Origin of the sequence: Clostridium paraputrificum, from assembly GCF_900447045.1 — a bacterium.
Taxonomy (GTDB): Bacteria; Bacillota; Clostridia; order Clostridiales; family Clostridiaceae; genus Clostridium; species Clostridium paraputrificum.
In genome coordinates this window covers 1-57,671 of the sequence record NZ_UAWH01000019.1, presented here as the reverse complement: position 1 = coordinate 57,671, position 57,671 = coordinate 1, and the positions used below count along the sequence as shown (strand labels likewise).

The following is a 57,671-nucleotide window of genomic DNA, read 5'->3' as shown; positions in this document are numbered from 1 at the left end:
TATATAGTAATAGATTAGTTATTAAAAACCGCACTTCGTAGATTTATAGAGGTGCGGTTTTCTAATATTATTGTTTTATTTATTAATTAGTTTTTAAAAAAGTTATACTTAATTAAAGATTGGAGTTATAAAAAAAACTTTAATTAATAGATAATAATATAGCATGATGAAAAAGAGGTAATTATGAATTCAGATAATTATAATGGATTTGAAGAGTTTTTTTACAATATGTTTAATTTTACTGGAACTTTTGATGAACAGGGATGTTCAGATATGCCAGGAGGATTTCAAGATTTAAATCCTCAGCTTTTTTCTTTGATGGGACAAATTATAGGTATGGTTATGTCTGGAAACCTACCTTTTAATGTTCAAAATGCTATAGGAAATTGGTTAATGTTGGTGGGGCAAACTATTGAAACATATAATGCACAGCAACAATATTTTCAAAGTGGTCCAGGACGTTATTATGATCTTAAATATAAAAATGTAACCAATCCGTTTTGTCCACAAAGTAACCAATCTAGTTCAACTTCACAAACAGGAGAATCAACATCAAAGAATAAGCAAACAGCAAAGACTTGTTCTGATATAGAACACCTTAGAAAAGAAGTAGATAGGTTATCATTAGAACTAGAGAGATTGAGAAAGGAAGTTCATGGTCAATGAAAGAAAAGTATTTACTAAAAATGTATAAGTATTTTATAATTAATTAATAAATTTATAGTAGTAAGTATTAATTTTATTTAAAGAAATGGATATCAGGTATGAAAGAAGTATTATTAAAAGATGTTATAACGATTATACATAGAACAATAAATTCCATAGATGATAGATTACTAGAGCATGGAGAACAGGTAGCATATATAATGATGAACTTATTAAAAGAAAGAGGTATAAATGATAAGGATGAGATAATAGATTTATGTACAATATCAATGTTTCATGATATTGGAATACATAAAGTGAGTGAAGTAAAAGACTTATTAAGTGTTGATTCTTTTAGTCCCTTTGAACATGCAATATATGGGGCATTATTTATTAAATACTTTTCACCATTAAGTAAGCTATATAAGGTGGTTTTAGGGCATCATTTTACATATAAATATATAAAGTTAAAAAATATAGATGTACCTATAGAGGCCGTAATGTTAGGATTAGCAGATTATTTTAGTATATTAGTTATAAATGATAAGGAATTAAGTACCTATGAAATTAGAAAAATGACCAATATATATACTTTAGAAAATGTACAATTGCTTTTAGAGGTAATTGATAAGTATGATATTAATAGGAAGCTAAAAGATAAATCATATAAATCTGAGTTATATGATTTCTTAAAGGATAAGAAGTTAAAAAGAGAAGAGATATTTAATTATGCTAGAATGTTAGCTTATGCTATAGATTTTAGAAGTGAAGTTACAGTTAAACATAGTATAATTGTAGAAGCTATAAGTTATGAAATTGGGAAATTGCTAGGACTAGATGAAAAAGTATTATATAAATTAAAGATATCTGGAATATTGCATGATATAGGTAAGATATCTATACCAGTTAATATATTGGAGAAAGAAAGTAAGCTAAATGAAGAGGAGTTTGAGATAATAAAAGAACATTCTATTATAGGATATAATATTTTAAGTGGATTGAATATAGATGATATTAGAGATATAGCTACCTTACATCATGAGAAAATTGATGGAAGTGGATACCCTTTTGGAATTAAGGGGGATGAGCTATCTACGGAAATAAGGATTTTATCTATAGCAGATATATTAAGTGCATTAGTTGGAAGAAGAAGTTATAAAGAATCTTTTGATAAAGAAACAGTAGTTAATATACTTAATGAAATGAGCGAGAATAATAAAATAGATAAGGATATTACAAATCTAGTTATACTAAATTATGATTCTATATTGAATAAGGCTGATATAAAATCACGTAAAATAATGAATATATACTTAGATATTAAGAAAGAACATAGAGATTTGCTTGATATGTTATAGATAAACATATTACATATTAATTAAAAAGGCAAAAATCACATTTACGGAAATAATTACCTCTGATACTATTATTCTATAAGATATTAGGGGAGGAGATAAAATGAAAAAGAATTTAGACATAGTTATAGGTGGAATATTAACGGTATATTCTATACTGGTAAATGTATTGAGTTTTAGGAAAATCGCCTTTAGTGAAGTTTTTTTAATAGCTGGTATAGTGTTTATACTATATCATTTTATTAAGAAAAAGATATATAATAATGAGAAATTAAAATTAATAGATAAAGTAATCAAGATTTTTGTATGCATTGGACTAGTTGTGTTTTTCATTATAGAAGGCATTATAATATGTTACCCTAAGAATAGTACAGAGACAACTGATTATATTATTGTTCTAGGTGCAGGGTTAAATAATAGGAATGAGCTAAGTCAAACCTTAAGGGATAGGCTTAATACAGCATTAGATTGTCTTAATAAGTATAATAAAGAGAGTTACATTGTGGTTTCTGGTGGACAGGGTGAAGATGAAGATATGTCAGAAGCAGAGGCAATGGAAGGGTATTTATTAGAAAATGGTGTTAGTAAAGATAGAATTATAAAAGAAGATAAATCAAGAAATACATCTGAAAACTTTAAGTTTTCAAAAGAAAAAATTCAAGAGCATAGTAATAAAGATTTAAAAGATGTAAGCGTAAAAATAATAACAACAGATTTTCATGCTTTCAGAAGTAGTATGTTAGCAAAAAGAAATGGATATGAAAATATTGAAGTATATTCAAGCAATACAGTAAATTACTTAGTTCCTGTATTTTATACAAGAGAAGCTGTAGCTTTAGTAAAAAGTTATTTTTTTGATAGATAACAAAAAAACTCTAGTAAAAAATTTTACTAGAGGTTTTTTATGTTTATAGAAGTCTTCCCATCATGACTCCCATAGCAGAAGCCATCATAAGGCCTCTTGTCCATCCACTTGAGTCACCTAAACAGTGAAGTCCTTTTATATTAGTTTCAAAGTTTGTATCTAATTTTATTTTATTGCTATAGAATTTAATTTCTGGACCGTAAAGAAGTGTTTCTCTACTTGCAAACCCAGGAACTACTGTATCCATAGCTTCAATGAAGTTTAATATGTTGGTCATAGTTCTATATGGCATTGCAGAAGTTAAATCACCTGCTTCTGCATCTGGAAGAGTGTGTTTTACATTTGATTCATAAAGTTCATGTTCCCATGTTCTCTTACCATCTAATATATCACCATATCTTTGAACTAATATCTTTCCATTACCTAGCATATTAACAAGTTCAGCTACTTTTTTACCATATTCAATAGGCTCGTTAAAAGGTTCAGCAAAGTTATGAGAACTTAATATAGCTAAATTAGTATTATCAGACTTTAGATTCTTATATGAATGACCATTAACTATAGCAAGATTATTATCATAGTTTTCTTGGCTTACAAAACCACCAGGGTTTTGACAGAAGGTTCTTACCTTATCTTTAAATGGAAGAGGATGTCCAATTAATTTTGATTCATAAAGAACATTATTAACACTTTCCATTACCTCATTTCTAAGTTCTACTCTAACACCAATATCTACTGGACCTGCAGAATGGTTAATATTATGTTCAACACACATATCCTTTAACCAGTCAGCACCTTTTCTACCTGTAGCAACAACAACTTTATTACTGAATACTTCTTCATCCTTTTTCTTAGTTAAGGAATCAGTTAATAAGGCTCCAGTAACAGAGTTATTTTCTATAATTAAGTTTTTAACTAATGTATCAAATTTAATTTCAACACCAACTTCTAATAGGTGATTTTGAATTTTAAGGTATATTTCTTGAGCCTTTTCTGTACCTAAATGTCTAATAGGACAATCTACTAATTTTAGTCCACCTTGAATTGCTTTTCTTCTAATTTCTTTAACAGCATCATTATTATCTATACCCTCAACTTTAGTATCAGCACCAAAGTCTAGGTATATTTTATCAGTATAATCAATAAATTCTTGAGCAGTTTTTGCTCCAACAAGGTTTGGTAAATCTCCACCAACTTCATAACTTAATGATAACTTTCCATCTGAAAATGCACCAGCGCCAGAGAATCCTGATGTGATATGACAATAAGGTTTGCAAGAAACACAAACATTTGTCCTGTCTTTAGGGCAATGTCTTTTATCTATTTGTTTTCCAGCTTCAATTAAAAGGATTTTAGATTGTGGTTTTTGTTTCTTAAGTTCATATGCAGTAAAGATTCCTGCAGGGCCAGCACCAACTATAATTACATCATAATTCATTATAAACATCTCCTCGTAAATTAAGATAATATACTTAGCAGACACTTATAGCCCAGAGTAATTTACGGTAACTCGGTAGAAACATCCAACCCATATTGTAGGATTTATATAAGTGAACAATTTATTTGAAATTAATAAAAAAGTTCTAACTACAAGGTGATTTTAGCTTATTTTACACATGAAATCAATACAAAACTGTAAAAATTTAAAATAAAAAAGAATAAAACACGAATATTATTCGTGTTTTATTCTTTCTTTATCCCATATAAACAGTTGGCTAGGGTTGTTTAAACATCCAAAAATATTTTTTTTGAAACATGGTATTTTTCTATCTAAATCTTTGATTAGTTCTTTCATATCTTGCCTTTTGGTTTTTCCGTCAGCAGGACAAGGATTCTTAATAATAGGTAGCTTGTTATTTAGAGCAAATTTTCTAATAGAGCTTTCGTTTATATAAACCATAGGTCTAATAAGGAATAAGTTGTTTTTATCCATATAACTTTTAGGAGAAAAACAATTAATTCTGCCTTCATAACAAATGGAAAGTAAAAAAGTTTCTAATGCATCATCTTTATGATGACCTAATGCAACTTTATTACAACCAAGCTTACTTGCATTATCATTTAAGGCACCCCTACGTAAATTTGCACATAGAGAGCATGGATTTTTTTCTTTTCTAATATCAAAAACTACTTCCTTTATATTAGTTTCAACTTCATAAAAAGGTACTTCTAATTCTTCGCATAACTTATGTAAGGGAGAGTTATCTACTCCACCTGGATTTAGCGTTATAGCTATTAAATCAAAAGATTCTGGGGAAAATCTTTTATAAGAATTTAATAGATATAATAAAGTTAAGCTATCCTTACCTCCAGACAGTCCTACTGCAATTTTATCTCCATTTTCTATTAAATTAAAATCATTTATAGCTTGTCGCATTTTACTGAGAAGCTTTTGCATATATATTTCCTCCTATGTTGTAAATGTATTATAATTTTATAACAAAAAGCAAAATTTAAAAATATATTTCTTATATTTCAATTTGACCTTAACTTACTATAAATAAATAGAAAATTTAAAATAAATTAACTTAATTTATATTTAATTATAGTTATATAATATTTATACTATAATTAAATTTTCTGTAAAATGGAGGGCCTTATGATTAAGAAAGATTTTATGAAAGAAATTGAAAATTCACTAAAAATAGTTAAAAGAGAAGTTGATAAAAATATAATAAATGGAGATGTTAGTAAGGCTAAAGAGGCTATAAACAATCAATTAAAGGGGTTAGTAGGGTTAGATATAATGACAATCGACACGATTTCATTTAGTAGTGTTATTGATATTATAAGTCGTGAGGATGAATTTAATGGAGAAAAGTATATAGCTCTTGGAGAATTGCTTTGTTTACAAGGTTTTGTATGTCAAAGTACAGGGGATGAAGAAGGTCAAATTAGATATTATCTAAAGTCTATAGATGCTTTAAATGAGGCCTTTAGAGAGGATAGTGATATAGAAAAAAGGTATTTTCAAGATGGAATACATATTTCAGATTTATTATCGGTATATGATTTAACGATAAATGAAAATAAAAAGATATTTAAGTTTTATGAGATTGTTGGAAAATATGATAAAGCTGAAGATATATTATTTTATATGATAAAGAAGAGTAATAAAGATAAGAATATAATATCAATGGGCATTAACTATTATGAAAGATTAAAAAACTTAAGTGATGAGGTACTAGAAGCTGGTAATTTATCCAGAGAAGAAATAGAAGATAGCTATAAAGAATTAATGAATATTTGTTGACAAAATACATTAATTATAAGAAAATAAATCAGGAATTTAATAAGAACTTTTTTAGCAGACGGGCGGCTAGACTACCCGTGTGCTTTTTTTATTTTAACTAAGGAGGAAATTATGGGAATATTAAGGGATAAAAAGTTTATTAAAACGATGCTGACATTAGCAATACCTATAACCATACAAAGCTTTATAACATCATCACTAAATTTAGTAGATAATTTAATGATTGGAAAGTTAGGAGAAGAAGCTATTGCAGCAGTAGGACTTGCTAATCAATATTTCTTTATTTTTATGCTGTGTTTATCAGGAATTAATGCTGGTGCAAGCGTATTTATGTCTCAATATTGGGGTAAAAGAGATGTTAAAAGTATAAAAAAGGTATTAGGTTTAGATTTGACCATAGGATTTATTGCATCTTTATTATTTGGAATAGGAGCATTCTTCTTATCAGACGGTATAATGAGCATATTGTCTAAGGATCCAAGTGTAATAGAATTAGGTGGGATGTACTTAAAGGTTATTGCAATAAGTTATCTTATAACTAATGTAACTCAAGCGTATTCATCTGCATTAAGAAGTACAGAACAACCTAAAGTTACAATGTATGCAAGCTTGATTGGTGTATTAAGTAATGCATTTTTAAACTGGATATTTATATTTGGTAACTTAGGTTGTAAACCAATGGGAGTAGCAGGAGCTGCTTTAGCTACTACTTTAGCAAGAGTAATAGAAATGCTATACATACTATTTGAAGTATATATAAGGAACAATAAAGTATCTTCTAATATAAAAGAGCTATTTAGTTTTGATTTTATCTTTGTAAAAACTTACTTTAGAACATCTACATCTGTAATAATAAATGAATTAGTATGGTCATTAGGACTTACTTCTTATTCTATAGCTTATGCACAGATAGGTACAAGTGCAGTAGCAACCATGCAAATAGCAACTACATTAAATAATATGTTTATGGTATTTTGTATAGGGCTTGCAAGTGCAGCAGCTATAATGGTAGGTAATAAAATTGGGTCAGGACATGAGGAAGAGGCTGTAGATTATTCTAAGAAAATAGGAATTGTATCACCTATAGTGGGACTAGCTTTGGGCGTATTAATATGGATATTTGCCCCTACAATTTTAAAGTTATTTAATATTACTGAAGGTACAGTAAGTGACACCATATATGTATTAAGAATTATGGCAGTTTTCTGTTCAATAAGAACATATAATGTTGTAATGATAGTTGGTGTATTCAGAGGTGGTGGAGATACGACGTATTCAATGCTAGTTCAGGCAGGTACTATATGGCTTTTTGCTGTTCCAATGGCATTTATAGGAGCAGTAGTTCTTCAAGTGCCGGTATATGTAGTTTATTTCTTTATATGCTTAGAAGAGGTAGTTAAGCTGTTCTTTGAGTTTGCTAGATTAAGATCTGGTAAATGGGTTAATAATGTAATAAGTTCTAATTAGATAGGTAATAAAAAATGAGTTGTTGCAACGGAGCAACAACTCATTTTTTTATTATCTAAAATATAATGAAGCTTATTTTAATGGTGATAATATTATAGATTCAACTTTTTCTGGTAAAGATAAAGATTCCTCTTTGCTTAGTGATTTAGTATCTATTGCTGGATGAATAATAACCTCAACTTTATCAGCCTTAATTTTGTTACCATTTCGCTCTAATAGTTTATAAGTACCATTTATAGTAATAGGAACTATTGGAACCTTTGGCTTAAGTGCTAATTTAAAGCTTCCACTTTTAAATTCATGAGGCTCTCCACCTTTACTTCTTGTTCCCTCAGGGAAGATTACCATAGAATAACCGCTTTTTAAAATATTAATTCCCTCAACAATAGCTTCAGCTGATTTTCTTAAATTAGCTCTATCCATAAATATGCATCTTATATATCTCATCCATGTACTTATTCCAGGCCAGTTTTCAAGTTCTTTTTTTGCTATAAAGCCTTTTGGTACATCAATAACACTCATTAATAGTGGGATATCAAAGAAGCTTTGGTGATTTGCCATAAATAATACAGTTTGGTCATCAGGTATATTTTCAAGACCTTTAACAGTAATTTCTGCACCACTCATTTTCATTACAAAACGAGCCCAACCTCTTGTTACTTTATGAATAAATATTGTTTTCTCTTTTGTTTTTCCTCTAAGTTCTAAATATTTAATTCTAATTAGTGCCAACAGCGAAACAAATAAGCTTAATACCACTGCAGGATAAAATAAAATAGTTCTTATCATAAATATAATTCCTTTCTAGAATCAAAATTTTATATAAAAACAGTATATTATATCTTAATAATAAATAAAAGAACTAATAAACTTAATAATTCATATAAATGCATTATAAATAATATTATTAAGGGGATTAAAAGTGAAAGAGTTTATGAAAGAAAAACTTAATATTGAAGTTAATGACTTATTATTAGAGAACGCAAACATACAAAATCGATTTTATACATTAACACACTCAGATGAAACAGGAGAATTATTTTTGTTTATAGATACAAAGTATAGGGAGGATAAGTTTTCAAAGCATAGAGATGAAGTTATATCATGTTGGAAAGAGATTGATAATAAATATATTTTAGAAGTATACTTATGTATAGATGGACAGGATAATATTGGTGATATAGAGAAAAGAGATATAATATTTAGAAAAGAACTTCCACTAGCTTTAGAAGCAATAGTATATGGTGATAAGGGGATTTTTCTTGGTAACAAAAGTTTAATAGATTCTCCAATTATAGTTTACTTTAATTCGAGTAATCCTAAATACAATAAGATAGAAAGGTGGGGACAAGTATCTGATTATTTAATAAAAAATGATAGGGTACAAAACAATTTTAAAGTACCTCAGAATATAATAAATTCAAGATTAAAGGATGGAGTAATATTTACATTATTAAGTACCTATATAGAGAAAGAAATGAAAAAGATATATGGTTCAAAGTATGTATACTGTCCTAATTTTTCTGATATAATTATGATTAGACCTTTAAGTGCACCTTTAGCATGTAAGGGGAAGTATATTGTTGTAGTAAGAGTAAAATCGGCTGGGATAAATAAAAATCCAGTAAATGAAACTATAATGGAATTTTTAATAAGTACTGATGGAGTTAAAATACAAAGTGTAAAAAATCCTAGGAAATATATGGGGTAATATTATAAACTATTTTATAGAAAGTGGTGATTTTATGGGAGTAAAGTTAGTTACAGATAGTACAAGTTATATTTCTGAAGAATTAATAAATAAATATAATATTTCAATTGCATCATTAAATGTTATACTTCAAGGAAAAAGCTATAGAGAAGTTAATTTAGATAATAAGTATTTCTATGAGGTTATGGATCAATCAGAGGAGATACCAACATCATCACAACCAAGTATAGATGAGCTTTTAGATATATTTAAAAGTATTGTTAAGTCAGGAGATAATGTTGTAGGAGTATTTCTATCATCAGATATGAGTGGGACATATTCTAGTGCACATTTAGCAAAGAATATGGTTTTGGAAGAGTATCCAGATGCAAGGATAGAAATAATAGATTCAAGAACTAACTGTATGCAAATGGGATTTCAAGTAATTGAAGGAGCAAGAGCTGCAAAGGAAGGAAAATCTATAGAAGAAGTAGTTGAAGTAGTTAATAATGTTGTTAAGTCTAGTAGATTTTTATTTGTACCAGATACATTAAGGTATCTTAAAAAAGGTGGAAGAATAGGTGGTGCTGCTGCTTTATTTGGAACAATACTTCAGATAAGACCAATTCTTACTGTAAGAGATGGAGTTACTTCGGTTTTTGAAAAAGTTAGAACAAAGAAAAAAGCAGTTAATGCAATAGTAGATAAGGTATTAGATGATATTAAAAATTATGGCCTTGGAGATGTTATAGTTCATCATATAAATTGTGAAGAAGAAGGAAGAGAACTTGCGAAGAGGCTAGAAGAAGAGTTAAATATTCCAATAAGGATACAATCTATAGGACCAATAATAGGTTTGCATGTAGGACCAGGAAGTATAGGGGTAGCTTATTTTACTAAAAAGGAATTATTATAAGAGGTAGGAGCTGAGTTATAGGCTCCTACTTTTTTTGTTAAAAATAATAAATCTTAAAAATATATAAATAAAAAAATATATAAATATAACAATATATAAATAAGAATTAATACAATCTTTCTATTTATTTAAGAGTATTTTAAGATTATAAAAGTAAAATGAAATTATAAAGTGGATTGTGAAAGATATAAGGAGTATTGTATGGAGTGTAGAAATAGTTTTTATGATAACGTCAACAACTCCTCCTTTATAGTAAGAAATAGCAACAAGGGTCTTACAGATGATGAAGTAAGAGATAGAATTGCAAGAGGAGAAGTAAATAAAATACCAAAGGCGCCTTCAAGAACAATGTGGCAAATGATAAGGGCAAATTTTTTTAATATATTTAATGCCTTAAATATAATATTAGCTTTGGTTTGTATAGCAGCAGGATCTCCAAAGAATGCTATATTTGCAGGCGTAATAATAATAAATAGCATTATTGGAGTTGTACAAGAATTAAGTGCTAGGAGCACCTTAGAAGAGTTGTCTGTTTTAAGCATGGCTCATGCCAAGGTATTAAGAAATGGAAAGATTAAAAAGGTTTGTGTTGAAGAATTAGTTTTAAATGATATTGTATACCTTGATTCGGGTAACCAGGTTTTAGCTGATTGTGAGCTTATTGATGGTGATGAATTAGAAGTAGATGAATCTATGTTAACAGGAGAGTCTGATTCAGTATATAAAGAAAAGGGAGATAAAATATTATCAGGGAGTTTTATTATCGCAGGTGAAGGATTAGCTGAGGTTAAGAAAGTAGGTGCAAATACTTACTCATCTCAATTAGCTGAAGAAGCAAGAAAATTTAAGATAATTAATTCAGAGTTGCAATCATCTATAAGCAAAATAATAAAAATTCTATTGTGGTTAATAGTGCCAATAGGAATAATTTTAACAACAACACAAATAGTTTTTAGTAATATTGGATGGAGAAGTGCAGTGTTAGGAGCTGTTTCTGGAATAGTAGGAATGATACCTGAAGGTTTAGTTCTTCTAACAAGTGCAACCTTTATAGTATCTGTAGTTAAGCTTGCAAAATATAAGACATTAGTACAGCAATTATCGGCAACAGAAGTTTTAGCTAGAGTTGATGTGTTATGTGTTGATAAAACAGGTACAATTACAGAAGGAAAGCTTAATTTAGTTAATGTTGAGTTAATAGGAAATAGTGATAAAGAACTAGTAGACATAGCATTATCAACATTAGTACATAATTTACCCAATAAAAATCCAACTCAATTAGCTATATTAGAAAGATATAAAGATTGTGCTACCTTAGATGTATTAGAAAAAGTACCATTTTCATCTAGAAGAAAGTGGGGAGGAATAGTAATAAAAGGTGAAGAAGCTTGGATATTAGGTGCACCTGAAATATTATTGGGTGATAGATACAGTAAGTTTAGTGAGAAAATTGAGAAGGAAGCTAGAAAAGGAAGAAGAATTTTACTGTTAGGAAGAATGGGTCAATCTTCTCTAAAAAATGGAATTAAGGAGCAAGTTAAAGAAGAGGCGTTAATTTATATAGAAGATGTTATTAAGGAGGAAGCTCCAAGAGTATTAAAATATTTTAAAGAAGAAGGAGTTAATTTAAGAGTAATATCAGGAGATAATCCAGTTACTGTTTCAGCAGTAGCAATGAGAGCTGGCTTAAAAAACTGGGATAAGTATGTAGATGCAAGAACTTTACCGGAGGATATTGAAGAATTAAAAAAAGTTATAGATGAGTATACTATTTTTGGAAGAGTAACCCCACATCAAAAGAAGGATATTATAAAAGCATTACAAGCTAATGGTCATACTGTTGCAATGACAGGAGATGGGGTAAATGATGTATTAGCATTAAAAGAATCTGATTGTGGAATAGCCATGGCTAATGGTTCGGATGCAACAAGAGCTGTAGCCCAGCTAGTACTTCTAAATTCTGATTTTGGAGCATTGCCTCATATAGTTGAAGAGGGAAGAAAGCAAATAAATAACCTAGAAAGAGTGGCAGAGTTATTTCTATCAAAAACGGTGTTTTTTGTATGTTTAGCATTTATTTTTTCAGCATTAATGCTACCTTATCCACTATTACCAATACAGGCTTCTTTAGTTGGTAGTTGTGCAATAGGTATACCTGCATTCTTTTTAGCTTTATTGCCATCTAGAGGTAGGGTAAAGAGCGGATTCTTAAAAAGAATATTAACAACAAGTATTCCTAATGGTGTGCTTATGGTTACTTTTACTACAGCAGGATATATAATGAGTTACTTATCAGGGGCGAGTATAGAAGTTAGTAGGTCTATAGCCCTACTAATATTTGCAGGTATAAGTTTAATTATATTAATTAGATTATCTTTTCCTATTACTAAATTTAAATTTGTATTAGTAATATGTATGATAAGTTGTATTGTATTATGCTATACGACGCCAATTGGTAGGGAAGTATTTAGTTTGTCACCATTAACAATTAGAGAATGGGGTATAGCAGGAATATTTACAGTTTTATCTTGGCCTTTAATATCTATAACGGTTAAGGGTGCTAGAGTTTTATTTAAAGAAAATTCAAAAGTTCAAATGGTTTAAGTAAGAAGTCCTCTAGTTTTGAGGACTTCTATTTTAGCGTTATATAGAATTAAGAGAGTTATAAAGTTGACAACTAATGGCAAGTGTAATAAAATCTATATGTAATTTAATTAAATATGTCCTCATAGTTCAATGGATAGAATAGTCCCCTCCTAAGGGATAGATGTAGGTTCGATTCCTACTGGGGATACCAAGTACTCAAGAAAATCTTGAGTACTTTTTTTATAAATTAGATTTGTACATGATATTAATATTAGAATTTCTAGGCATAATAGTTAATATAAAAAATAGAAATATTATGATATAATAAATATTAAAATATATTTAGGAGAATTAGGAGAGTGATTATAGTTGGACTCTAGTTACACGTTTGAGATAATTCTATTAGTTATAATGATTATATTATCAGGATTTTTCTCGATGTCAGAGACAGCACTTATGTCTTTAAGTAAGATAAGAATTAGGCATATGGTAGATGAAAATGTAAAAGGCGCAAAGCTTGTGGAAAATTTAATTGAAGACCCAAACAAGCTTCTGGGAGCAATACTTATAGGAAACAATATAGTTAATATAGGAGCATCGTCATTGGCTACTTCATTAGCTTTAAAGTTATTTGGAGGTAGTGATAAGGCTGTTACTGTAGTAACCTTAGTTATGACTATATTAATACTTATATTTGGTGAAATAACACCTAAATCAATTGCAAAACAAAAGTCAGAAAACGTATCATTATTTGTTAGTAAGCCTATTAAACTAGTGGTATCTGTTTTTAGACCGCTTGTTAGTGTATTTACTGGAATCTCATCTATATTTATTAGGCTTCTTGGAGGAAATCCTAAAGCGTCTGAGCCATTTATAACGCAGGAAGAATTAAAGACAATGGTTGGTGTAAGCGAAGAAGAAGGCGTTCTTGAAGATGTAGAAAAAGAAATGATATTTAATGTTTTTGATTTTGCAGATATGCAAGTTGAAGATATAATGGTTCAAAGAGTTGATATAACTGCTATAGATGTTGAATCCACATATAAAGAAGTTTTGGAAATAATAAAAATGGAACAATTTTCTAGAATTCCTGTTTATAAGGAAACTATTGATAATATTATAGGAATACTTAATGTTAAAGATTTGATAATAGCAGATATAAATGAAGAAGATTTTAAGGTTACAGATTATACAAGAGAGCCTTTCTATACATTTGAATTTAAGAAAATAACAGAAGTATTTAAGGAAATGAAAAAGAGTAAAAACCACATGTCTATAGTTTTAGATGAGTATGGTGGAACTGTTGGAATAATAACTATCGAAGATTTAATTGAAGAAATAGTTGGTGAAATAGAAGACGAGTATGACGATGAAGATGAAATGATTGAGGTAGTAAAAGAAGACGAATATATAGTAGACGGAAGTGCTAGACTTAATGATATAAGTGATCTTATAGGAGTAAGTATGGAGTCTGAGGAGTTAGATTCTGTAGGTGGATTAGTAATAGGAGAACTTGGAAGAATACCTGAAGAAAAAGAAGAGGTTCTTATTAATAACATCAGATTCGTTGTAGAAGAAGTAGATAAAAATAGGATTAAGAAAGTTAGAATATTTACTTAATGTATAGAGGAGGTTATTTAACTTCCTCTATAGTTATATAGGAGAAATAGTTTATGGACTTTATGAAGTATGCTTTAATAGAAGCTGAAAAGGCTATGGAGGCAGAAGAGATACCAGTTGGTGCTATAGTTGTGAAAGATGGCATTATTATAGGAAGAGGTTATAATCAAAAAGAAAAAAAGAGTAATCCTACTGAACATGCTGAGATTATAGCAATAAGAGAGGCTTGCAGTAACATTGGAGATTGGAGATTAAATGGATGTGAAATGTATGTTACATTAGAACCTTGTCCAATGTGTGCAGGAGCTATTTTGCAAAGTAGAATATCAAGGTTATATATAGGTACATTTAATAAAGATATGGGTGCTTGTGGTTCTGTAGTTAATTTAGTAGACAATAGAAGGTTAAATTCCTTTGTTAATGTTATATGGACTTATGATGAACGATGTAGTGATATATTAAAAAATTTTTTTCATTTAAAGAGGAATGGAATTTTACAGAAGAGGAGATTATAGTTTATGAACAACCCAATTGCATTTGAGTTATTTGGATTAGAAGTAAGGTGGTATGGATTATTAATAGGATTAGGAGTAATGGTTGCTTTAGCATTAGCTTATTTTAACTGTAAAAAGAAAAATTTAAGTTTTGATTTATTAACAGATGGATTTTTAATTGCATTTCCTTGTGCAATTATTGGAGCAAGATTATATTATGTAGCTTTTGAATTTGATAGGTATAGAAACAATCTTATAGATATATTTAATATAAGACAAGGTGGCTTGGCTATTCATGGTGGACTTATAGGAGCTTTTTTAGCTGCATATATTTTTGCAAAAGTGAAGAAGATAAATTTATTAGAGTATATGGATGTTGTAGCTCCATCTTTAATTTTAGCTCAAGCTATAGGAAGATGGGGAAATTTCATGAATTCAGAAGCTCATGGTGGCTCTGTATCTGCTGAATTTATAAGTCGTTTTCCTAAGTTTATACAAGATGGAATGTATATAAGAGGAAATTATTATCATCCAACTTTCTTATATGAATCAATATGGAATTTATTAGTTTGCGGAATTTTAATATTTATTTTGTATAAGAAAAAAGAAGGAACCGATGGAATTGTTATTTCTAGTTATATAGGATTGTATTCTTTAGGAAGATTCTTTATTGAAGGATTAAGAACAGATAGCTTAATGTTCTTTGGATTAAGAATAGCTCAGATAGTAAGTATATTAGGAATAGTTATAAGTATATTTTTATTAGTATATATTTATAGAAAGAAGAAGTAAAATTGAGGACTGTAGCAAATTGCATAGTATATTCAATTTGTGAATAATTCTTTTATAAAATTTTAAGGAAGAAATATTCTATTGAATTAGAATTATATCTATGATATTATAAGGAAGTATTAAAAACAATAGTATATCTTGGAGAGATGTCCGAGTGGTCGAAGGAGCACGCCTGGAACGCGTGTATAGGGGAAACTCTATCGTGGGTTCAAATCCCACTCTCTCCGCCAATGCCGTGCTAGATGGGGAGTTAGCGGTGCCTTGTAACCTGCAATCCGCTATAGCAGGATTGAATTCCCTAGGGAGGCTATAATGAGTATGGTCTGCCCTATGTAAGTGGTGTTGATAGTCGGGTCCCACGCAATGGAACCCATGAACCTCGTCAGGTCCGGAAGGAAGCAGCGATAAGTGGTCACTTTCGTGTGCCGTGGATTAATCTGGCTTGAGCTAACTGCATAGGTAACGCGTATGATTTATAATCGAACTAGGGTGCACGGTTTTATTATGTACACCTTTCTTAAAATAAAGGAAAGGCTTTTTTTATGATATACAAGAAATATTTAGGTTACTCTTCAATAGGATTAACAATATAGGACAATAGGATAAGAAAGAGAGGGAATTTAAGCTTTGCTTAAAATCCCTCTTTTTCTTATTGTCTATCTAAATTAATATATTCAAATTCTATTCCGTTTTTAGGATCTTTCTTTTCACCAGAAGAATAGGTGATTTTCCACTTACTAAAGTCTATATCAGGGAAATAAGTATCTCCTGAAAAACTTCTTTTAATTTTTGTAAGATATAACTTGCTACAATAAGGAAAAGTTGTATTGTATATTTCTCCTCCACCAATTACGAAGGCATTTTCACTATTATTTGCATATTCATTTATAACATCTTGAATATTATGTACTATTTCAACTTGATTAGAATCAACTTTATAATTTTCATCTCTAGTTATAACTATATGTTTTCTACCAGGAAGAACTCCAGGTAATGATTCAAAGGTTTTTCTACCCATTATTAGGGTATTATCCATGGTTATTTCTTTAAATCTTTTTAAGTCTTCAGATAAATGCCATAGTAGTTTGTTGTCTCCACCTATTAAGTTGTTTTCTGCTATAGCAACAATAATTGAAAGCATTAAACAGACACCTCCATTTTAATTGCAGGATGATATTCATAGTCTATTAATTTAATATCATCAATTGTAAATTCATAAAAGTCTTTTATTTCAGGGTTTAACCATAATTTAGGAGCAGAATATGCATCATTTGCTCTAGTAATTTGTACTTCTATACCCTCAATTTGGTTTTCATATATATGAGCATTATTAATTACATGAGTAAATAAGCCAGGCTTTAATCCTGTAACTTGTGCTAGCATATGAGTTAGAACTGAAAATTGAGCACTGTTAAAAGGAACTCCTAAAGGCATATCACCGGATCTTTGAATTAACATACAGTTTAGGTGACCGTCAGTAACATCCCACATAGTTAAGAAACAGCAAGGAGCAAGGCTCATCTCAGGAAGGTCTTCCCAGTTCCAAAGATTCAACATCATTCTTCTATCTTGAGGATTGTTCTTTAATGCTTCTATTAGATTATCTATTTGGTGAAATTTTTTTACTTGGTATCCATAGGCTTTACCGATAGTACCATCTTCACCTTCCCATTCATTCCAAATCTTAACGTTCATTTGTCTTAAATCTTCAACTACATTAGATTGCTTTTGATAAATCCAAAGCATTTCTTTAACGGCTGTTTTAAAAGCAACAAACTTAGTTGTTAGGATAGGAAACTCTTTTTGAAGATTAAATTGCATTATTTGATGTGGCAACTTATACGTAGGCATTCCAGTTCTATTATTATCATAATACCCATTATCTAGAATGTCTTTTACTATAGATAAATATTTTTCATCGTAAAGACTCATAATTAACCTCCCTAAAAATAGTATCTAAACTATTTTAACATATTAAATAATTATTTACTAATATGTTCTGCAGTAGTGTATAATAAGAAATGTAGGATTTAACAAGAGTAGAGAGGTGAAGACCTTGGCATATACAGCCTTATATAGAGAATGGAGACCTAAAAATTTTGAAGATGTAGTAGGTCAAGAACACATAACAACTACATTAAAAAATCAAATACAAAATGATAGAATTGCTCATGCTTATCTTTTTTGTGGAACTAGAGGAACAGGAAAAACTTCTACTGCAAAAGTTATGGCAAAGGCTTTAAATTGTCTTAATCCTGTGAATGGAGAACCTTGCAATGAATGTGAAATGTGCAAGAAGATAAATGAGGGATTAGCGATAGATGTCACAGAATTAGATGCTGCTTCTAATAATGGAGTAGATAAGATTAGAGATATAATTGATGATGCGAAATATCCTCCACAGGAAGCTAGATTTAAAGTATATATAATGGACGAGGTTCATATGTTATCTATGGGAGCAGTAAATGCTTTCCTAAAAACACTAGAAGAACCACCAGCTAACGTAATATTTATTTTGGCAACTACTGACCCTCAAAAGTTACCTATAACTATACTTTCTAGATGTCAAAGATTTGACTTTAAGAGAATTAGTAAGTCAGATATTTCAGATAGATTAAGAAAAATAGTAGGTGCTCAGGGAGTTTTAGCAGATGAAAAAAGTTTGGAGCTTATTTCCAGAGTTTCTGATGGTGCTATGAGAGATGCATTAAGTATATTGGATCAATCAATTGCAATGGGGGATGGTTCTGTTAATTATGATAGCGTAGTTGGAATGCTTGGATTAGTAACTAATGAATACTTGTTTAATATAACTTCAGCAATAATAGAAAGAAACATACAAAAAGCAATGAACATTATTGAAGAAGTAGTTTATGCAGGTAAGGATATAAATTTATTTATTAAGGATTTAACAGGACATTTTAGAAATTTATTAATGGCAAAAGTAACTAATAATCCTGAAGAAGTGTTAGATATGTCTATGGAAAATATAAATCTTATAAAAGAGCAAGGCTCTAGAATAAGAGTAGAAGAAATAATGAGAGATATTAGAATACTTCAAGAGGCAGAGGGTAATGCTAAGATTAGTAAACAAGCAAGACTATATTTAGAATTAGCTACAATAAAAATGTGTAAAATTGAATATGATACATCTAGTGAAGTAATTCTTGCTAGAATAAATAGATTAGAAGAAGTAATAAAGAGTGGAAAGATACAAGTGGCTCAAGCACAACAAGGTAGCAATCAGGATGATGAAGTATCTAATGTGCAAAAAAGAGTTGCAACACAAGATGTAATTAACAAAGAACAAGCAGTAACAGAAACTCCTGTTATTGAAGTGAATACTAATGCAACAACGTCTATTGGAGATATACAAAGAGCATGGCATGATATATTAGAAGCTTTAAAAGCTAGAAGAGCTATGGTTATATATGCCTCATTAATGACAGGAAGACCTGTAGCCTGTAATAATGGGATTGTTTTAATAAAATATGAAGAAGAGTATGCATTTAATAAAATAAGGTTAGAAAAACCTGATAACATAAAGGTTATTAATGAAGTAGTTTCAGAAGTAATGAGAGAGAGATTAAAGGTTAGATTTACTGTTGAAACTAAAGAAGAAGCAGAAAGAAACCCTGAAGAAGTTCTTTTACAGGCATTAGGAGAATCTGCATTAGAAATAATAGATGAATAAAAGATAGAATTGAATTAAAAAATACTATATAATATAAAATATATATTTTGTAAGGAGGAATTGATTATGGCAAGAGGTGGATTTCCAGGTGGCTTCGGCGGAGGAAATATTAATAACTTAATGAAGCAAGCTCAAGCAATGCAAAAGCAAATGGAAGAAATGCAAAAAGAAGTTGAAGCTGCTGAATTTGAAGCTTCAGTTGGTGGAGGAGCTATTTCAGTTCGTGTAAATGGAAAGAAAGAAGTTTTAGGAATTAACATAAAACCAGAAGTAGTAGATCCAGATGATGTGGAAATGTTAGAAGATTTAGTACTTAGTGCTGTAAATGAAGCTTTAAGAAAAGCTGATGAAGAAACAGCTAATAAGATGGGTAAATTAACAGGTGGTTTAAAGATGCCTGGTTTATTCTAGGAAATTATTTAAGGCATACAGGTATAAATTATTCCTGTATGCCTTTTTACTGAAAGGAATGAGAGAGATGGATTTTTATCCAGTAGCTATAGAAAAACTAATAGAAGAATTTGCAAAGTTACCCAGTATAGGACAAAAGACAGCTCAAAGACTAGCTCTACATGTATTAAATTTACCTGAAGATGAGGTTAAAGAATTTGCAGGAGCGTTAGTTAAGGCGAGAGGAACTATAAAATACTGTTCGGTTTGTGGGAACTTTACTGATAGTGACCCATGTGCAATATGTTCAAATCCTAATAGAGATAAGGGCGTAATTTGTGTAGTAGAGCAACCTAAAGATATTATGACCATGGAAAAGGTAAAGGAATTTAATGGGCTTTATCACGTTCTGCACGGAAATATTTCTCCTATGCAAGGAAGAGGTCCACAAGATATTAGAATAAGAGAATTAGTATCTAGAATGAGAGAAGACATAAAAGAAGTTATAGTTGCAACTAATCCCAATATTGAGGGAGAGGCAACAGCTATGTACATATCTAAGATCTTAAAACCTCTAGATGTTAAGGTAACAAGAATTGCAGCTGGAATTCCAGTAGGTGGAGATTTAGAGTATGCAGATGAAGTAACTCTATCTAAAGCCTTAGAAGGTAGAACTGAAATATAATGTGGAAATAAAAAGGAGGGCCACAATTTACATTGGGCCCCTTAATAGATAGATGGGAGTTTTAGAAGTTTTGTTTGATAATGAGTGAAAAGCTTCTTATAGAATTAATATATGGGATATAGTGAAATGTGTTCCAAATTTTTTTTGAGTACTTGTATACTACCTCTAAAAAATGGAAATAATCTAGATAAATAAGTTTGGAGGGGTAGTTGTGAATAAAAAGAATATAATTCAATATATTACAGGTATTAAGGAAAATGAAAATGAAGGATTAGATATTGTAGATGCAATTGAAGATGCCAAGGCAGAACTTGAAGCAGCAAGAAGCACATTCGATAATGTACAGGACTCAAAATTAATTGAACTTGCTATCTATGCTGAAGAAGTTGCATTAAAAAGATATGAATATTTGCTTTCTTTGGCGAAAGAAAGAGATATTAGAGTAAGTAATGAATATATATTAGATAGGTGCATAAGAATGGCAGAGTAAAGTAAATGGGGGGATTTTAATGGAAGAATTAACACAGTTAGTAACTATGAATCCAATAATATTTGGTATAGTAGGGCTAGTCATATTATTTATTATTTTAAAGTTATTTAAGTGGCCTTTAAAGATACTTCTTAATGGTGTATTTGGTGTTATTTTATTATACTTAGTTAATTTTATAGGTGGACAAGTTGGATATCCAAATCTTATTGGAGTCAACTGGATAACAGCTCTTGTAGCAGGATTTTTAGGAATACCAGGGGTAGCTGTTTTAGTAATATTTAAATTGTTTATGTAGTTTTGAGCTCACTTAATAGGTGAGCTTTTTTATTCTTTAGAAAATTATAGATTCAATTAAGTTGTGGGTAGCTTCAACAATTTAGTAATACATTAGTTCATTTCTTCATAAAGAATAAAAAAATAAAATATATGCCCTTGCAAGATTTTCCTCAGGCAAGCTTCGGAAACTCTAATGAGTAAGTTCTATTTACCAAATTTAAATTTGGAATATCACTTATGCAGATGGGCGAAAAAAATCGACAGCTCCACAGTCGCCTTGGAGATTTTTTATATAAATAATATAATTTAAGAATATGTTAAGAAAAAACTAAGGTTTTAGATTGTTTATTTTTAAGTATTGTTGTTTATCATTAGGATATAGAATTTTAGGAGGAGAACATATGAAAGTTTTAGAAGTAAAAGGGGTAAAGAAAAAACTTGGCAAAAGAGAAATTATTAAAGGTTTAGATTTATCTGTAAATGAAGGAGAAATTTTTGGTTTCTTAGGACCAAACGGTGCAGGTAAAACAACAACTATAAGAATGCTTGTTGGATTAATATCTCCAAATGAAGGGGAAATAGTAGTATGTGGTAAAAGTGTTTTATCAGAAAAAGAGCAAGCGCTTAAAAATGTTGGTGCAGTTGTAGAAAATCCGGAACTTTATAAATATCTTTCTGGTAGAGAAAATCTTATGCAAATAGCAAGGATAAGAAAAGTATCTAAAGAAGAAGTAGAAGAATTAATAGATTTAGTTGGTCTTAAAGATAGAATAGATGATAAAGTAAGAAAGTATTCTTTAGGAATGAAACAAAGACTTGGATTAGCTACTGCATTAATAGGAAATCCTAAGTTATTGATTTTAGATGAGCCTACAAACGGGTTAGACCCTTCAGGAATTATAGATTTTAGAGATGTTGTAAAGAAGGCAGCAAGAGAAAGAGGAATGGCTGTATTTATTTCTTCCCATATATTAAGTGAGGTTCAAAATCTTTGTGATAGAGTTGCATTTATAAATAATGGAGTTATTAAGTCTGTAGAAGATATTCATGATAATAGCATGGAAACTGAATTGGATAGTCTAACATTAGTTGTTTCAAGCAATAAGGAACAAGCTGTAAAAGTATTGAAAGACATTGGGTTCGTAAATTCATCAACAGTTATAGATGAGGAAATTCATATAATAGTTGAAACAGGAAAAACAACGGAATTATTAAAAGTATTATTAAAGAATAATGTGTTAGTTGAAGAAATTTATAAGAATAGAAAAGGACTTGAACAAAGATATATGGAGCTTGTTGAAGGAGGGATAAGATAATGATATTTACATTAATAAAAAATGAATTAATTAAGATATCTAAAAGATCTAAAACATGGATTGTATTTGCATTGTTTGCTATTTGTGTAGTTGGAATTGGAATTATAAGTAATATAGATGCAAAAAATATAGCTTACAATAATACTCCAGAGGGTAGAATAGAATCTTTAAATAGCTCTATCCAATATGCTGAAGATCACTTAAAAGAGTTAGAGACATACAAGGATAAGTGGGCAGAGGAAGCAATAGAGGAGCAAAAGCAATATATAATTAGCTTAAAGGAAGAGATTAAGCTTCAAGAGGAAAGAAAGAAGAATCCTGATGACCCTAATTTGTGGAGAAAAACATTAGAACAAGAAAAGAAAAATATTCAAGAAGTTTTAGATGATACAAGTTATCCTGATAGATATAAGACACATGAGAAACAAAGACTGGCAGAAATAAATTCATATTTAGATGCTGGAGTAAAACCAGTAGAAGAGTGGGAGTTCTATCCTACAAATGTTGGAATGCAATTTATGCAAGTTGTAGGTTTAATAATATTAGCAGCAGGTATTGCTGTGTTTATGAGTGATATTGTTTCAGGTGAATCTACACCAGCTACATTAAAGTTTTTATTAGTTCAACCAATTTCAAGAGCAAAGGTTATTTTGTCTAAGTTTATTGCAGTTGTTATTACAGTTGTAGCTATGATAGCTGGATTAGAAGTTGCTGCCTATGGAGTGATAGGAGCATTTACTGGATTTGATGCTGCTAAAATGCCTAAATTAATAGGCATGAGATTCCAATGGGATTATAGTGAAGTAGAAAAGTATGGAGCACCTCAATTAACACAAGTTGATGGTAGTGGAATATTATCAACAAGAGGAGATGCATTATTCCAAGGGTTTGCATTACAAATATTATTTATAATTGCATGCTGTGCTCTTATATTTATGATATCTACATTAGTTAAGAGTAGTATGATTAGTATGGCTATTTCAGTATTAGTCTGTGTAGCTAGTACTATGATTTGTATGATGTCCCCTTCTGTAGCATCTAAGTTTGGACATTTAATATTCTTAAACTATGGAAATACAGTTAGTGTTATAGATGGTAGTATATCTCAGATGTTTAATAATCCTAACTTCAGCATAGGCTTTGGAGTTGCCTTAATGGTTGGAACTATTGTTGTTTGTTATACAATATCCACTATTATATTTAAAAAGAAAGATATTCTAGCATAGGTAAAAATAAAGCTTCGCAAATGCGAAGCTTTATTTTTATTAATACTCTATATAAATATTATCCTTACTACCCCTTATTACAATTATTACTTCTTTTACTTCTATTATTATGTTAATCTATATTATATTGAAAGGTTTAAGGAGATGATTTTATGCCAGCCGGTACTGGAGTTAATTGTGGAGAATGCCCCGAAAAGAAGAATGGGAATTGTAATGGCGATGATACAAGATGCCTTTGCTATAAATGTCCTAGAAAGTTATCTCAATGTATGTGCGTAAAGTATTGTAGAGAAACTGAATCAGTTTTATATTTTGATGAAAATGAAAACCACTGGTAAAGATACTAGTGGTTTTTAGTTTTGTAGGTAGTAAATATAAGTAATTCATAAATAAATCTTAAAAATAAAAATATTTAAAAAAAGTATACCCAATTTCATAATAATGGTATATAATATACATTACAAGAACACTTGTATTTCATACAAATACATATGGGGCTTTTTAATTAGAAATTCAAGTGAAGCAATAAGTATATAGATAATTAGGGGGAGGTTAAACATGCATAAGAAATTATTTATTCCTGGACCGGTAGAAGTACGTCCAGAAGTATTAGCCAAAATGGCTGAACCAATGATAGGTCATAGAAGTAAGGATGCTTCAGCATTACAAAGAAGAATAAGTGATAATATGAGAAAGATATTTTTCACAGAAAGTGAAATTCTTATTTCAACTACTTCTGGTAGTGGACTTATGGAGGGTGCTATAAGATGCTGTACAGCAAAAAAAGCAGCAGTATTTTCAGTAGGTGCTTTTGGTAAGAGATGGTACGAGATGGCAGTTTCAAATAATGTACAAGCAGATCTTTATGAAGTAGAAATGGGTAAGGCTGTTGATCCAGAAGAGGTTGATAAGGCACTTGCCACAGGAGAGTATGATTTAGTAGCAGTTACTCATAATGAAACATCTACAGGTATAATGAATCCAATTGAAGAAATAGGAGAGATAGTAAAAAAATATCCTGAAGTTGTGTTTATAGTAGATATGGTTAGTTCTGCAGCAGGAAGTAAGGTAGAAGTAGACAAGTGTGGCATAGATATTTGTATTACTTCAACTCAAAAGTGTATTGGATTGCCTCCAGGAATGTCAATTTGTACATTCTCTGAGAAAGCAAGAAAGAGAGCTGAACAAGTTCCTAACAGAGGATATTATTTAGATTTACTTCAATTATATAAATATATTCAAAAGAAGGATTACCAATATCCATCAACTCCTTCACTTTCTCATATGTTTGCTTTAGATTATCAACTAGATTATATCTTAAATGAGGAAGGTCTTGAAAATAGATTTGCAAGACATAAGGAAATGGCAAAAATAGTTAGAGATTGGGCAGAAAAGAATTTTGAATTATATTCAGATAAGAATCATTTATCAAATACAGTTACTAATGTTAAGAATACAAAGAATATAGATGTATCAGCATTAAACAAAGCACTTGGGGAAAGAGGTTTCCAAATTTCTAATGGATATGGAAGCTTAAAAGATAAGACTTTTAGAATAGCTCATATGGCAGATTGCAAAGTTGAAGATTTAAAAGAATTATTAAAGAATATTGATGAAATTTTAGGCTTATAAAACTTTGAGAGTTTAGAGTATTATCTAAACTCTTCAAAATTATATGGTAATAAGCAAAGATTAAGGGGGAATATATTATGATTAAGGTGTTAACAAACGACGGGTTAGAAGCTGCTGCTATAGAGAGTTTAAAAGCAGCTGGGGCAGAAGTAGTTAATGAGCATATAGAAGCAGATAAATTAGGAGAAGCATTAAAGGATTTTGATGCACTTGTTGTAAGGTCAGCTACTAAGGTTACAGCTGATGTATTAGATAAAGCTGAAGGCGGAAAATTAAAATTAGTAGTTAGAGCAGGTGTTGGTGTTGATAACATTGATATAAAACATGCTCATGATAAAGGTGTTACAGTAAAAAATACTCCTAATGCAAGTTCAGATTCTGTTGCAGAACTAGTATTAGCTCATATGTTTACAGTTGCAAGATTTTTAAATAATTCAAATGTAACAATGAGAGATGGACAATGGAATAAGAAGAAATATAAAGGGATAGAAATTGCAGGTAAAACCTTAGGGGTTATAGGAATGGGCAGAATAGGTAGATCTTTAGCTAAAAAGGCTACAGCTCTTGGAATGACTGTAATATATAATGATATATTTGGAAAACAAGATAACTTAGAATATGAGTTCTGTGATATTGAAGATTTATTAAAGAAATCTGACTTTATATCATTGCATGTTCCGTATGACAAAGAAAAAGGTTCAATAATAGGTAAAAAAGAGTTCGAATTAATGAAAGATAGAGCCTATCTAATAAATTGTGCTAGAGGAAATGTTGTTGACGAAGATGCTTTATTAGATGCATTAAACAGCGGAAAGGTAGCTGGAGCAGGTATAGATGTATTTGCTAAAGAACCTACAGCAAATGAAGCTTTAGTTAATCATCCTAATGTAAGTGTAACACCTCACATAGGAGCTTCAACTGAAGAGGCACAAATAAGAATTGGTGATGAGGTAGCATCAACTATAAAAGAATTCTTTAATTTATAAAATATTAGGGGGTAAAAGGAAGTGGCTATAGTTAAGGCGTTTAAAGGTATAAGACCAATTGAAGAATTGGCCTCAAAGATAGCAGCATTGCCATATGATGTTATGAGTAGTGAAGAGGCTAGAGATATGGCTATAGATAATCCATACTCATTTCTTCATATTGATAGGGCAGAAATAGACTTAGACCCTTCTGTAGATATACACGATAAAAAGGTTTATGAGAAAGCTAGAGAAAATCTAGACAAAATGATTGAAGATGGTCAATTTATTCAAGATGAGAAACCTTGCCTTTATATTTACAGACAGATAATGAACGGAAGATCTCAAACTGGATTAGTATTTTGTGCATCTATAGATGATTATCTTAATAATGTTATAAAAAAACATGAATATACAAGGGCTGATAAAGAATTAGACAGAATAAATCATGTTGATTATTGCGATGCGAATACAGGTCCAATATTTTTAACTTATAGAGAAGATGAGGTTACTTCTGAGGTTATTAAAGAATGGACTAAGGAAGGAACTAAAAGAAAACCAGTATATGACTTCATTTCAGAAGATGGAATAGGTCATCAAGTATGGGTTATAGATAATGAAATAATAGTAGAAGAAATAATAGCGTTATTTAAGGAAATAGAAAATCTTTATATTGCAGATGGTCATCATAGATCAGCATCTGCAGTTAAGGTTGGATTAAAAAGAAGAGAAGAAAATCCTGACTATACTGGGGAAGAAGAGTTTAATTATTTCTTAGCAGTAGCATTTCCGGATAATGATTTAATGGTTATGGATTATAACAGAGTAGTTAAAGATTTAAATGGATTATCTACTGATGAATTCTTTGAGAAGTTAAAAGATAACTTTATAATTACTGAATCTAAAGAAAATGTACAAATAAAACCATCTAGTAAGCATACATTTGGTATGTTTATTGAAGATAAGTGGTACTTGCTTGAGGCTAAAAAAGGAAGCTTTAATGAATATGATCCTATAAAGAGTTTAGATGTAGCAATATTACAAGATAATATTCTTACACCTATATTAGGAATAGAGGATGTTAGGATATCAGACAGAATAGACTTTATTGGTGGAATAAGAGGCCTAAGTGAATTAGAAAGAAGAGTTCATAAGGATATGAAGGTTTCTTTTTCTATGTATCCTACAGAAGTTGTAGATATAATGAAGGTGGCTGATACAAATCAAGTAATGCCTCCTAAATCTACATGGTTTGAGCCTAAATTAAGAAGTGGATTATTTGTTCATAAATTAAGATAATAGGAATTTATTATTAATAAGATTCACAAAGTATAAAAAATGTTCATAATATGTTAAGAATTAGGAAATATGATACGACAATTAAATAAGGCGATATGGTCAAGTATCTAGCTCTATGGATAGCAAGGCATGTTTGTCTTGCTATTTTTCTATTAAAAATCATAATATAACGAGGGGGAATGCCAAATGAACACTGAATACGATAAAACGTATAGAAAAAGTTTAAAAATTGTTATTACAAAGAAAGTTGCAGTGGTATTTGCAATAGTATATGGAATTAGCATTTTGTCGCTATATTTCATTGGAAGGATGCTTTTAGCGGATGAAGCTATAAGTCAAGAGATAGGATTATTAATTAATAAAATCATATTAATCTATTCTGGCATATTGTTATCGGCTTTAGCGGTAGGTATAATTTTTATCTATAAAGCAGTAGAGAAGTTTGCGACCTTAATACACAGATTTAGAACTCACTTTCAGTTATTAAAAGAAGGAGACTTCTTTTATAGAATTAGAGAAAAACACTTTAAAAGAGAAGATGAATTAGCTGGTATAGCTATAGAAACAGATGCAATGCAAGATGCTGTTGTAAAAATGTTAGGAGATGTGAATAGTGCAGCTATTGAAGTTAATGATAAATCTAATACATTAACTTGTACATCTCAAGGCTTAATGAACTCAGCAGAAAATATTTCAAAGTCTGTATCAGAAATTACATCAAATTTAACAGAGGAATCTGCTAGTATACTAAATATAGTAAGTATTTTAACAGATTTTAAGAGCATACTTGAAACTAATTTAGAAGCAACTAATAACATAACTAGTATGTCTAGAAACGTTAATGACAAAGCTAACATAAGTTTTTCTGATATGGAAAAGCTAAGAACATCATTTGAAGACTTTAATGGAAAGTTTGATGAATTCGTTTCTATTATTCAAAGCATGCAAGCTAATATAGAAGAAGTAGATAAGATCTCAGTTCTTATTAATGGAATTGCAGAACAAACTAATCTTTTAGCATTAAATGCAGCTATTGAGGCAGCAAGAGCTGGTGAGTCAGGAAGAGGTTTTAGTGTTGTTGCAGAAGAAATAAGAGCATTGTCTGAACAAACTAAGGAATCATCTATAAATATAAATAAATTAGTAGGAACTGTTTTAGGTAATTCAAAAAATTTAGTTAGTAAAACTAGTGATATGGTTAAAGATATTCAAGAGCAAAATAATACTATTTACACATCAACATCAGCATTTAAGGATATATCTAAGTTAATTATTGATATGAATCCTGCAATGAATAGTTTGGAAAAAAGCTCAAAAGAGGTATCAAATAAGAGTGATCATATTATAGAAAAAATTAAAAATATATCTGAAACTTCGGAAGAAATTGTTGCATTATCTGAAGAGATTAATTCTGCTTCAGAAGAGATGGACTCATCATCTAAGTTTGTATATGAATTATCTAAGGAACTTGGAGTGCTTGCTGATAATACTTTAAAGGCAGCAGGTGTATTTAGATTAGAAAAACCAGAAGATGAAGAATGGAAATAATTAAAGAGTAAGGCTTAGGCCTTACTCTTTAATTATGTAGTTTAATCATTACTATTTCAGAGGAACTACCTATTCTTATAGGAGGTCCCCATGTTCCAAAGCCAGAAGTAACTACAATAGAAGTATTCTGAAATTTTCCTAATCCATAATCAACATCAAATAATATATCAGTTATTAAATTAATAGGAAAAACCTGACCCTTATGGGTATGACCAGATACTTGCAAATCAATGTTATTACTGATTGATTCATCTAAATATTCAGGATTGTGATCTATAACGATAACAGGTTTATCAGAATTAAAGTTATCCATTGAACTTTTAATAGTATTTAATGAGTCTCTCTCTTCGTTATATCTTTTTACAGTAGTATCATCCCTACCAATTAAGTAGAAGGAATCATTAATTAAAGTTATTTCATCTCTGAGCACATTCACATTTACTTTGGTAAGCATATTTTTTAATTCATCTGATCGATTAGTATAGAAATCATGATTTCCAAGGGATAGATATGTTCCATATTTGCTTTTTATATCTTTTAATGAAATTAGCATATTTTTTTCTTCAACAGGGGTTAAATCACTATCTACTAAATCTCCTGCAATTAAGACTATATCACCATTTAATGAATTGATTTTTTCAACTAAAGTATTTAATCTTTTATTTTCAATTACTTCGCCCAAGTGTATATCAGAAACAAGTACTATGTTAACATCATCTTTTAAAGTTTTATCTATTTTTATATCATAATTTTTAATAGATATTGAGTGACTAAAGTATGTACCTATACACACCAATATTAATGATAGAATAATGGAATAAAAATATAAGTCTAAGTTTAATTTTTTATTTTTAAATATTCTATAAATAATAAAAGATATTACAAATAACAAAATTATGTAAAAAAGAAAAGCTAGATAATATGATCCAATAAAATATAATAACTTATTTATAAATGTAGGAACATAATTTTTAATAAGTTCATAAAGAATAAATGAAGAACTTAATAAGATAAATAAAATAGTAAATAATTTAGGGGGAAGTTTTATCTTATTATTAATTGACTTGTATATTCTTTTGCCAATAAGATAATTAATTAATCCATATGCAAATATAAAAGCAACAATACTTAAAACCAATTTCATCATCTCCTATAAATATACCTACTAGCTAAAGTAGCTAGTAGGTATAATTTTATTAATTCATAGAAAGTAGCATTTCTTTTAATATTGAAGTAGAGTTTTTAACTGCTATTGGGGTGAACTTTTCAAAGTCCATATGAGCTCCATTGTTAGCATTATCAGATATTGATCTAATAACTACAACAGGAATGTTGTTTAAGTAGCAAACGTGAGCAATACTTGCACCTTCCATCTCGCAAGATAAAGCATTAAATTCTTTTTCTAGCCACTTAATTTTTTCTACATCTGCAACAAATACATCTCCAGATACAATTCTACCTGTAAAGGTATTGAAACCTCCAACCTTTTTACATGCACTATTTGCTGATTCTATTAAAGAAGAATCACATTTAAAGTCGAAAGTATCCATTCTAGGAACTTGACCATGTGGATCCCCAAATGCAGTAGTATCCATATCATGTTCAACTAAGTTAGTAGCTATAACTACATCACCAGGATATATATCCTTTCCTATACCACCAGCAACACCAACATTTATAACCTTATCTACGTTAAATTCAGATACTAATATTTGTGTACATACAGCTGCGTTTACTTTTCCAATTCCACAAACTACAGCAATTACTTCATTACTCCAAAGCTTACCTTTGTTAAAAGTCATTCCAGCTTTTGTAGTTGAAGAGTCAAGTTGCATATCTTTTAATAATATTTCTAATTCTTCGCTCATTGCAGCGATTATTCCTAAAGTCATTTTATTTATCCTCCTAAAAGTGTTTATTCATAAAATAATAGTTATAGTTTAACATATTACATTTCATCATTGGAATATAAATTTTCATCTATTGGGATTATACTTATAAAGCGTCTTTCATAATTAAGATGCATATGTTTTTTTAAATAAATTAGTATAGGAATACTTATTAAACAAGAAATTAATATGTTAAAAGCTACTCCACCAATGGCAGAAGGAATAAAAAGGATAAATGAAGCAGTATTATTAAAAAAGTGGCAGTAAATAGTCAAGTATAAAGAGTGTGTTTTGTAATATATACAACCAATTATTAATGCTAATAAAAAAGCATTTATTCCTTGATGAAGATTACCATGTATCAAAGCAAATAATAGTGAAGATATAATAATAGCTGTAGAAGGATTATATCTTTTAAGCATACCGTTTAATATTATTCCCCTAAAAATAACTTCTTCTATTATAGGAGCTATTATACATACAGATAAGATGAGATAAATAAAAGAACTATTTAAATTTTGCTCAGCTTGTATCAAAGTATCGCTTTCAGGTATTCTAAGAATTATTGGTAAAATAAAAGCGTCATATAAAAGTCTAAAGATTGTAAGTACTAATGTAATATGGAATATTGTCTTTTTATTAACTTTTTTAAATGTATTTAGTTCATTTGTTCTTCTTCCAAAGACTTTATTAAGTATAAATACCTCAATAGGTAAGAAAAATAACTTTACTACTGAAATGATAGAAAAAGTTAAAGATTCTACTTTAGATTGAAGAGTTAATGGATATGATAAAAGCGTAATAATAAAATCAACAATTAGCCATAATAAAATTACTCCTATACTTTTCCAAAATCCAATATCAAATTCTATATTCTCGTTTTCTATATTTTTTAAAGGACTAAAAATGTTTTGCATTAAATTTCTCATAGAAATTCCCCCTTATAAACTTATATTTTAATTATATACAATTACTGGAATTTATAACAATAAATAAAGAAATATTGGGGTTGCAATAATATAAGATATAAAATAAAATAAACAAATAAAATCTTTAAATGTAAGGAGAGATTAGGAATGTTACAACATCCTTTATCTAGAACAGAATTATTAATTGGAAAAGATGGTTTAGATAAATTAAGAAATAGTAAAGTAATGATATTTGGAGTAGGAGGAGTAGGAAGCTATACTGTAGAGGCATTAACAAGAGCAGGAGTAGGAACATTAATATTAGTTGATGATGATACTGTATGTCTTACAAACTTAAATAGACAAATACACGCTACTTATAAAACTATAAGTAAGGTTAAAGTTGAAGTTATGAAAGAAAGAATTCTTTCTATAAACAGAAAGTGTGAGGTAATAACTCATCAAGTATTTGTAACTAAAGAAAATATACCAGAATTAATTCCAGATGACGTTGATTATGTAGTTGATGCAATTGATACAGTATCAGCAAAGATTGCCTTAGTTGAATATTGTTCTGCTAAAGGAATAAATATTATGAGTTCAATGGGTACAGGAAATAAGTTTGATCCAACTCAATTTAAGGTGGCGGATATATATAAGACTAAAGTATGTCCTTTAGCTAAGGTTATGAGATATGAGTTGAAGAGAAGGGGAGTAAAGAAACTTAAGGTTGTTTATTCTGAAGAGATTCCTACAAAACCAAGAACAGAAGATGTAGTTACTTGTAAAACTGGATGTGTTTGTACTGGTGAATCAACTAAAAAGTGTGCAGCTAAAAGACAGATACCAGGAAGTATGTCCTTTGTTCCACCTGTTGCTGGGATGATAATAGCTGGAGAAGTTATTAAAGATATATTATCTATGTAAAATAAAAGAGCTGTTGTAAGGTTAATAAACTTTACAGCGCTCTTTATTAATATGAAGAACTTATATTTATATAAATATAAAAATATAAAAACATATAAACATATAAATATAGGTTTATTTTATTTATATATAAATGTTGTTTTAATATCTTCTCCAAGAATAGTTTTTAAAAACTTTTCTAAAGCTATGTTGCTAGAAGAACAAGCTCTATCATATAAATCTTTAGAATTCATTTTATTAGTAAATCGTTTCTTTACTTCTCTTTCTATTACACCATACTCTTCTGCATTTAATTCTATATCTCCAAATCTAAGTAATCCTGTCACAGCTTCCTCATAAATTGTTTTATTATGATTTATATTTACCGAGTATACTGTGGGGGCCGAGATATTAAGTTCTACATCTCTAGTAGTAGAATTCATTTTTAAATCAGAAGAGGAAATTTTAGATAAATCAATCATATAAGAACAATCAGCAAAATAAGTTATCTCTTTATATTTTTCAAATATGCTAAAGTCTCCCCAACTATCATCAACAGTAATTGTTTCAGATAGCTCAAGTTCTAAAGGAATTAAGAGATTAGTTTCATTTATATTATTTATAATACTTTCCTCTGTTAGATATTTAACCCCTGTACCTGATGCATCGGGAAGTGTCCATTGTTTTTTCGATTTTGAAGGAAGTAGAAAAATAGTATAACCAATAAAGATACCTAAAAAAATAAGTATACAAGGAATTAATAAAGAGTTTTTTTGTTTATTCTTTTTTAATAATTTTATGGAAAAACCTCCTTATGTAATTAATTTTAATTAAATATATGAGGAAGAGAATAAATATATGTTAAATTGATTAATTTCACAACTTTGTACTTCTTGTATTGTAAAGATTTTAAACTATAATATATAATAGGTTATTATATATGATGGTTTAGGAGATGACTTTATGCCACAGACATTGGGAATAAGCATTTTAAAAAGTCCTGGTAATTCTAATGAGTATATTATAAAAGATAAGGATAAAATAAACATTGGTAGATTTATAATTATGGATTTAAATGAAGAGAATAGAAAATGTGATATTAAGTTTAAATTTTATAGAGTTAATGATCAAGATTTACTGATTGAAACCTTAAAGTTAGTATTAAAAGCTGTATTTAATGAAATAAGAGTAAATAAAATTAATATCTTTATTTCTGAACTTATTCCTGTAAGCCCATTCTTAGACTTAGGGTTCGTTCTAGAAGGTATATTTAATGAAAATATATATTCACAAGGAAATTATTTTAGTGAATTATCCATGGGGATAAATAGAAGTGATTATAATTATGGGAACAGAATAAGTTTAGTGAATATAGAAGGTAGAGATTTTAATATTAAGTTATTAGCTCCAGAGCATGCACAAAATCTGTTGGATTATTATATAAGAAATAAAAAACATCTAGAACCATTTGAACCTTTAAGGGATAATAGTTTTTACACTTATGAAGTACAAAAAAATATATTGAGTGATAGCTATAGACAATTCTTAAATGGAACAGCAGTAGACTTAGGCATATTTAAAGATGATTACCTAATAGGAAAGCTTAAATTGTCTAATATAGTATATGGAATTTTTAAAAGTGGAATACTTGGATATTCTATTGATAAAGATGAACAAGGCAAAGGATATATGAAAGAAGCTGTTAACTTAGTTGTTAATTATGCATTCGAGGATTTAGATCTTCATAGAGTAGAGGCTTCAGCCTTAGTTGATAATGAACCTTCAAAGCATGTATTAATTGGTTGTGGTTTCAAAGAGTTAGGAATAAATAAAAAGTATTTATATATAAATGGTGGATGGAAAGACCATATTACCTATTATAAAGTAAGGGGTGATTAAAGGTTGATTTTAAGTAATGATGAAATAGTAACTAAGGTATTTAATAATAACATTATATTAGTAAATTCAGAGGATCATGAAAAAATATTATTTGCTAAGGGAATAGGGTTTGGAAAGAAGCCTGGATATGTTATACCAAAAGGAATAAAAGTAGATAAGATATTTACTATTGCAGATAGTGATAATATTGAAAATCTTAATACTATGATAGAAAAAGTGGATAATGACTTCTTTGTTGTATGTGAAGAGGCTATATATGAAATATCGGAAAAAATAAATCAAGAGTTAAATGAAAGTATTCATATAGGATTAATTGATCACCTATATTTTGCAGTAAAAAGATTGAAAAATAATGAAGAGATTGAAAATCCTTTTTTGGTTGAGATAGAAACACTATATTCTAAGGAATATATGTTAGCAGATATGGTTGCTAAAAAGGTAGGAGCATATTGCAATGTAGATATACCTGATGGTGAAATCGCATTTATAGCACTGCATATACATTCGGCAATAAATAATGGAAAGATATCAAATACATTAAAGAATAGTTATTTAGGAAGTACTATAGTAGAACATGTTGAAGATAGGTTAAATATAGAAATAGATAGAAAGTCATTAGATTATGCTAGATTCTTAACCCATATTAAATTTGCTATTCAAAGAATTATGGAAAATATACATATAGACAATGAACTTACAAAAATTATTAAGTCAAGTTATAAAGAATCATTTTCTGTAGCAGAAGAGGTGGCTAAAATTATAGAGGATGAATTAGGTATAAAGGTCATGGAAGATGAAGTGACATTTTTAACAATTCATATAGAAAGATTTAGAATGTCAATTAGATAATAATTATAAAAAAAACTTCACATGAGTTTATGGATATGATATTATTAAATTATAAATTAAATAAAGTAAGGTGTAACTGGTAATGCAGGCAAGACTTGATAGAAGTATTATGATTTACTTATTAGGAATAATTATAAGTAGATTTAGAAATGCTATAATTGAGTCTTTTTTTGTTGCCTAAATTGCCTTTAGCTGGCCAGCTTTAATAAATTTACCTTACTACTAGAACTTATAATTAGTATTTTAGGAGGAATTAGAAATGCTTAAATATTTACAAAGAATAGGTAAAGCTATAATGCTTCCAATAGCAGCATTACCTATTGCAGGTATACTACTAGGAGTTGGTGGTGCATTATTAGGTATCTCAGGATTAAGTAATCCACCAGCAGTATATGAACCATTAATTTCATTTGTTAATATACCAGCAGTAACTGCAATATTAACAGTTATGAAGAATATAGGTGATATCGTATTTGGTAACTTACCAATTTTATTTGCAGTGGGAGTAGCAGTTGGTTTAGCTAAGAAAGATAAAGGAACTGCTGCCCTAGCTTCTGTATTTGGATTCATAGTAATGAACCAAGTTATATCAACATTACTTGCTTTAGGTACTACTCAGCTAGGAGTTCTTACTCCAAATAATGTAGGAGAGTACGGAACTTATGTTACAACTAACCTGGGGATATTTACATTAAACATGTCAGTATTCGGAGGTATTATTACTGGTATTATTACAGCGCTATTACATGATAAGTTCCATGAAATTCAATTACCACAAGTTATAGGTTTCTTCTCTGGTTCAAGATTTGTACCAATAATAACTTCTGTTGTTATGGCTTTAGTTGGTGCAGTACTTGCTTTTGCATGGCCTGTTGTTCAAGATGGTATAGCAGTAATTGCAAATGTAGTTAGAGATGCAGGTTCAATAGGAACATTACTATATGGAATAATAGAAAGAGCGTTAATTCCATTTGGATTACATCACGTATTCTATACTCCATTCTGGTTTGGTTCATTTGTTGAAGGTCATGTTTTAGTAGATGGAGCATGGCAAACAGTTGCAGGTGCGAACACAGCATACTTTGCTCAATTATCAAGCATGACAGATTTAGTTGGTGCATCTGCAGATACTATGGCTAATATTGTTAGTGGTACTACAAGATTCATGGCAGGTAAATTCCCATTCATGATGTTTGGTTTACCAGCAGCAGCATTTGCAATGTATAGATGTGCAGCACCAAATAAGAAGAAGACTGTTGGGTCATTATTATTAGCAGCAGCAGTTACTTCATTATTAACAGGTATTACTGAACCTTTAGAGTTTACATTCTTATTCGTAGCACCAGTTTTATATGGGGTTCACTGTTTACTTGCAGGTTTATCATTCATGCTAATGGATATATTTAACGTATTTATAGGTATGACTTTCTCAGGTGGTTTAATAGACTTTAGCTTATTTGGATTACTTCCAGCAGGTGCAGGAGTTCCAACTAAGTGGTTTATGGTTATAGTTGTTGGATTAGTATATGCAGTAGTTTACTATTTCTTATTCTCATTTATGATAAAGAAGTTTAACTTAAAAACTCCTGGTAGAGATGAAAACGAAGAGGATACTAAGTTATTTACAAAAGCTGACTACCAAGCATCAAAAGGAGCTAAGGGTGAAATAGAAGAAAATGCACCATTAGTATTAGAAGCATTTGGTGGAGAAGAAAATATAGTAAGTGTTGATGCATGTATTACAAGACTTAGAATAGAAGTTAAAGATAAGTCAAAAGTAGATAAAGATAGAATAAAAGCTTTAGGTGCAACAGGTGTTGTAGAAGTAGGTAACGGAATTCAAGCAATATTTGGAGTTAAAGCTGATAGATATAAGAATGAAATAAATAAAATATTAGGAATAAACTAATATATAAATAATAAAAGCGAAGGAATCATCCTTCGCTTTTATTATTTAACTGTATATTCTATAACTGTTGTTTCTCCAGCGATAGTATCTATATTTTCAACTGGTGTTATTGTTCCTAAGATATCAGGATTTGTTATTAATATTGGAGTAATTAATGATAATCCCTTACTCTTTATTAATTCTCTATCAATCTTGATTATTGGAGTTCCAGCTTTAACCTTTGCTCCTTGTTCAACTAATTGTTCGAAACCTTCACCTTCTAGGCCTACTGTTTCTATTCCTATATGTACTAAAAGCTCAACACCATTTTCTAATGTTAATGCAAAAGCATGTTTTGTTTTGAATACTAAAGTTAATTCTCCATCAGCAGGAGCAACTATAGTATCACCAGTAGTGTCAATAGCAATACCATCTCCAGCCATTTTTTGTGCGAATACTGGATCTGGAACCTCAGATAGTGGAATTGATTTACCAGCTACAGCTGATACTAATCTAAAATTGTTTTCTACAGATTGTTCATTTTTTTTCTTTTTTAAAAATCCAAACATAATTACCTCCTGAATATAACAGGAAGACTCACATCCTTTCTTAACTATATACTACTATAACTCTTCTTAGTTTTAGAGTATATTGATTAATATATACATATAAAAAAAGGCATAAGTTTTATATGAAAACTTATGCCTGATCTAACAGTAACACGTTTAATCTCATTATATATTTGGTAAAAGTAAGTGTCAATAATTTTGTATTAAATTATTTTAAATTGTATATTGACATGTAAAGGTTTTTATAATAAAATAAAGTCAAAGATAAATAACGGATTATAAATTGGCGTGTTACCAATATGGGCATTAGCCGGAAAGAATGGAAGTAAAATTCTATTTCTTTTCGGCTTTTTTTGTTGCCCAAAAACAGAAATTATACATTTATTATTTAGCCAAGTTAATCTGAAATGTTTATTAAAAAAGGAGGATTTTATATGTCAAAAGGAAATAACAAAGTCCTAGGAATGTTTCAAAAACTAGGAAAAGCAATGATGACACCAGTAGCGGTAATGCCAGCAGCGGCAATACTAAATAGACTTGGTGCAGCGGATGTTCTTGACCTTCCATGGATGGCAGGTGCAGGTGCAGCAATTTTTGATAATTTAGCAATTATTTTTGCGGTTGGTATAGCAATAGGTTTAGCAAAACAAAACAATGGTACTGCAGGTCTTGCAGCAGTTGTTGGGTATTTCACAATTACTAATGTAGCGACTTCCTTTGATAAAAGCATTAATATGGGAGTTCTAGCAGGTATTATAGTAGGTATATTAACTGGATACTTATATAATAAGTTTAATGATATTCAGCTTCCAGAATTCCTAGGATTCTTTGGTGGTAAGAGATTTGTGCCTATTATAACTTCAGTTTCTTGTTTAATACTAGGTGTTGTTGCTGGATTTGTATGGCCATCTATTCAAGGTGCCTTAGATACATTTGGTAACGAAATGGCAGCAGCAGGAGCAATAGGTGCTTTCGTATTTGGTTTATTAAATAGATTATTACTTCCATTTGGATTACACCATGTATTTAACTCAATATTCTGGTTCCAATTTGGTTCATATCCAAAGGCTGATGGTACTATAGTATATGGGGATATAGCTAGATTCTTTGCTGGAGACCCTACTGCAGGTACTTACATGAGTGGCTTCTTCTTTATAATGATGTTTGCATTACCAGCAGCATGTTTCGCTATGATATTAGCAGCTAAAAAGTCTAAGAGAAAAGCTGTAACTGGTATGTTCTTAAGTATTGCTTTAACAGCATTTTTAACAGGTATAACAGAACCAATAGAGTTTACATTTATGTTCTTAGCTCCAGTATTATATGTATTCCATGCATTAATGACTGGTATAGCGTTAGCAGTTGCAAGTATTTTAGGTATTAAATTAGGATTTGGATTCTCGGCAGGTTTAACAGATTACTTACTTGGATTTGGTATATCAACAAAACCGATTTTAGCTATAGGAGTAGGACTAATATTCGCAGCAATTTACTTTGTAGTGTTCTACTTAGTAATTAAGAAATTTAACTTAAAGACTCCAGGTAGAGAAGATGATGAAGATGTTGTTGGTGATAATGGAGAATTGGAAAAGTCATCAGGAATAGCTAAAAAGGCTGAAGGAATATTAGAAGCAATAGGTGGTTCAGCTAATATAGAAAGTATAGATGCGTGTATAACTAGAATAAGATTAACTGTTGTAAATGGTGGATTAATTGATGAAAAGAAGCTTAAGAGTTTAGGTGCTAGCGGAATTATGAAGTTAGATGAAACTAACTATCAAATAGTTGTTGGTACTTTAGCTGATCCACTAGTAACGAATATAAAACAATTAATGTAGTTTAGAAGTTCTTCCCTAACTTCATAATAAGAGACGTAGAGTTGGTTAATTCTACGTCTCTTTTGTTTATAATCGTATAAAAATCAAATTCAAATTATTACACTAATCCTGGTGTATCACCATGTGAATAATAAAGAGAATAGTAGATATGCCAAGTTATATAAAGTTTAACTTAAGAAAATAAGAAATTATATGTCGTGTGATGTCGAATATCGTGATAAGATAAATCTCGTCGCAAGGCAGGAATCAAGTAAATGTGGACAACAAGTAAATTTGAAAAAAATAAAAAAGTTGTTGACAAGATTCGAGTTGAGTGGTAAGATAAAGTAGTCGATTGAGTGCGACATACAAATTGGTCTTTGAAAATTGAACAGAATATAAAGTTAAAAACCAGCAATTCTTTTTTACGAGTAAACTTGAGAAATCAAGTAGCAAGATTAAACTTTTTATTGAGAGTTTGATCCTGGCTCAGGACGAACGCTGGCGGCGTGCCTAACACATGCAAGTCGAGCGATGAAGTTCCTTCGGGAACGGATTAGCGGCGGACGGGTGAGTAACACGTGGGCAACCTGCCTTATAGAGGGGAATAGCCTTCCGAAAGGAAGATTAATACCGCATAAGATTGTAGCTTCGCATGAAGTAGCAATTAAAGGAGCAATCCGCTATAAGATGGGCCCGCGGCGCATTAGCTAGTTGGTGAGGTAACGGCTCACCAAGGCGACGATGCGTAGCCGACCTGAGAGGGTGATCGGCCACATTGGGACTGAGACACGGCCCAGACTCCTACGGGAGGCAGCAGTGGGGAATATTGCACAATGGGGGAAACCCTGATGCAGCAACGCCGCGTGAGTGATGACGGCCTTCGGGTTGTAAAGCTCTGTCTTTGGGGACGATAATGACGGTACCCAAGGAGGAAGCCACGGCTAACTACGTGCCAGCAGCCGCGGTAATACGTAGGTGGCAAGCGTTGTCCGGATTTACTGGGCGTAAAGGGAGCGTAGGCGGATTTTTAAGTGGGATGTGAAATACCCGGGCTCAACCTGGGTGCTGCATTCCAAACTGGAAATCTAGAGTGCAGGAGGGGAAAGTGGAATTCCTAGTGTAGCGGTGAAATGCGTAGAGATTAGGAAGAACACCAGTGGCAAAGGCGACTTTCTGGACTGTAACTGACGCTGAGGCTCGAAAGCGTGGGGAGCAAACAGGATTAGATACCCTGGTAGTCCACGCCGTAAACGATGAATACTAGGTGTAGGGGTTGTCATGACCTCTGTGCCGCCGCTAACGCATTAAGTATTCCGCCTGGGGAGTACGGTCGCAAGATTAAAACTCAAAGGAATTGACGGGGGCCCGCACAAGTAGCGGAGCATGTGGTTTAATTCGAAGCAACGCGAAGAACCTTACCTAGACTTGACATCTCCTGAATTACCATGTAATGTGGGAAGTCCTTTCGGGGACAGGAAGACAGGTGGTGCATGGTTGTCGTCAGCTCGTGTCGTGAGATGTTGGGTTAAGTCCCGCAACGAGCGCAACCCTTATTGTTAGTTGCTACCATTTAGTTGAGCACTCTAGCGAGACTGCCCGGGTTAACCGGGAGGAAGGTGGGGATGACGTCAAATCATCATGCCCCTTATGTCTAGGGCTACACACGTGCTACAATGGCCGGTACAACGAGATGCAATACCGTGAGGTGGAGCAAAACTATAAAACCGGTCTCAGTTCGGATTGTAGGCTGAAACTCGCCTACATGAAGCTGGAGTTACTAGTAATCGCGAATCAGAATGTCGCGGTGAATACGTTCCCGGGCCTTGTACACACCGCCCGTCACACCATGAGAGTTGGCAATACCCAAAGTTGGTGATCTAACCCGTAAGGGAGGAAGCCACCTAAGGTAGGGTCAGCGATTGGGGTGAAGTCGTAACAAGGTAGCCGTAGGAGAACCTGCGGCTGGATCACCTCCTTTCTATGGAGAAATCTAGCAAGCAAGAAGCTTGACTAGTACAAATTAGAATCTGTTTTTTAACTTTCTGTTCAATTTTGAGCGACCAAGTTTGCTCAAATGTTCTTTGAAAATTGCACATAATTATATAGATATGTTAATACAACATAGCCAAGAAATATTCTTTGTAACTTAGTTTTAAAACTAATATCATGACAATAGGTCAAGCTACAAAGGGCGCATGGTGAATGCCTTGGCATCAGGAGCCGATGAAGGACGTGATAAGCTGCGATAAGCTTCGGGTAGGCGCACATAGCCAGAGATCCGAAGATTTCCGAATGAGGAAACTCACATGGGAAACCCCATGTATCCATAGGTGAATACATAGCTTATGGAAGGTAAACCCAGGGAACTGAAACATCTAAGTACCTGGAGGAAGAGAAAGAAAAATCGATTTTCTTAGTAGCGGCGAGCGAAAGGGAAAGAGCCCAAACCGGAAATTTATTTCCGGGGTTGCGGACAGAACATTAACGAGAAGTTATGGATAATTGAAGATGACTGGAAAGTCAAGCCATAGAGTGTAATAGCCACGTAAGTGAAATTCATAATAATCAAGTTCTGATCCAGAGTACCACGAGACACGTGAAACCTTGTGGGAAGCAGGGAGGACCACCTCCCAAGGCTAAATACTACCTGATGACCGATAGTGAAGCAGTACCGTGAGGGAAAGGTGAAAAGAACCCCGGGAGGGGAGTGAAATAGAACCTGAAACCGTGTGCCTACAACCGGTCAAAGCCCCTTATGAGGGTGATGACGTGCTTTTTGTAGAACGAGCCAACGAGTTACGGTATGTAGCAAGGTTAAGTACTTAAGGTACGGAGCCGAAGGGAAACCGAGTCTTAATAGGGCGACTAGTTGCATGCCGTAGACCCGAAACCGGGTGACCTATCCATGGCCAGGTTGAAGCGGGGGTAAAACCCCGTGGAGGACCGAACCACGTTGCTGTTGAAAAAGCATGGGATGAGCTGTGGATAGCGGAGAAATTCCAATCGAACTCGGAGATAGCTGGTTCTCCTCGAAATAGCTTTAGGGCTAGCGTCGGATATGAGTAGTGGAGGTAGAGCACTGAATGGGCTAGGGGGCATAGCGCTTACCGAACCTTATCAAACTCCGAATGCCACATACTATTAGTCCGGCAGTCAGACTGCGAAAGATAAGTTCCGTAGTCAAAAGGGAAACAGCCCAGATCGTCAGCTAAGGTCCCAAAGTGTAAGTTAAGTGGAAAAGGATGTGGGATTTCTAAGACAACTAGGATGTTGGCTTAGAAGCAGCCACTCATTAAAAGAGTGCGTAATAGCTCACTAGTCGAGAGATCCTGCGCCGAAGATGTCCGGGGCTCAAACTTACCACCGAAGCTACGGGTTCACACTTATGTGTGAGCGGTAGAGGAGCGTCGTAATCGGGCTGAAGTCGTACCGTAAGGAGCGGTGGACTGATTACGAGTGAGAATGTTGGCATTAGTAGCGAGATGTGGGTGAGAATCCCACAGGCCGAATATCTAAGGTTTCCTCAGGAAGGTTCGTCCGCTGAGGGTTAGTCGGGACCTAAGCCGAGGCCGAAAGGCGTAGGCGATGGACAATCGGTTGATATTCCGATACCACTACTGATCGTTATTATCGATGGTGTGACGGAGAAGGATAGAGTGTGCTAGCTATTGGATGCTAGTCTAAGCGTTTAGGGAGTTAGGAAAGGCAAATCCGTCCTAACAATTCTGAGGCGTGATGGGGAAGGTTCTACGGAACCGAAGTACTTGATTCCATGCTTCCAAGAAAAGCATCTAGAGAGAGATGTAGTGCCCGTACCGCAAACCGACACAGGTAGATGAGGAGAGAATCCTAAGGCCGGCGGAAGAATCACAGTTAAGGAACTAGGCAAATTGACCCCGTAACTTAGGGAGAAGGGGTGCCTGTGAGAGCAGGCCGCAGAGAATAGGCCCAAGCAACTGTTTAGCAAAAACACAGGTCTCTGCTAAAGCGAAAGCTGATGTATAGGGGCTGACGCCTGCCCGGTGCTGGAAGGTTAAGGGGAACACTTAGCGCAAGCGAAGGTGTGAACTTAAGCCCCAGTAAACGGCGGCCGTAACTATAACGGTCCTAAGGTAGCGAAATTCCTTGTCAGGTAAGTTCTGACCCGCACGAATGGCGTAATGACTTGGGCACTGTCTCAACTGTGAATCCGGCGAAGTTGTAGTGCGAGTGAAGATGCTCGCTACCCGCGATTGGACGGAAAGACCCCGTAGAGCTTTACTGTAGCTTAGCATTGAATTTCGGTATTGTCTGTACAGGATAGGTGGGAGACTGGGAAATCAGGGCGTCAGCCTTGATGGAGTCGTCCTTGGGATACCACCCTGACAGTACTGAGGTTCTAACTGGATGCCATGAATCTGGTGACAGGACATTGTTAGGTGGGCAGTTTGACTGGGGCGGTCGCCTCCTAAAAAGTAACGGAGGCGCCCAAAGGTTCCCTCAGAACGGTCGGAAATCGTTCGAAGAGTGCAAAGGCAGAAGGGAGCCTGACTGCGACACCCACAAGTGGAGCAGGGACGAAAGTCGGGCTTAGTGATCCGGTGGTACCTCGTGGGAGGGCCATCGCTCAACGGATAAAAGCTACCTCGGGGATAACAGGCTGATCTCCCCCAAGAGTCCACATCGACGGGGAGGTTTGGCACCTCGATGTCGGCTCGTCGCATCCTGGGGCTGAAGTAGGTCCCAAGGGTTGGGCTGTTCGCCCATTAAAGCGGCACGCGAGCTGGGTTCAGAACGTCGTGAGACAGTTCGGTCCCTATCCGTCGCGGGCGTAGGAAATTTGAGAGGAGCTGTCCTTAGTACGAGAGGACCGGGATGGACTGACCTCTGGTGCACCAGTTGTTCCGCCAGGAGCACAGCTGGGTAGCTAAGTCGGGAAGGGATAAACGCTGAAAGCATCTAAGCGTGAAGCCCACCTCAAGATGAGATTTCCCATAGCATAAGCTAGTAAGACCCCTTGAAGAACACGAGGTTGATAGGTCAGAGGTGTAAGTGCAGTAATGTATGTAGCTGACTGATACTAATAGGTCGAGGGCTTGACCAAGTTAAAAATATTTCAATAATTGTGTGCAATTTTCAGAGAACAACTCTGAAAAAAGAATATTTGGTGATGATGGCATAGAGGAAACACTCCTTCCCATACCGAACAGGAAAGTTAAGCTCTATAGCGCCGATGGTACTGCATGGGAGACTGTGTGGGAGAGTAGGACGTTGCCAAGTTATAAAAAGAATAGCAATAGCTATTCTTTTTTTGGTTATATAAATTTATATAAAATAGGAAAAGGGATATGGTTTATACATATCTCTTTTAATTTATAACGATTGCAAATGATAAATTGCTATTTATTTAAAGTTTATTAATAAGTTTTCTTCTTTTTGAATACTATGTAAAGAGCAGTACTAAAAAGGGAGGATTATGAATGGAGAATAATGAAATTTATATGTTTCATAAAGGAATGAATTATAAATCCTATAAATTATTGGGAGCTCATGCATGCGAATCTAATGGTATTAAGGGAATTCAATTTACAACTTGGGCACCTAATGCACAAGAAATGTGGATAGTTGGAGATTTTAATAACTTTTATGTGGATAACAACTATAAAATGAAACTAATATCCAAAGGTGGCTTATGGAGTAGATTTTTACCTAAACTAGGGGAAGGTATTAAGTATAAATATGCTATAAAGACAATGGATAATAAAATTATTTTTAAGTCTGATCCTTATGCTATATGTTCTGAAGTAAGACCCAATACAGCATCAATTACATATAGTCCTAAAGAATATATATGGTTAGATAATAATTGGATACAGGAAAAAAGTAAAAAAGATATATATAATACTGCTATTAATATATATGAAATTCATTTGGGATCTTGGAGGAGAGATAATAATAAGTTTTTAACATATGAAGAATTAAGTGAAGTATTACCAGATTACTTGACAGAAATGGGTTATAACTATGTTGAAATTATGCCTTTATGCGAACATCCTCTTGATGCATCTTGGGGGTATCAATGTACAGGATATTATTCATTAACAACTAGGTACGGAAATATTGAAGGGTTTAAAAAATTAGTTGATAAACTACATCAAAATAATATTGGAGTTATTTTAGATTGGGTACCAGGTCATTTTTGTAAAGATGCACATGGCTTATATATGTTTGATGGAAGTCCAACTTATGAATATGAGGAGTATTGGAAAGCTGATAATAAAGGTTGGGGAACTTTTAATTTTGATTTAGGGAGACCAGAGGTAAAAAGTTTTCTTATATCAAATGCTATGTATTGGATAAATGAATTTCATATAGACGGATTAAGAGTAGATGCTGTATCTAATATTATTTACTTAAGCTATGGAAGAGAATATGGTGAATGGGTTCCTAATAAGTATGGTACTGATTGTAACTTAGAGGGGATTCAATTTTTAAAAGATTTAAATACAGCAATAAAAGAAAACAATGAAAAAACTATTATGATAGCTGAGGAATCAACGGCATGGCCTAAAGTATCAAGAAAGGTTATTGATGGTGGGTTAGGATTTGACTTTAAGTGGAATATGGGATGGATGAATGATGTACTTGAATACACTAGTAAAGACCCTATATATAGAAAGTATCATCATAATAAATTGACTTTTTCATTAATGTATAACTATTCAGAGAGGTTTATATTGCCCTTTTCACATGATGAAGTTGTACATGGGAAGAAGTCTTTAGTTGATAAAATGCCAGGAGATTACTGGAGCAAGTTTGCTGGGTATAGATTATTAATTAGTTATATGCTTGGACATCCGGGAAAGAAATTAAATTTTATGGGAAGTGAATTTGCTCAATTTATAGAATGGAGAGAATATGAGCAATTAGAGTGGAAGCTTATTGATATGTTTCCAATGCATAAAAAGACTCAGAGGTTTATTAAAGATATTAATAAATTTTATTTAAATAATAAAGCATTATGGGAATTAGACTATGATGTAGATGGCTTTAAATGGATAGATGCAGATAATAAAGATCAAAGTATAGTTTCATTTATAAGAAGAGGAAAAAGTAAAGAAGATACTTTAATATTTATATGCAATTTTACTTCAGTTGTAAGGTATGACTTTAGAATTGGAGTTCCATTACAATCAGACTATATAGAAGTATTTAATAGTGATGATGAAAAATATGGAGGGTCTGGACAAGTTATGTCAGAAGTAAATTTAGTTCCAGAAGAAATAGAATTTCATAATCAGCCATATAGCATACAGATTAAGGTTCCACCTATGGCAACATTAATTTTAGGTATAGAAAAAGGGGGAGAAAATAATTATGAAAGTATTACTTGTAGCATCAGAGGCTAATCCATTTATTAAAACTGGAGGTTTGGGAGATGTTGTTGGGGCTCTTCCAAAAGCTTTAAGTAAAAAAGGGTTAGATGTAAGAGTCGTAATACCAAAATATAAAGGAATAAGAGAAGATTTAAAAAATAAATTTAGCTTTGTTAAATGGTTTATGGTGAAGGTTGGATGGAGAAATCAATACTGTGGTATTTTTGAATGTACTCATAATGGAGTGAAGTATTACTTTATTGACAATGAGTACTACTTTGGAAGAGATGAAGTATATGGGTGCTATGATGATGGAGAAAGATTTGCATATTATGATAGAGCTGTCCTAGAGTTCATTAATGAAATAGCATGGATACCCGATATCATACATTGTAATGATTGGCAAACAGGAATGATTCCAGTTTTACTAAAGTTGGAGTATTCAAAAGATGAACTTTATAAAAATATAAAAACTATATATTCCATTCATAATATTTTATTTCAAGGAATTTTTCCAAAAGAAGTATTACCAGATTTATTTGGGTATGATATGGAACCATATAATAATGGGAGTTTAGAATTTTATGAATGTATTAGTTTTATGAAAGGTGGAATTAATTATTCAGATAAGGTAACTACGGTAAGTAATAGTTATGCAGAAGAGATAAAAACTCCAGAGTATGGAGAGAAGTTGGATGGATTATTAAGAGAACATAATTATAATCTTAAAGGAATATTAAATGGCATAGATTATGAAGAATATAACCCTTATAAAGATTTTAATATTTATAAGCTTTTTCAAGAGGATGTATTAAGTGATAAGCAAGAGAACAAGATTAGGTTACAAGAAGAGCTTGGATTACCAATAAATAAAGAAATACCTATGATAGGCATTGTTTCTAGACTAACTAATCAAAAGGGAATGGATTTGATAATTAGTATTGCAGATAGGCTATTAAAGAATAATATTCAATTAGTTATAGTAGGAACTGGTGATTGGTACTATGAAGATAAATTTAAAAACCTACAATATAGATATAAATATAAGGTATCAGCAAATATTAAATTTGATAATATATTAGCCCACAAAGTATATGCAAGTAGTGACCTCTTTTTGATGCCTTCTTTATTTGAGCCTTGTGGATTAGGGCAATTAATAGCACTTAGATATGGAAGTATTCCTATAGTAAGAGAGACTGGTGGGTTAAAGGACACAATTTTCCCTTATAATCAATACAATGAATTAGGAAATGGATTTAGTTTTACAAATTATAATGCAGAGGAATTGTTGATGATAGTAGAGTATGCATTAAGCTTCTATAAAAAAAAGGAAGAATGGAGCAGAATTGTAAGACAAGCACTTAATTCAAATAATAGCTGGGATAAATCTGCTAATGAATACCAACAGCTATATGTGGAGACAACAAGAACCTGATTATAGGAGGGATTAAAAGTTGGCATTAGATAAAAATACATTTAAGAAAGCTTATGAGAATAAGTATAAGGATATTCATGGAGACGAGATAGAAAATGGTAATAACCTGCAAAGGTATGAAGCCCTAGGGAGTTTAATAAGAGATTATGTAAGTTGGTTATGGTTAGATACTAATAAAAGATACAATAAAACTGGAGAAAAGCAAATTTATTATTTCTCTATGGAATTTCTTTTAGGAAGATTGCTTGGAGATACCTTAATGAATTTAGGTTTGATTGACATATGTAAAGAAGCTTTAGCAGAGTTAAATATAGATTTGAGGGACTTAGAAGAATTAGAAGAAGACCAAGGGCTAGGAAATGGTGGGTTAGGAAGATTAGCAGCATGTTTTCTAGATTCTATGGCATCTTTAGGTATTGCTGGACATGGCTGTGGAATAAGATATAAGTATGGATTTTTCGAGCAAAAAATAATAGACGGAAAACAAGTTGAACTATCAGATAATTGGTTACGTCAAGGTAACGTGTGGGAAAGAAGAAAAATTGAAAAAAGTGAAGTAGTAAAGTTTGGTGGAGAAGTTAAGGTAGAAAATATAGATGGCAGAATAGTATTTACTCAAATTAACTATGAACCTGTTTTAGCTGTTCCATATGATACTCCAATTGTAGGATATGAAAATAATGTTGCTAATACATTAAGGCTTTGGAGTGCGGAAACTGTATCTAATGAATTTGATTATTCATCATTTAGTAGTGGAGAATATCTCAAAGCAATAGAATATAAAAACTCAGTAGAATCAATATCACAAGTACTATATCCAGAGGATTCATTTTATGAAGGAAAAATACTTCGATTAAAACAACAATACTTTTTTGTATCTGCTGGTATCCAAAGTATTATAAGACATTATAAAGCGCATGGTGGAAATATAAAATTCTTAGATGAAAAAATATCAATTCATATAAATGATACTCATCCAACACTAGCTATTCCAGAATTGATGAGAATATTATTAGATGAAGAGGGATTAGGCTGGGAAGAGGCATGGAGAATTACTACTAATATAGTATCATATACTAATCATACAATATTAGCTGAAGCTCTAGAAAAGTGGCCTATAGATATGTTTAAAGGATTATTACCTCGTATATATATGATAGTTGAAGAGATAAATGAAAGGTTCTGTTCAGACCTTTGGAATAAATATATTGGACAGTGGGAAAAGATATCAGATATGGCCATAATAGCAGATGGTCAAGTTAGAATGGCTAATTTAGCAGTTGTAGGTAGTCATAGTGTGAATGGGGTAGCAAAACTTCATACTGAGATTTTAAAGAAAGAAGAAATGAAAAATCTGTATTACTTCTATCCTAATAAGTTTAATAATAAGACTAATGGAATTACTCATAGAAGATGGTTGTTAAGGAGTAATCCAGGGCTTACAAATCTTCTTTGTAATACTATAGGAGATAGTTTTATAAAACATCCTACAGACTTAATAAATTTTGAAAAGTTTACTTATGATAAAGGTGTACAAGAAGAATTGGAAAGGATAAAGAAAAAAAATAAAGAGAGATTAGCTGAAAAGATTTATAAAAAGAATGGTATTATAGTTGATACATCTTCTATATTTGATGTGCAAGTTAAGAGAATTCATGGATATAAGAGGCAGACTCTTAACTGCTTAAGAATAATGGATTTATATAATAAGCTTACTAATAATCCTAATTTAGATATTCATCCACGAACCTTTATATTTGCAGGAAAAGCAGCACCAGGATATTATCTTGCAAAGAATATAATAGAGCTTATTAATGCTATAGCAGATAAGGTAAATAATGATCCATTAGTAAATAAAAAGATAAAGGTAGTATTTCTAGAAAATTATAATGTTTCATTAGCAGAGGAGATTATACCTGCCGCAGATTTAAGTGAACAAATATCCACCACAACTAAAGAAGCTTCAGGAACATCAAATATGAAATTTATGATGAATGGAGCTATAACAATAGCTACTTTAGATGGTGCTAATATAGAAATTAGTGATGAGGTTGGAAATAATAATATATTTATATTTGGGCTTACAGCAAGACAAGTACTAAGCTATATAGAAAATGGAGGATATTCATCACAAGATATATACAATAAAAACGAAAGTATAAAGAATGTTATAGATGATTTGATTAATGGTAAATACTCTAAGGATAGAGAAAAGTTTAGAAGTATATATGATCATTTAACAATTTTTAATGATGAGTTTTATGTTTTAAAAGATTTTGATTCATATGTTGAAACTAACAAAAAGGTAGATAGTATTTTTAAAGATATGTATAAGTGGCAAGAGATTTGTGGCATTAATATTGCTCATTCAGGTGTTTTTTCTTCTGATAGGACAATACAACAATATGCTACAGGTATATGGGGCCCTGAACTTATATATAAGAATTTATAGTTAATATATTATGTAGAATAAAAGCAAATAAAAAAGGTTTAAAAGGATAAAAATAATTTTAAAGTGTGATAAATACAAGGTTTATAAAGAGAAACCTTGTATTTTTTTGTGAAATAAATGTAAATAATATGTATATTAGTATGATTGAATTCATATTGTTATAGTGAAGAATAAGAAGATTAGAAGGGAGAGAAATGATTGGGTAAGAGTGAGATAGTAGCAATGATTTTAGCAGGGGGGCAGGGATCTAGATTAGGAGTATTAACGAAGAAGCTTGCTAAACCAGCAGTACCATTTGGTGGCAAATATAGAATAATAGACTTTCCATTGAGTAACTGCTCTAATTCAGGAATATACACTGTTGGAGTTTTAACACAATATAAACCATTAGAATTAAACGCTCATATTGGAATAGGAAGCCCATGGGATTTAGATAGAAGAGATGCCGGTGTGAGAATATTACCCCCATATCAAGAAGAAAAAGGTGGCAATTGGTATAAAGGTACAGCTAATGCAATATATCAGAACACAGAATTTATTGATAGTTATAATCCAGAGTATGTATTAATTTTATCTGGTGATCACATATATAAAATGAATTATGATGAAATGCTAGAAAAACATAAAAGTAGTAATGCGGATGCAACAATTGCAGTAATTAATGTATCAATTGATGAAGCAAGTAGATTTGGAATTATGAATACAAGAGAAGATCATTCTATTTATGAGTTTGAGGAGAAGCCCAAGGTGCCTAAAAGTACTTTAGCATCTATGGGAATATATATATTTAATTGGAAGACATTAAAAAAATATTTAAGGGAAGATGAGTTGGATAGATTTTCAAGTAATGATTTTGGTAAGAATATTATTCCCAAAATGATAAAAGATAATCTTAAAATGATGGCATATCCATTTGAAGGGTATTGGAAAGATGTTGGAACAATCCAAAGCTTATGGGAAGCTAATATGGACTTATTAGATGAGGATAATAAATTAAATCTTTATGATAAAGAGTGGAAAATATATTCATCTAATCAAGTAAGTATAGCTCAATATATAGGAGAAGAAGCACTAATAAAAAATTCACTTATAGTAGAAGGGTGCACTGTATATGGAAATGTAGAGGATTCTGTTTTATTTCAAGGTGTTAAGATAGGAAAAAAGGCAATTATAAAGGATTCAGTAATAATGCCTAATGCATCCATAGGAGATAATGTAATTATTGAAAAAGCTATTATTGGCAGTGATGCAATAATAAGAAAAGGTTGCAGAATAGGCGATGGAAATGAAATAGCTGTAATAGCATCTAGTGAAGAGGTTAAATCAGGAAGTTTAGTAGAAGCCTGCAGTACAATATAAAACTATGAAAGGAGGGAAATTAATGAACAATTGTGTTGGGATAATAAACTTAGATGAGAATGAAAAAAGGATGGACGAGCTAGTTCGAAATAGACCGTTAGCTTCAGTTCCTATTGCAGCTAAATATAGGATAATTGATTTTGTACTTTCAAACATGACTAATTCTGGGATTGAGTGTATAGGAATATTTACAAAAAATAAATCTAGATCACTAATGGATCACTTAACTAATGGGAGACCATGGGACCTTCATAGAAAGAAGGATGGACTAAAGGTATTTAACTTTGGTGATGAGGAGCCATTTGTTAATGATGTTGATAATTTTTATGATAATATAGAGTTTATAAAAAATAGTAGAAAAGATTATGTTTTATTAGCGTCATCATATATGATATGTAATATTGACTATAGGGACGTACTTATGCATCATATAAAAAATAAAAATGATATAACTGTTATATATAAAGATATAAATAATGCAAATAAATCTTTTCTTGGGTGTGATGTGGTAAATGTAGAGGAAGGTAAAGTTAAGTCTATAGGTAAGAATGTGGGAGAGGATAATTTAGCATCTATAAGTATGGAGATGTATATAATGCCTACTTATCTATTTATAGATATAGTAAATGAATGTGTTAAAAGAGGAAGTTATAAAAAAATAAAATTATTTATACATGATAATTTAGATAGATTAAATGTAGGTTCCTATAAATTTAATGGTTATCTTTCTTGCATTAACTCTTTAACTAGTTACTACTATACAAATATGGATTTACTTAAAAGAAAAGTAAGTAGGGAGTTATTCTATAATGGTGGTACAATATATACAAAAGCAAAAGATGAAGCTCCAACTAGATACACAAGGGACAGTAAAGTGATAAATTCTATAATTGCAAATGGATGTTATATAGAAGGGGAAGTAAGAAACAGTATAATATCTAGATGTGTTTATGTAGGAAAAGATGTAACAATAGATGGGTGTGTAATATTACAGGATGTTGTTATTGGAGAAAAAGCTAAGCTTGAGAGGATAATAGTAGATAAAGGCACACAGATATTAGAAGATAAAAATTATGTTGGATCTAAATCTTGGCCAGTAGTTATGAAAAAAAGACAATATATATAGCAATGAAAGAGCATGATAATATTAATTATCATGCTCTTTATTGTTTAATAATAGATAAAAATGAAGAGATAATAAGTGTTTATTAAACAAACTGAACCTGGTGTATCAATATTTAATAATTATAGAATTATTAAGAAAAATAGAAAAAGATATGAATAATTTAATTAAATAACTAATATTATATTAATGATGTTTTATTTATATGATAAGATATGATTCGTCGCTTGGTTGTGACGCCAACAAGTAAGAAAATAAATCAAAAAAACTTGTTGACAATAACAAAGTTAAGTGATAAAATAAAAAAGTCGCTTGAGTGCGACACACAAATTGGTCTTTGAAAATTGAACAGAATATAAAGTTAAAAACCAGCAATTCTTTTTTACGAGTAAACTTGAGAAATCAAGTAGCAAGATTAAACTTTTTATTGAGAGTTTGATCCTGGCTCAGGACGAACGCTGGCGGCGTGCCTAACACATGCAAGTCGAGCGATGAAGTTCCTTCGGGAACGGATTAGCGGCGGACGGGTGAGTAACACGTGGGCAACCTGCCTTATAGAGGGGAATAGCCTTCCGAAAGGAAGATTAATACCGCATAAGATTGTAGCTTCGCATGAAGTAGCAATTAAAGGAGCAATCCGCTATAAGATGGGCCCGCGGCGCATTAGCTAGTTGGTGAGGTAACGGCTCACCAAGGCGACGATGCGTAGCCGACCTGAGAGGGTGATCGGCCACATTGGGACTGAGACACGGCCCAGACTCCTACGGGAGGCAGCAGTGGGGAATATTGCACAATGGGGGAAACCCTGATGCAGCAACGCCGCGTGAGTGATGACGGCCTTCGGGTTGTAAAGCTCTGTCTTTGGGGACGATAATGACGGTACCCAAGGAGGAAGCCACGGCTAACTACGTGCCAGCAGCCGCGGTAATACGTAGGTGGCAAGCGTTGTCCGGATTTACTGGGCGTAAAGGGAGCGTAGGCGGATTTTTAAGTGGGATGTGAAATACCCGGGCTCAACCTGGGTGCTGCATTCCAAACTGGAAATCTAGAGTGCAGGAGGGGAAAGTGGAATTCCTAGTGTAGCGGTGAAATGCGTAGAGATTAGGAAGAACACCAGTGGCGAAGGCGACTTTCTGGACTGTAACTGACGCTGAGGCTCGAAAGCGTGGGGAGCAAACAGGATTAGATACCCTGGTAGTCCACGCCGTAAACGATGAATACTAGGTGTAGGGGTTGTCATGACCTCTGTGCCGCCGCTAACGCATTAAGTATTCCGCCTGGGGAGTACGGTCGCAAGATTAAAACTCAAAGGAATTGACGGGGGCCCGCACAAGTAGCGGAGCATGTGGTTTAATTCGAAGCAACGCGAAGAACCTTACCTAGACTTGACATCTCCTGAATTACCATGTAATGTGGGAAGTCCTTTCGGGGACAGGAAGACAGGTGGTGCATGGTTGTCGTCAGCTCGTGTCGTGAGATGTTGGGTTAAGTCCCGCAACGAGCGCAACCCTTATTGTTAGTTGCTACCATTTAGTTGAGCACTCTAGCGAGACTGCCCGGGTTAACCGGGAGGAAGGTGGGGATGACGTCAAATCATCATGCCCCTTATGTCTAGGGCTACACACGTGCTACAATGGCCGGTACAACGAGATGCAATACCGTGAGGTGGAGCAAAACTATAAAACCGGTCTCAGTTCGGATTGTAGGCTGAAACTCGCCTACATGAAGCTGGAGTTACTAGTAATCGCGAATCAGAATGTCGCGGTGAATACGTTCCCGGGCCTTGTACACACCGCCCGTCACACCATGAGAGTTGGCAATACCCAAAGTTGGTGATCTAACCCGTAAGGGAGGAAGCCACCTAAGGTAGGGTCAGCGATTGGGGTGAAGTCGTAACAAGGTAGCCGTAGGAGAACCTGCGGCTGGATCACCTCCTTTCTATGGAGAAATCTAGCAAGCAAGAAGCTTGACTAGTACAAATTAGAATCTGTTTTTTAACTTTCTGTTCAATTTTGAGCGACCAAGTTTGCTCAAATGTTCTTTGAAAATTGCACATAATTATATAGATATGTTAATACAACATAGCCAAGAAATATTCTTTGTAACTTAGTTTTAAAACTAATATCATGACAATAGGTCAAGCTACAAAGGGCGCATGGTGAATGCCTTGGCATCAGGAGCCGATGAAGGACGTGATAAGCTGCGATAAGCTTCGGGTAGGCGCACATAGCCAGAGATCCGAAGATTTCCGAATGAGGAAACTCACATGGGAAACCCCATGTATCCATAGGTGAATACATAGCTTATGGAAGGTAAACCCAGGGAACTGAAACATCTAAGTACCTGGAGGAAGAGAAAGAAAAATCGATTTTCTTAGTAGCGGCGAGCGAAAGGGAAAGAGCCCAAACCGGAAATTTATTTCCGGGGTTGCGGACAGAACATTAACGAGAAGTTATGGATAATTGAAGATGACTGGAAAGTCAAGCCATAGAGTGTAATAGCCACGTAAGTGAAATTCATAATAATCAAGTTCTGATCCAGAGTACCACGAGACACGTGAAACCTTGTGGGAAGCAGGGAGGACCACCTCCCAAGGCTAAATACTACCTGATGACCGATAGTGAAGCAGTACCGTGAGGGAAAGGTGAAAAGAACCCCGGGAGGGGAGTGAAATAGAACCTGAAACCGTGTGCCTACAACCGGTCAAAGCCCCTTATGAGGGTGATGACGTGCTTTTTGTAGAACGAGCCAACGAGTTACGGTATGTAGCAAGGTTAAGTACTTAAGGTACGGAGCCGAAGGGAAACCGAGTCTTAATAGGGCGACTAGTTGCATGCCGTAGACCCGAAACCGGGTGACCTATCCATGGCCAGGTTGAAGCGGGGGTAAAACCCCGTGGAGGACCGAACCACGTTGCTGTTGAAAAAGCATGGGATGAGCTGTGGATAGCGGAGAAATTCCAATCGAACTCGGAGATAGCTGGTTCTCCTCGAAATAGCTTTAGGGCTAGCGTCGGATATGAGTAGTGGAGGTAGAGCACTGAATGGGCTAGGGGGCATAGCGCTTACCGAACCTTATCAAACTCCGAATGCCACATACTATTAGTCCGGCAGTCAGACTGCGAAAGATAAGTTCCGTAGTCAAAAGGGAAACAGCCCAGATCGTCAGCTAAGGTCCCAAAGTGTAAGTTAAGTGGAAAAGGATGTGGGATTTCTAAGACAACTAGGATGTTGGCTTAGAAGCAGCCACTCATTAAAAGAGTGCGTAATAGCTCACTAGTCGAGAGATCCTGCGCCGAAGATGTCCGGGGCTCAAACTTACCACCGAAGCTACGGGTTCACACTTATGTGTGAGCGGTAGAGGAGCGTCGTAATCGGGCTGAAGTCGTACCGTAAGGAGCGGTGGACTGATTACGAGTGAGAATGTTGGCATTAGTAGCGAGATGTGGGGGTGAGAATCCCACAGGCCGAATATCTAAGGTTTCCTCAGGAAGGTTCGTCCGCTGAGGGTTAGTCGGGACCTAAGCCGAGGCCGAAAGGCGTAGGCGATGGACAATCGGTTGATATTCCGATACCACTACTGATCGTTATTATCGATGGTGTGACGGAGAAGGATAGAGTGTGCTAGCTATTGGATGCTAGTCTAAGCGTTTAGGGAGTTAGGAAGGCAAATCCATCTAACAATTCTGAGGCGTGATGGGGAAGGTTCTACGGAACCGAAGTACTTGATTCCATGCTTCCAAGAAAAGCATCTAGAGAGAGATGTAGTGCCCGTACCGCAAACCGACACAGGTAGATGAGGAGAGAATCCTAAGGCCGCGGAAGAATCACAGTTAAGGAACTAGGCAAATTGACCCCGTAACTTAGGGAGAAGGGGTGCCTGTGAGAGCAGGCCGCAGAGAATAGGCCCAAGCAACTGTTTAGCAAAAACACAGGTCTCTGCTAAAGCGAAAGCTGATGTATAGGGGCTGACGCTGCCCGGTGCTGGAAGGTTAAGGGAACACTTAGCGCAAGCG

The 57,671-nt window shown here is 32.5% G+C and carries 44 protein-coding genes, 2 tRNA genes, 5 rRNA genes, 1 other RNA gene and 1 riboswitch; of the genes, 42 read left to right on the top strand and 10 right to left on the bottom strand.

Annotated features, from left to right (window positions below; all coding sequences use genetic code 11):
* The first annotated feature begins 183 nt into the window (after positions 1-183).
* The 3 genes from DR024_RS17105 to DR024_RS17095 all read left to right on the top strand — a co-directional run bounded on the left by DR024_RS17105 (position 184) and on the right by DR024_RS17095 (position 2,865).
* Complete coding sequence (locus DR024_RS17105) at positions 184-666, top strand: hypothetical protein (RefSeq protein ID WP_027098985.1); 483 nt, start codon at positions 184-186, stop codon at positions 664-666.
* Positions 667-764: 98 nt separating this feature from the next.
* On the top strand, positions 765-2,003 hold the full coding sequence (locus DR024_RS17100; protein ID WP_065254785.1) for an HD-GYP domain-containing protein: 1,239 nt from the start codon (positions 765-767) through the stop codon (positions 2,001-2,003).
* 100 nt (positions 2,004-2,103) lie between these two features.
* Positions 2,104-2,865: a YdcF family protein gene (locus DR024_RS17095; protein ID WP_065254786.1), complete on the top strand. Its 762-nt coding sequence runs from the start codon at positions 2,104-2,106 to the stop codon at positions 2,863-2,865.
* Between the two features lie 43 nt (positions 2,866-2,908).
* Here the strand turns inward: DR024_RS17095 and DR024_RS17090 are convergent, their stop codons facing one another.
* Together DR024_RS17090 and DR024_RS17085 are read right to left on the bottom strand one after the other, a co-directional pair.
* Complete coding sequence (locus DR024_RS17090) at positions 2,909-4,303, bottom strand: NAD(P)/FAD-dependent oxidoreductase (RefSeq protein WP_027098982.1); 1,395 nt, start codon at positions 4,301-4,303, stop codon at positions 2,909-2,911.
* A gap of 28 nt (positions 4,304-4,331) precedes the next feature.
* A riboswitch (purine riboswitch) is annotated at positions 4,332-4,435 on the bottom strand.
* 102 nt (positions 4,436-4,537) lie between these two features.
* Positions 4,538-5,263, bottom strand: coding sequence for a PP-loop family protein (locus DR024_RS17085; RefSeq protein ID WP_055185009.1), 726 nt, complete (start codon positions 5,261-5,263; stop codon positions 4,538-4,540).
* Positions 5,264-5,464: 201 nt separating this feature from the next.
* Here DR024_RS17085 and DR024_RS17080 point away from each other — a divergent pair, with 201 nt between their 5' ends.
* Positions 5,465-6,118: a DUF6483 family protein gene (locus DR024_RS17080; protein WP_099314346.1), complete on the top strand. Its 654-nt coding sequence runs from the start codon at positions 5,465-5,467 to the stop codon at positions 6,116-6,118.
* 111 nt (positions 6,119-6,229) lie between these two features.
* The gene (locus DR024_RS17075) at positions 6,230-7,585 is read left to right on the top strand and encodes an MATE family efflux transporter (RefSeq protein ID WP_027098979.1); all 1,356 of its coding nucleotides are present in this window, start codon (positions 6,230-6,232) and stop codon (positions 7,583-7,585) included.
* A 72-nt stretch (positions 7,586-7,657) separates the two neighbouring features.
* Here DR024_RS17075 and DR024_RS17070 read toward each other — a convergent pair whose 3' ends face one another.
* Positions 7,658-8,374, bottom strand: coding sequence for a lysophospholipid acyltransferase family protein (locus tag DR024_RS17070; protein ID WP_027098978.1), 717 nt, complete (start codon positions 8,372-8,374; stop codon positions 7,658-7,660).
* Positions 8,375-8,507: 133 nt separating this feature from the next.
* On the opposite strand from DR024_RS17070, the gene DR024_RS17065 reads away from it, so the two are divergent.
* The 9 genes from DR024_RS17065 (at position 8,508) to ffs (ending at position 16,180) form a co-directional block, all read left to right on the top strand.
* Positions 8,508-9,296 (top strand): staygreen family protein, encoded by a 789-nt coding sequence (locus tag DR024_RS17065; protein WP_099314344.1) that lies wholly within the window; start codon positions 8,508-8,510, stop codon positions 9,294-9,296.
* A gap of 34 nt (positions 9,297-9,330) precedes the next feature.
* On the top strand, positions 9,331-10,191 hold the full coding sequence (locus tag DR024_RS17060) for a DegV family protein (protein WP_099314343.1): 861 nt from the start codon (positions 9,331-9,333) through the stop codon (positions 10,189-10,191).
* A 201-nt stretch (positions 10,192-10,392) separates the two neighbouring features.
* Positions 10,393-12,795, top strand: a complete 2,403-nt coding sequence (locus DR024_RS17055; RefSeq protein ID WP_099314342.1) for a cation-translocating P-type ATPase — start codon at positions 10,393-10,395, stop codon at positions 12,793-12,795.
* Positions 12,796-12,913: 118 nt separating this feature from the next.
* A tRNA-Arg gene (locus DR024_RS17050) sits at positions 12,914-12,988 on the top strand.
* Positions 12,989-13,146: 158 nt separating this feature from the next.
* Positions 13,147-14,397, top strand: coding sequence for an HlyC/CorC family transporter (locus DR024_RS17045; RefSeq protein WP_027099116.1), 1,251 nt, complete (start codon positions 13,147-13,149; stop codon positions 14,395-14,397).
* A gap of 53 nt (positions 14,398-14,450) precedes the next feature.
* Positions 14,451-14,912 (top strand): nucleoside deaminase, encoded by a 462-nt coding sequence (locus tag DR024_RS17040; protein ID WP_027099115.1) that lies wholly within the window; start codon positions 14,451-14,453, stop codon positions 14,910-14,912.
* Between the two features lie 3 nt (positions 14,913-14,915).
* A complete protein-coding gene (lgt, locus tag DR024_RS17035) occupies positions 14,916-15,683 on the top strand; it encodes a prolipoprotein diacylglyceryl transferase (protein ID WP_027099114.1) in 768 nt (255 codons plus the stop codon).
* 140 nt (positions 15,684-15,823) lie between these two features.
* Positions 15,824-15,913, top strand: a tRNA-Ser gene (locus DR024_RS17030).
* A 3-nt stretch (positions 15,914-15,916) separates the two neighbouring features.
* Positions 15,917-16,180: signal recognition particle sRNA large type (ffs, locus tag DR024_RS17025), an RNA gene on the top strand.
* 152 nt (positions 16,181-16,332) lie between these two features.
* Here the strand turns inward: ffs and DR024_RS17020 are convergent.
* On the bottom strand, positions 16,333-16,824 hold the full coding sequence (locus DR024_RS17020; protein WP_027099113.1) for a dihydrofolate reductase: 492 nt from the start codon (positions 16,822-16,824) through the stop codon (positions 16,333-16,335).
* Complete coding sequence (locus DR024_RS17015) at positions 16,824-17,615, bottom strand: thymidylate synthase (protein WP_027099112.1); 792 nt, start codon at positions 17,613-17,615, stop codon at positions 16,824-16,826. Before DR024_RS17015 ends, DR024_RS17020 begins: the two co-directional genes overlap by 1 nt.
* Before the next feature lie 124 nt (positions 17,616-17,739).
* On the opposite strand from DR024_RS17015, the gene dnaX reads away from it, so the two are divergent.
* The 12 genes from dnaX (at position 17,740) to DR024_RS16955 (ending at position 29,204) form a co-directional block, all read left to right on the top strand.
* The gene (gene dnaX / locus DR024_RS17010; RefSeq protein WP_099314339.1) at positions 17,740-19,377 is read left to right on the top strand and encodes a DNA polymerase III subunit gamma/tau; all 1,638 of its coding nucleotides are present in this window, start codon (positions 17,740-17,742) and stop codon (positions 19,375-19,377) included.
* A gap of 66 nt (positions 19,378-19,443) precedes the next feature.
* Positions 19,444-19,788: a YbaB/EbfC family nucleoid-associated protein gene (locus tag DR024_RS17005; RefSeq protein ID WP_027099110.1), complete on the top strand. Its 345-nt coding sequence runs from the start codon at positions 19,444-19,446 to the stop codon at positions 19,786-19,788.
* Positions 19,789-19,855: 67 nt separating this feature from the next.
* On the top strand, positions 19,856-20,452 hold the full coding sequence (gene recR, locus DR024_RS17000) for a recombination mediator RecR (protein ID WP_027099109.1): 597 nt from the start codon (positions 19,856-19,858) through the stop codon (positions 20,450-20,452).
* Between the two features lie 211 nt (positions 20,453-20,663).
* On the top strand, positions 20,664-20,942 hold the full coding sequence (locus DR024_RS16995; protein WP_027099108.1) for a DUF2508 family protein: 279 nt from the start codon (positions 20,664-20,666) through the stop codon (positions 20,940-20,942).
* Positions 20,943-20,961: 19 nt separating this feature from the next.
* Entirely contained in the window at positions 20,962-21,237 is a 276-nt protein-coding gene (locus DR024_RS16990; protein ID WP_373208131.1) for a pro-sigmaK processing inhibitor BofA family protein, read from the top strand.
* 382 nt (positions 21,238-21,619) lie between these two features.
* The gene (locus tag DR024_RS16985) at positions 21,620-22,534 is read left to right on the top strand and encodes an ABC transporter ATP-binding protein (protein WP_027099106.1); all 915 of its coding nucleotides are present in this window, start codon (positions 21,620-21,622) and stop codon (positions 22,532-22,534) included.
* Positions 22,534-23,760, top strand: coding sequence for an ABC transporter permease (locus tag DR024_RS16980; protein ID WP_055184949.1), 1,227 nt, complete (start codon positions 22,534-22,536; stop codon positions 23,758-23,760). Before DR024_RS16985 ends, DR024_RS16980 begins: the two co-directional genes overlap by 1 nt.
* 152 nt (positions 23,761-23,912) lie before the next feature.
* Positions 23,913-24,098 (top strand): hypothetical protein, encoded by a 186-nt coding sequence (locus DR024_RS16975; protein WP_027099104.1) that lies wholly within the window; start codon positions 23,913-23,915, stop codon positions 24,096-24,098.
* A 220-nt stretch (positions 24,099-24,318) separates the two neighbouring features.
* Positions 24,319-25,392, top strand: a complete 1,074-nt coding sequence (locus DR024_RS16970) for a pyridoxal-phosphate-dependent aminotransferase family protein (protein ID WP_027099103.1) — start codon at positions 24,319-24,321, stop codon at positions 25,390-25,392.
* A gap of 77 nt (positions 25,393-25,469) precedes the next feature.
* Positions 25,470-26,378, top strand: coding sequence for a D-2-hydroxyacid dehydrogenase (locus DR024_RS16965; RefSeq protein WP_027099102.1), 909 nt, complete (start codon positions 25,470-25,472; stop codon positions 26,376-26,378).
* Positions 26,379-26,399: 21 nt separating this feature from the next.
* A complete protein-coding gene (locus tag DR024_RS16960; RefSeq protein WP_027099101.1) occupies positions 26,400-27,656 on the top strand; it encodes a DUF1015 domain-containing protein in 1,257 nt (418 codons plus the stop codon).
* Between the two features lie 186 nt (positions 27,657-27,842).
* Positions 27,843-29,204, top strand: a complete 1,362-nt coding sequence (locus tag DR024_RS16955; protein WP_027099100.1) for a methyl-accepting chemotaxis protein — start codon at positions 27,843-27,845, stop codon at positions 29,202-29,204.
* A gap of 28 nt (positions 29,205-29,232) precedes the next feature.
* Here the strand turns inward: DR024_RS16955 and DR024_RS16950 are convergent, their stop codons facing one another.
* Genes DR024_RS16950 through DR024_RS16940 form a run of 3 tightly spaced genes read right to left on the bottom strand, consistent with a single transcriptional unit; the run spans position 29,233 to position 32,022 of the window.
* The gene (locus tag DR024_RS16950) at positions 29,233-30,342 is read right to left on the bottom strand and encodes a metallophosphoesterase (protein ID WP_055184941.1); all 1,110 of its coding nucleotides are present in this window, start codon (positions 30,340-30,342) and stop codon (positions 29,233-29,235) included.
* 58 nt (positions 30,343-30,400) lie between these two features.
* A complete protein-coding gene (locus DR024_RS16945; RefSeq protein WP_027099098.1) occupies positions 30,401-31,096 on the bottom strand; it encodes a 5'-methylthioadenosine/adenosylhomocysteine nucleosidase in 696 nt (231 codons plus the stop codon).
* A 56-nt stretch (positions 31,097-31,152) separates the two neighbouring features.
* The gene (locus DR024_RS16940) at positions 31,153-32,022 is read right to left on the bottom strand and encodes a CPBP family intramembrane glutamic endopeptidase (RefSeq protein ID WP_051196019.1); all 870 of its coding nucleotides are present in this window, start codon (positions 32,020-32,022) and stop codon (positions 31,153-31,155) included.
* Positions 32,023-32,169: 147 nt separating this feature from the next.
* Between DR024_RS16940 and DR024_RS16935 the strand changes: the two genes are divergently transcribed.
* Entirely contained in the window at positions 32,170-32,928 is a 759-nt protein-coding gene (locus DR024_RS16935; RefSeq protein WP_027099097.1) for a tRNA threonylcarbamoyladenosine dehydratase, read from the top strand.
* Between the two features lie 119 nt (positions 32,929-33,047).
* Here DR024_RS16935 and DR024_RS18115 read toward each other — a convergent pair whose 3' ends face one another.
* The gene (locus tag DR024_RS18115) at positions 33,048-33,470 is read right to left on the bottom strand and encodes a DUF4230 domain-containing protein (protein WP_242858098.1); all 423 of its coding nucleotides are present in this window, start codon (positions 33,468-33,470) and stop codon (positions 33,048-33,050) included.
* Between DR024_RS18115 and DR024_RS18110 the strand changes: the two genes are divergently transcribed.
* From DR024_RS18110 to DR024_RS16915, 4 genes are all read left to right on the top strand, one after another.
* Complete coding sequence (locus DR024_RS18110) at positions 33,436-33,627, top strand: hypothetical protein (RefSeq protein ID WP_242829729.1); 192 nt, start codon at positions 33,436-33,438, stop codon at positions 33,625-33,627. The genes DR024_RS18115 and DR024_RS18110 overlap by 35 nt on opposite strands.
* Before the next feature lie 243 nt (positions 33,628-33,870).
* Positions 33,871-34,806, top strand: a complete 936-nt coding sequence (locus tag DR024_RS16925; RefSeq protein WP_027099096.1) for a GNAT family N-acetyltransferase — start codon at positions 33,871-33,873, stop codon at positions 34,804-34,806.
* Between the two features lie 3 nt (positions 34,807-34,809).
* Positions 34,810-35,655: a PRD domain-containing protein gene (locus tag DR024_RS16920; protein ID WP_027099095.1), complete on the top strand. Its 846-nt coding sequence runs from the start codon at positions 34,810-34,812 to the stop codon at positions 35,653-35,655.
* Positions 35,656-35,914: 259 nt separating this feature from the next.
* The gene (locus DR024_RS16915) at positions 35,915-37,564 is read left to right on the top strand and encodes a PTS transporter subunit EIIC (RefSeq protein ID WP_027099094.1); all 1,650 of its coding nucleotides are present in this window, start codon (positions 35,915-35,917) and stop codon (positions 37,562-37,564) included.
* Between the two features lie 41 nt (positions 37,565-37,605).
* On the opposite strand, the gene DR024_RS16910 is transcribed toward DR024_RS16915, so the two are convergent.
* Positions 37,606-38,112, bottom strand: coding sequence for a PTS sugar transporter subunit IIA (locus DR024_RS16910; RefSeq protein ID WP_027099093.1), 507 nt, complete (start codon positions 38,110-38,112; stop codon positions 37,606-37,608).
* Positions 38,113-38,546: 434 nt separating this feature from the next.
* On the opposite strand from DR024_RS16910, the gene nagE reads away from it, so the two are divergent.
* From nagE to DR024_RS16855, 11 genes are all read left to right on the top strand, one after another.
* Entirely contained in the window at positions 38,547-39,950 is a 1,404-nt protein-coding gene (gene nagE, locus DR024_RS16905; RefSeq protein WP_027099092.1) for an N-acetylglucosamine-specific PTS transporter subunit IIBC, read from the top strand.
* A 445-nt stretch (positions 39,951-40,395) separates the two neighbouring features.
* A 16S ribosomal RNA gene (locus DR024_RS16900) occupies positions 40,396-41,910 on the top strand.
* Between the two features lie 197 nt (positions 41,911-42,107).
* A 23S ribosomal RNA gene (locus DR024_RS16895) occupies positions 42,108-45,015 on the top strand.
* Between the two features lie 59 nt (positions 45,016-45,074).
* Positions 45,075-45,191: ribosomal RNA gene (gene rrf, locus DR024_RS16890) — 5S ribosomal RNA — on the top strand.
* A gap of 200 nt (positions 45,192-45,391) precedes the next feature.
* The gene (glgB, locus tag DR024_RS16885; protein ID WP_051196028.1) at positions 45,392-47,320 is read left to right on the top strand and encodes a 1,4-alpha-glucan branching protein GlgB; all 1,929 of its coding nucleotides are present in this window, start codon (positions 45,392-45,394) and stop codon (positions 47,318-47,320) included.
* Positions 47,289-48,722: a glycogen synthase GlgA gene (glgA, locus tag DR024_RS16880; RefSeq protein WP_027099196.1), complete on the top strand. Its 1,434-nt coding sequence runs from the start codon at positions 47,289-47,291 to the stop codon at positions 48,720-48,722. The genes glgB and glgA overlap by 32 nt, the downstream gene beginning before the upstream one ends.
* 19 nt (positions 48,723-48,741) lie before the next feature.
* Positions 48,742-51,174 carry a glycogen/starch/alpha-glucan phosphorylase gene (locus DR024_RS16875; protein ID WP_027099195.1) on the top strand — a complete coding sequence of 811 codons (2,433 nt, stop codon included), beginning with the start codon at positions 48,742-48,744 and terminating at the stop codon, positions 51,172-51,174.
* 198 nt (positions 51,175-51,372) lie between these two features.
* Positions 51,373-52,533, top strand: a complete 1,161-nt coding sequence (locus DR024_RS16870) for a glucose-1-phosphate adenylyltransferase (RefSeq protein ID WP_027099194.1) — start codon at positions 51,373-51,375, stop codon at positions 52,531-52,533.
* Between the two features lie 22 nt (positions 52,534-52,555).
* Positions 52,556-53,659 carry a glucose-1-phosphate adenylyltransferase subunit GlgD gene (glgD, locus tag DR024_RS16865; RefSeq protein WP_027099193.1) on the top strand — a complete coding sequence of 368 codons (1,104 nt, stop codon included), beginning with the start codon at positions 52,556-52,558 and terminating at the stop codon, positions 53,657-53,659.
* A gap of 420 nt (positions 53,660-54,079) precedes the next feature.
* Positions 54,080-55,594 (top strand): 16S ribosomal RNA (locus DR024_RS16860).
* A 197-nt stretch (positions 55,595-55,791) separates the two neighbouring features.
* Positions 55,792-57,671 (top strand): 23S ribosomal RNA (locus DR024_RS16855); the annotation flags it as partial.

Excerpts from the sequence above, each read along its gene's own strand:
- DR024_RS16915 (WP_027099094.1), top strand. The coding sequence starts at position 35,915 with ATGCTTAAATATTTACAAAGAATAGGTAAAGCTATAATGCTTCCAATA.
- DR024_RS16975 (WP_027099104.1), top strand. The coding sequence starts at position 23,913 with ATGCCAGCCGGTACTGGAGTTAATTGTGGAGAATGCCCCGAAAAGAAG.
- DR024_RS17020 (WP_027099113.1), bottom strand. The coding sequence starts at position 16,824 with ATGCTTTCAATTATTGTTGCTATAGCAGAAAACAACTTAATAGGTGGA.
- DR024_RS17075 (WP_027098979.1), top strand. The coding sequence starts at position 6,230 with ATGGGAATATTAAGGGATAAAAAGTTTATTAAAACGATGCTGACATTA.
- recR (WP_027099109.1), top strand. The coding sequence starts at position 19,856 with ATGGATTTTTATCCAGTAGCTATAGAAAAACTAATAGAAGAATTTGCA.
- DR024_RS17040 (WP_027099115.1), top strand. The coding sequence starts at position 14,451 with ATGGACTTTATGAAGTATGCTTTAATAGAAGCTGAAAAGGCTATGGAG.
- DR024_RS17090 (WP_027098982.1), bottom strand. The coding sequence starts at position 4,303 with ATGAATTATGATGTAATTATAGTTGGTGCTGGCCCTGCAGGAATCTTT.
- DR024_RS16955 (WP_027099100.1), top strand. The coding sequence starts at position 27,843 with ATGAACACTGAATACGATAAAACGTATAGAAAAAGTTTAAAAATTGTT.
- glgB (WP_051196028.1), top strand. The coding sequence starts at position 45,392 with ATGGAGAATAATGAAATTTATATGTTTCATAAAGGAATGAATTATAAA.
- DR024_RS17005 (WP_027099110.1), top strand. The coding sequence starts at position 19,444 with ATGGCAAGAGGTGGATTTCCAGGTGGCTTCGGCGGAGGAAATATTAAT.
- DR024_RS17060 (WP_099314343.1), top strand. The coding sequence starts at position 9,331 with ATGGGAGTAAAGTTAGTTACAGATAGTACAAGTTATATTTCTGAAGAA.
- glgA (WP_027099196.1), top strand. The coding sequence starts at position 47,289 with ATGAAAGTATTACTTGTAGCATCAGAGGCTAATCCATTTATTAAAACT.
- DR024_RS16985 (WP_027099106.1), top strand. The coding sequence starts at position 21,620 with ATGAAAGTTTTAGAAGTAAAAGGGGTAAAGAAAAAACTTGGCAAAAGA.
- DR024_RS17100 (WP_065254785.1), top strand. The coding sequence starts at position 765 with ATGAAAGAAGTATTATTAAAAGATGTTATAACGATTATACATAGAACA.
- DR024_RS16965 (WP_027099102.1), top strand. The coding sequence starts at position 25,470 with ATGATTAAGGTGTTAACAAACGACGGGTTAGAAGCTGCTGCTATAGAG.
- DR024_RS16970 (WP_027099103.1), top strand. The coding sequence starts at position 24,319 with ATGCATAAGAAATTATTTATTCCTGGACCGGTAGAAGTACGTCCAGAA.
- DR024_RS16940 (WP_051196019.1), bottom strand. The coding sequence starts at position 32,022 with ATGAGAAATTTAATGCAAAACATTTTTAGTCCTTTAAAAAATATAGAA.
- DR024_RS16910 (WP_027099093.1), bottom strand. The coding sequence starts at position 38,112 with ATGTTTGGATTTTTAAAAAAGAAAAAAAATGAACAATCTGTAGAAAAC.
- lgt (WP_027099114.1), top strand. The coding sequence starts at position 14,916 with ATGAACAACCCAATTGCATTTGAGTTATTTGGATTAGAAGTAAGGTGG.
- glgD (WP_027099193.1), top strand. The coding sequence starts at position 52,556 with ATGAACAATTGTGTTGGGATAATAAACTTAGATGAGAATGAAAAAAGG.
- DR024_RS16935 (WP_027099097.1), top strand. The coding sequence starts at position 32,170 with ATGTTACAACATCCTTTATCTAGAACAGAATTATTAATTGGAAAAGAT.
- DR024_RS16925 (WP_027099096.1), top strand. The coding sequence starts at position 33,871 with ATGCCACAGACATTGGGAATAAGCATTTTAAAAAGTCCTGGTAATTCT.
- DR024_RS17055 (WP_099314342.1), top strand. The coding sequence starts at position 10,393 with ATGGAGTGTAGAAATAGTTTTTATGATAACGTCAACAACTCCTCCTTT.
- DR024_RS17085 (WP_055185009.1), bottom strand. The coding sequence starts at position 5,263 with ATGCAAAAGCTTCTCAGTAAAATGCGACAAGCTATAAATGATTTTAAT.
- DR024_RS17095 (WP_065254786.1), top strand. The coding sequence starts at position 2,104 with ATGAAAAAGAATTTAGACATAGTTATAGGTGGAATATTAACGGTATAT.
- DR024_RS17080 (WP_099314346.1), top strand. The coding sequence starts at position 5,465 with ATGATTAAGAAAGATTTTATGAAAGAAATTGAAAATTCACTAAAAATA.
- DR024_RS17070 (WP_027098978.1), bottom strand. The coding sequence starts at position 8,374 with ATGATAAGAACTATTTTATTTTATCCTGCAGTGGTATTAAGCTTATTT.
- DR024_RS16945 (WP_027099098.1), bottom strand. The coding sequence starts at position 31,096 with ATGACTTTAGGAATAATCGCTGCAATGAGCGAAGAATTAGAAATATTA.
- nagE (WP_027099092.1), top strand. The coding sequence starts at position 38,547 with ATGTCAAAAGGAAATAACAAAGTCCTAGGAATGTTTCAAAAACTAGGA.
- DR024_RS18110 (WP_242829729.1), top strand. The coding sequence starts at position 33,436 with ATGCTAAAGTCTCCCCAACTATCATCAACAGTAATTGTTTCAGATAGC.
- DR024_RS16980 (WP_055184949.1), top strand. The coding sequence starts at position 22,534 with ATGATATTTACATTAATAAAAAATGAATTAATTAAGATATCTAAAAGA.
- DR024_RS17015 (WP_027099112.1), bottom strand. The coding sequence starts at position 17,615 with ATGAGTCTTTACGATGAAAAATATTTATCTATAGTAAAAGACATTCTA.
- DR024_RS16990 (WP_373208131.1), top strand. The coding sequence starts at position 20,962 with ATGGAAGAATTAACACAGTTAGTAACTATGAATCCAATAATATTTGGT.
- DR024_RS17105 (WP_027098985.1), top strand. The coding sequence starts at position 184 with ATGAATTCAGATAATTATAATGGATTTGAAGAGTTTTTTTACAATATG.